We start from the raw sequence: 41,242 nt of genomic DNA, 5'->3' as shown, positions 1-41,242 counted from the left end.
ACTTTAAGCACAGCGACACGGTTCTTCGACACCCGCCAGCCTGTCGCATATGTCGCGACTCACGTGTCACGTATCACCTGTCACCTATGTCGCGACCCCAGGCAGTGGGTGGCGCTAGGCGATCGCGGCGTCGACGATCGCCTTCGCCTCTGACTGCACCTGCTTGAGGTGGTCGGCGCCGAGGAACGACTCCGCGTAGATCTTGTAAACGTCCTCCGTGCCGCTCGGGCGGGCCGCGAACCAGGCGTTCTCGGTGACGACCTTCACGCCGCCGATCGGGGCGTCGTTGCCAGGGGCCTTCGAGAGCTTCGCGACGATCTTCTCGCCGCCGAGCTCCGTCGCCTCGATCGCGTCGCCGTCGAGCTTGCCGAGCTTGGCCTTCTGTTCTTTGGTGGCAGCGGCATCCACCCGCTGGTAGACCGGGTCGCCGAACTGCTCGGTGAGTTCCCGGTACAGCTGCGAAGGGCTCTTTCCGGTGACCGCCGTGATCTCGCCGGCGAGCAGAGCGAGCAGGATGCCGTCCTTGTCCGTCGTCCACGCGGTGCCGTCCAGACGCAGGAACGAGGCACCGGCGCTCTCCTCGCCGCCGAACGCGACCGAACCGTCGACGAGACCGGGCACGAACCACTTGAAGCCGACCGGCACCTCCCAGAGGCGACGGCCGAGCGACTGCGCCACCCGATCGATGATCGACGACGACACCAGGGTCTTGCCGATGGCGGCATCCGGTCGCCAGTCCGGGCGGTGGGTGTAGAGGTACTGGATGGCGACGGCCAGGTAGTGGTTCGGGTTCATCAGACCGCCGTCGGGGGTGACGATGCCGTGCCGGTCGGCATCCGCATCGTTGCCCGTCAGCACGTCGAAGTCGTCCTTGTGCTTCAGCACGGATGCCATCGCCGACGGTGACGATGGATCCATGCGGATCTTGCCGTCCCAGTCCAGTGTCATGAAGCCCCACTGCGGGTCGATCACCGGGTTCACCACGGTGAGGTCGAGGCCGTATTTCTCGCCGATCAGCGACCAGTAGTGCGCGCTCGCGCCGCCGAGCGGATCTGCGCCGATGCGCACACCGGCCCGCTTGATCGCGTCGATGTCGATGATGTTCTTCAGGTCGTCGACGTAGCGCTCGCGAAAGTCGTAGGTCTCGACGCCGCTCGGCTCCGCACGGTTCACGCCTCGCAGGCCGTCGGCGATGAGTTCGTTGGCGCGATTCGCGATCCAGGTGGTGGCATCAGAATCGGCGGGGCCGCCGTGCGGCGGGTTGTACTTGAAGCCGCCGTCGCGAGGCGGGTTGTGGCTGGGCGTGACGACGATGCCGTCGGCCTCCCCGTGCGCCGAGCCCGTGGAGGCATCGCCCTGGTGCTCGCGGTTGTACCTGATGATCGCGTGGCTCACCGCAGGCGTCGGCGTGAAGTCGTCGTACTCGTCGACGAGTACCTCGACGCCGTTGCCGACCAGCACCTCGAGGGCAGTGGTCTGCGCCGGCATGCTCAGCGCGTGCGTGTCCGCTCCGATGAAGAGCGGACCGGTGGTGCCCTGCCCCTTGCGGTAGTCGACGATCGCCTGCGTGATCGCCACGATGTGGTCCTCGTTGAAGGCGGTGTCGAAGGCACTGCCGCGGTGTCCGCTGGTGCCGAACACGACGCGCTGCGCAGGGATCGAGGCATCAGGATGCAGGTCGTAGTACGCCCGCACGAGCGCTTCGATGTCGATCAGGTCGTCAGGGTTTGCTGGTGTTCCCGCGCGTTCGGCCATGGGCTCAAGTCTCGCATCCGGCCGGGGCGGGTGTCTGCCCCCGATAAGCTGGCGGGCATGTCGGATGCCCCTGTCGAGACTCCTGAGTCGTACAGCTTCTTGGGCCCGACCGGCACCTTCACGGAGGCGGCGCTCGCGCAGGTTCCCCAGGCCAGCGGCAAGACCTGGCGTCCGGTGAACAACGTGGGCGAGGCGCTGAACGACGTGGTCACCGGGCGCAGCGTCGCCGCGATGATCGCGATCGAGAACTCGATCGAGGGCGGCGTCTCCGCCACGCAGGACGCCCTCGCGACCAACCCCGGCCTGCGCATCGTCGGCGAGTACCTGGTACCCGTCGGATTCGTGCTGGTGGCGCGGCCTGGCACGACGCTGGCCGAGGTGAAGACCGTGGCGGCGCATCCTGTCGCCTACGCGCAGTGCAACGCGTGGCTCACCGCCAACCTTCCGTCGCACGATTACGTGCCGGCGTCGAGCAACGTGACAGCCGCCACGTCGTTGCTCGAGACGGATGCCGCAGGCCGCCCTGTCAGTCCGGCCGACGCCGCGATCGCCCCGCCCACGATCGTCGACCATCACGACCTCGTGGTGCTGGCCGAGAACATCATCGACAACCCCAACGCCGTGACGCGATTCGCGCTGGTCAGCCGAACCAGGAGCATCCCGGAGCCCACCGGCGCCGACAAGACGAGCCTCATCGTCGAGCTGCCGTCCGACCGCTCAGGAACGCTCGTGGAGATGCTGGAGCAGTTCTCCACCCGGGGGGTGAACCTGAGCCTGATCGAGTCGCGACCGATCGGCGACGAGATCGGGCGATACCGATTCGTGCTCGACGCCGACGGGCATGTGCGTGATGAGCGCGTTGCGGATGCCCTGCTCGGCCTTTTTCGATTCAGCCCGCACATCATCTTCTTGGGTTCGTACCCGAGGGCCGACCGTGAGCCCATCGACTACGACCCGCGTTACGCCGACGACGTGTTCATCGAAGCGCGCGACTGGTTGCGCGGCCTGATTGGCGGAGAGCCGGAGACCTCTGCCCAATAATCTGGAGCGATGGATGCCCGCTACCGCTTTTCCACCGACACTGCCGACATCGATCGCGCGCAGGTGCATCGCTGGCTGAGCGAGCAGTCGTACTGGGCATCCGACCGCCCTCGCGCCACTCAGGATGCCGCCATCGACGGCTCCCGGAACTACGCGTCTTCGACACCGAGACCGGAGACCAGGTCGCGTACGCACGAGTCATCACTGACGGCGCGACGTTCGGATGGCTCTGCGACGTGTTCGTCGATCCCGAGGCGCGGGGCAACGGCGTCGGCGTCGGCCTGATCGAGGGCGTCGTCGCCGATCTGGAGCAGCTGGGGCTGAAGCGCACGTTGCTCTCGACGGCCGACGCGCACGGGCTCTACGCCAAGTTCGGCTTCGAACCGCTCGCCGAGCCGTCGAAGTGGATGGTGCGAACGGCGGACGTGAGGCCCTAGCCGGCGCGCGGAACCCGCACGACGAGCGCGAGGGGATCAGCCCAGAAGTGCGCCCCCGTCACGTCGCCGAAGCTGTCGCCGTCGAGCTCGACCGGCTCCGCGCCGTCGACGACCTCGACGTTCACGGATGCCCCGCGCAGGTAGCTCAGCGTCTTAGCGTTGTCCGATGTGGTGAACCGGATGATCTTGCGCCCGATCGCCGTGCGCCGCAGCACCCGGTTCTCCCACGTGACCTTGCGCCAGATCCACAGCCAGCTGAAGAGGGTGCGCGGCTGCAGCAAGGCGACGTCGAGCTCGCCGTCGTCGAGACTGGCATCCGGCATCAGCTCCATGTTGCCGGGCAGCACGCCGCAGTTCCCGGCCAGGATGCTGGTCACGTGCGCTGAGTGCCGCTGATGACCGCGCACCTGGTAGTGGATCTGGAACTTGCGGGAGTTCAGCGACCGCAGGCCGCCATCGATGTAGGCCAGCCATCCGACCCGCTTCTTCAGCTGCGGATTGGTGTTGGCGATCATCGCAGCATCGATGCCGATGCCTGCCATCACGAGGAACGCGTGCGCGCTCGCCTCGCCGCCCTCCCTCGTGAGCTCCGCGATGCCGATGTCGATGGACATGTCGTCACCCGCGAAGGCCAGGCGCACGGATGCCCGCACGTCGGAAATCGGAACCCCGAGGTTGCGCGCGAGCAGGTTGCCTGTGCCGAGCGGGACGATCCCCAGCGGAACGCCGCTGCCGCGCAGCCCTGCGGCGACCGCCCGCACCGTGCCGTCGCCGCCCGCTGCCAGCACGAGATCGACCCCGGCGTCGAGTGCATGCCGGGTCGCGCCCTGACCCGCGTCGTCGACAGTGGTCTCCAGCCAGAGAGGATCGGACCAGCCGACCCCACCGGATGCCGCTGCCGCATCGCGGGCCGCCTTGAGTGCGGCCTTCATCGCAGCTCGCAGAGACTTCGTGCTGCCCTTCGAGGGGTTGTACACGATGGCGACCCGGCGCGGCCGAGCATCGGAGGGAAGGTCCGGTGCTGTGCCGGACGCCGATGCGACCGATTCGCTCACCCGCACAACGCTACTCACCGGGCGCCTCGAACGTACGCGGCCACCCCGCGCACCAGGTCCCTGAGCGAGCGAACAAGCACGCCCGGCCCTGGGCTCGGTCGCCCATAGACTTGACGGGTGATCGATCCCGTACTTCTGCGCGAAAATCCCGACCTCATCAGGCGTTCGCAGGAGGCTCGCGGCGAATCCGGCGACACGGTCGATGCGGCGCTCGTCGCCGACGCGGAACGCCGCGCGGCGATCACCGAGTTCGAGTCCCTGCGGGCCGAGCAGAACGTGTTCGGCAAGCGCGTGGCATCCGCTCCCAAGGAGCAGAAGAAGGATCTCGTCGCGCAAGCGCAGCAGCTGGCGGCGCAGGTGAAGGATGCCTCGGCACGGGCATCCGAGGCCGAGGAACGCTTCGACACGGCCGTTCGCCGCATCGGCAACGTGATCATCGACGGCGTGCCGGCCGGCGGTGAGGATGACTTCATCACCCTGCGCGAGGTGGGCACGATCCCGGAGTTCGATTTCGAGCCGCTCGATCACCTCGAACTCGGCGAGAAGTTGGATGCCATCGACATGGCCCGCGGTGCCAAGGTGAGCGGCGCGCGTTTCTACTTTCTGAAGGGTGTCGGCGCCAGGCTCGAGATCGCGATGATGAGCTACGCGCTCGACCGCGCGCTGGTCAACGGCTTCATCCCGATGATCACGCCGACGCTGGTGAAGCCCGAGATCATGCAGGGCACCGGATTCCTCGGCGCGCACGCCGACGAGGTGTACCACCTGGGCAGCGACGACCTCTATCTCACCGGAACGAGCGAGGTCGCGCTCGCCGGCTACCATTCGGACGAGATTCTCGACCTGACGAACGGTCCGCTCCGGTACGCAGGCTGGTCGACGTGCTATCGGCGCGAGGCGGGCAGCGGTGGCAAGGACACCAGGGGCATCATCCGCGTGCACCAGTTCAACAAGCTCGAGATGTTCGTCTACACGCTCCCCGAGGAATCGGAGGCGGAGCACCAGCGCCTGGTCGGCTGGCAGGAGGAGATTCTGCAGTCGCTCGGACTCGCCTACCGGGTGATCGACACGGCCGCCGGCGATCTCGGATCCAGCGCCGCCCGCAAGTACGACATCGAGGCCTGGGTGCCGACGCAGGGCCGCTACCGAGAGCTCACCTCGACCTCGAACTGCACGACCTTCCAGGCCCGTCGGCTGCAGACCAGGTACCGCACCGAGAGCGGCAAGACCACGCCGGTCGCCACGTTGAACGGCACGTTCGCCACCACGCGCTGGCTCGTCGCGCTGCTCGAGACGCATCAGCAGGCCGACGGATCGGTCATCGTGCCCGAACCGTTGCGGCCCTACCTCGGCGGACTCGAGGTGCTGCGGCCGGTCGCAGCATGACCGGCTCGGCACAGGCATCCGACCGGCTTCTGATCGCGCTCGACGTCGACGGAACCCTGCTGCACGAAGACGAGACCGCCGGCGAAGCGGTGCAGGATGCCGTCACCCGCGCGGTCGACGCCGGCCACGAGGTGACTCTCGCCACCGGCCGCAGCTGGCAGACCGTGCACGGTGTGCTGGCCATCTTCGACCTTCACCCGAAGTATGTGGTCTGCTCGAACGGCGCCGTGATCATGGCCCGTGACGAAACGGTCGAAGGCGGCTATCGCCGCGCCTTCGTGGAGACTTTCGACGCGAGCGCAGTGCTGGCCACCGTGCATCCGTACCTGCCGGACGGCGGCTTCATGGTGGAACTCGAAGACGGAACGCGCAGGTTCACCGAAGGCATCGACTCGTCGGGATGGGTGCTCGGCGACGCCGACCCCGTGCCGTTCGACGAGCTGGCGACCGAACCGGTCAGCCGTGTCGTCGTCGTCTCGCCCAGTCACAGCGCTGAGGAATTCCTCGACATCGTCGAGCGCATGGGGCTGCGCAAGGTGACGTATGCGGTGGGTTGGGCGGCATGGCTCGACATCGCGCCGGACGGCGTGAGCAAAGGGTCGGCGTTGCAGCGCGTGCTCGAGTGGACGAACAAGCCCGGCGAGTCGCTGCTCGTCGTCGGCGACGGGCGCAACGACCTCGAGATGTTCGCGCTCGCCCGCTCGGTCGGCGGTCGCGCCGTCGCGATGGGACAGGCGCCCGACGAGGTGAAGGATGCCGCGACCGACGTGACCGGAACCGTGGACGATGACGGCCTGGCCGACGTGCTCAACGCGGTGGCCGCACCCGCCGCCCGCTGAGCGCACCCACCGCCTGACTCTCTGGCCGCCGCCCGCTGAGCACCTGGCACCTGGTCGGGGGGTTTGTTAGTCTCGTAGCTTGTACTCGAACCGAAAGCGGCTGGATCCGAATTTCTGTCGCTTCACCCGGAGAGCATGACCGCTTACCCAACACGCCGTGCCGCACGCGAAGCGTTGCAGGCACCTTCGCGCACGCCGCGGGCCGCTCATCGCGCCCCGGCCAAGCGGTGGCGCTCGCCCGGACGGATGACGGCGGCCGGCGCGGCCGTGCTGTTCCTCGCGGGAAGTGCGATGGTGGCGATGCCGGCGAATGCGGCATCGCTGCAGGGTGGCACCGTGTACTCGAATCAGCTGCTGGGTGAGCGACAGACCCTGAAGGTCGCGGCGGACGTGAAGACCGAGACCGTCGAGCGGTCGAAGTTCGACTCGGCCGGTTTCACCCGTCCCGACGGAACGCCCGCGATCACCGTCGGCGGACTCACCAACGTCGATTGGGCCGCCCTCGTTCTGCAGGACGGCAAGTTCCCCGTGACGCCTAACAATCTCACCGTGATGCTGCAGTGGATGGACTCCGAGAACGACCCGAACAGCTGGTGGCTGCGCAACAACCCGCTGAACAACGGACTCGGCTCGGGCGGCGGAGCCGGCCTCGGCAGCTACGACAACCTCACGACCGCGGCAAGCTATGTGGCGCAGCAGCTGCGGCGCGACCTCTTCTCGGGCATCGCCGCGGCGCTGGATGCCAGTTCGGCGGTCACCGTTTCGGCGCAGGCGATCATCGACTCGCCCTGGGCAGGCGGCCACTACGACTACGGCGCGATCTGGCACGCGGTCGACGTGCCCATCGTCGCGGCGCCGGCAGAGGACTGGTAGCAGCCTCTCGCTACTCGACCAGCGAGGTGCAGCGAGCACGCCTAGCCTTGACGGATGGACTACGGCCATCCGCTCCAGTTCGGCACGTTCATCACGCCAGGCAACGCGAGCCCGCAGGTTCCGGTGCAGCTCGCGCAGCTGAGCGAGCAACTGGGGTTCGACCTCGTGACCTTTCAGGACCACCCGTACCAGCCGGCCTTCCTCGACACGTGGACGCTGATGTCGTACGTGGCGGCGGCGACCACGAGCATCCACGTCGCGCCGAACGTGCTCAACCTGCCGCTGCGGCCGGCTCCGGTGACGGCGCGGGCAGCGGCATCCCTCGACCTGCTCTCCGGCGGACGGCTCGACCTGGGCCTCGGCGCCGGCGGTTTCTGGGACGCGATCGAGGCGATGGGCGGTCGGCGGCTGACGCCGGGGCAGTCGGTCGATGCCCTCGGCGAGGCGATCGACGTGATCCGCGGCGTGTGGGACTCGGGTAACCGCGAGTACTTCGCCGGCGGCGAGTACTACCCGGTGAAGGGCGGCAAGCGCGGGCCGGCGCCGGCGCACGACATCCCGATCTGGATCGGTGCATACAAGCCGCGCATGCTCCGCCTCACCGGGCGCAAGGGCGACGGCTGGCTGCCCTCGCTTCCGTACCTCAAGGACGGCGACCTGCAGGACGGCAACGCGCGCATCGACGACGCGGCAGCGGATGCCGGCAGGAACCCGGCCGAGATCCGTCGGCTTCTCAATCTCGGCGGCGACAACGAGGTCGATCAGCTGGTCACGATGGCGCTCGAGGACGGCATCGGCACGTGCATCGTGATGGGCGACGACCCGTCCGCGCTGCAGCGGTTCGCGGAAGAGACGATGCCGGCCGTGCGTGAGGCGGTAGAGACGGAGCGCGCCAGGCGCGGCACGATCGTCGGCGTCGGACGCACAGCGGCGGCACTCGCGAAGCGCCGAGAGGGCATCGACTACGAGGGTGTGCCTGAGTCGCTGCGCGACACCGCGATCGAACCCGGCGACTTCGCCTATCGCACGGTGCGATCCACCTACATGCGCGCAGGATCGCCGGGTCTCGTGCTGCGGCCGACCACGGTCGACGAGGTCGTGGATGCGCTCGCGTTCGCCCGCAGCAACGACGTGCCCCTCGGCATCCGCAGCGGCGGGCACGGCGTCAGCGGTCGCAGCACGAACGACGGCGGGATCGTGATCGACCTCAAGGCGCTGAACGGCGTCGAGGTGCTCGACGCGGCGACGAAACGCGTGCGCATCGGCCCCGGCGCACGGTGGATGGATGTCGCCCAGTCGCTCGACGAACACGGCTGGGCACTCTCGAGCGGCGACTACGGCGGCGTCGGTGTCGGCGGCCTCGCCACCGCGGGCGGCATCGGCTTCCTCGCCCGTGAGCACGGACTCACGATCGACCACGTCGTCGCCGCGGAGGTGGTGCTGGCGGACGGAACGGTGGCGCGGGCATCCGTCGATGAGAACCCCGACCTGTTCTGGGCGGTGCGCGGCGCTGGCGCGAACGTGGGCATCGTCGTGTCGTTCGAGTTCGAGGTGGATGCCGTCGGCGAGGTCGGATGGGCGCAGCTCGCGTTCGACGCGAGCGACACCGAGGCGTTCCTGCAGCGATTCGGCGAGGCGATGGAGCGGGCGCCGCGCGACACGACACTGTTCGTCATCCTCGCCAAACAGCGTGGCGACGTGATCGGGCAGCTGTACGGCGTCGTGGACTCGAACGACCCCGACACGATCCTCGAGAGGCTGCAGCCGTTCGCCGCGATCGGTCCGCTGGTCGGGCAGCAGGTGCAGCTCGCGCCCTACGCGGTGGTGATGGCCAACGCCTCGGATGCCACCCACGACGGGCAGGGCGAGCCGCACTTCCGCTCCGGCCTGGTCGAGCACCTCGACGCGCAGGTCGCCGCCGCCGGCGCCGCCCTCGTGCAGTCAGGCTCCACGCCGTGGTTCCAGATCCGGTCGGTGGGCGGTGCCGTTGCGGACATCCCATCGGATGCCACCGCCTACGCCCACCGCGCAGCGAACTTCTCGATCACCTCGATCGGTCGCAGCGACCGCTTCGAGCAGCACTGGGCCGACCTCGCCGCCCACTTCGACGGCCTCTACCTGAGCTTCGAGTCACGGCAGGGCGCCGAGATCGTTGAGGAGGCGTTCCCGCCGGCGACCCTCGCGCGGCTGCGAGAGATCAAGCGTCGCTACGATCCGGATGCCGTTTTCCGCGACAACTTCAACGTGGGCGTCGAGAATGCCGTGAACGGATGACCGAACCCCACCACCTCACACGCGAAGAGGCGCGCCGCATCGCCGTGCGCGCTCAGCTGCTGGATGCCTCCCGCCCGGTCGACCTGCTCGACACCGTGCGCAGGCTCACGCTGGTGCAGTACGAGCCGACCGCCTCGGTCGCGCCGAGTGCCGACCTCGTGCTGTGGAGCCGCCTCGGACGGCTGTACCGTCCGGAGGATCTGCAGCGGGCACTGGCATCCCACGTGGTCGTCGAGCTGCGCAGCATGATGCGCGCCGCGCACGACGTCGCGCTCTATCGGGGCGACATGCAGGCGTGGCCGGGAGCGGATGCGCCGGGGTGGACGCGCTCGCAGGCTCGGTGGGTCCAGGCGAACGAGGCGTGCCGGCGCGACATCCTCGACCGGTTGAAGCACGGCGGCCCGATGATCTCGCGCGACCTGCCCGACACCTGCGTCGAGCCGTGGCAGTCGTCGGGCTGGAACAACGGCCGCAACGTCGCGATGATGCTCGAGATCATGGAGCTGCGTGGCGATGTGGCGGTCGCCGGGCGTCTTGGGCGCGAACGTCAGTGGGATCTCGCCGAGCGCATCTACCCGGACGACCCGGTGGTGCCGGTGACGGATGCCGAACGAGAGCGCCGCGCGCGCAGGCTGCGGTCCCTCGGTCTGGCGCGGGCGCGCACCACGCAGACCCAGCTCGAACCGATGGACGTCGGCGACGTCGGCGAGCCGGCCGTCGTCGAGGGTGTGCGCGGCGCGTGGCGGGTGGACCCTGCCCAGCTCGGACGCGACTTCGAGGGCCGCACCGCGATCCTCTCTCCGTTCGATCGACTCGTCTTCGACCGCAAACGCCTAGTCGAACTCTTCGAATTCGACTACCAACTCGGCATGTACAAGCCGGCGACGCAGCGACGGTTCGGCTTCTACGCCCTCCCCGTGCTGCACGGCGACCGGCTGGTGGGCAAGGTGGATGCGGAGGCGGATGTGCCGGCATCCGTGCTCCGCGTGCGCCAGGTGTACGAGGACGAGCCGTTCGGCGCCGAGCTGAAGGATGCCGTGCGGACCGAACTCGAGGGCCTCGCCGGCATGCTGAAGCTGCGGTTGGAGGTCGCCGGCTGACATTGGGCAGCGAGCTGCGCGGTGCTGCCGTCAGACCCGTTCGACAGCCGGCACGGCCACGTGCTGCGTGAGGAACAGCGCGGCACGATCGAGCGCCTGAACGGCTTCGTCGAGTTCGCCGGTGTACGTCTGGAAGACGTGCGGCACGTCGGCCGTGACGTCGAGGATGACATCCACTCCGGCGTCGCGGGCGCGCTCGGCCATCACCGTCGAGTCGTCGAGGAGGACCTCGTTCGTGCCCACCTGCAGCAGCAGAGGCGGGAAGCCTGCCGGGTCGGCGAGCGTGGCAGGAGACAGGAGGTCTTGGTTCGGATCGGCTCCGGCACGGTAGAGATCGCGGTTCGGCTGCAGGCTCTCGACCGTGAAGAGCGGGTCGATGCCGGCCTTGGTGCGATAGCTCGCGCCGGAGCCGGCATTGTCGAGCCCGGGCGAGAACGCGGCGACCGCAGCGGGCATCGGAAGGCCTTGCTGTCGCGCGCGGACCAACGTGGTGATGGTCAGGCCGCCGCCGGCCGAATCGCCGGCGAATGCGATGGTCGACGGGTCATGGCCGGCCTCCAGCAGGGCGCGGTAGGCGGCCGTCGTGTCGTCGATGGCGGCCGGAAACGGATGCTCGGGCGCGAGCCGGTAGTCCACCGAGTAGGCGGTGTAGCCGGTGCGCACAACGAGGTCGGCCGCCAGTCCCAGTTGCGGCTCCGGCGAGCCGACGACGAACGATCCGCCGTGGAAGAAGAGGATCGTGCCTGGCCGCGAGACGTCCGTCGGCTCGATGCGCAGCGTGCGGATGCCTGCGAGCTCGACCTCCTCGGTGCGGATGCCGTCTGGCACCTTCATCGTGCTCATCAGGGTCGCGAAACCGTCGCGCGCCTGCTGGATCGAGTCGCGGGCCTCCTGCGCTGAGCGAGGACCGAAGAGCGGCCGAAAGCCGCGCAGCTTCGCATCGAGTTTCTGACGTTGTTCTCGAGACATGAGCGTCTCCCTTGCGAGTGATGAGATAGTTGCCCAGGCAATAGATGCCATGGCAATAAAGTACACTAAATGCCGTGGCAACGAAATCGCACGATGCGGCATCCGTGAACGCGGCGTTCTTCGCCGACCTCGTCAGGTGCGAGACCCGCCTGTACAACCAGTTCAACGACGAGCTGCGTGCATCCCACGGCATGGTGACCTCGCAGTACGAATTTCTGCACTACGTGCGCGATCACGAGCGACCGCGCACCGCCGACATCGCCGCGGAGTTCGCCATCGGAGTCGGTGCAGTCAGCAAGGCAGTCGACAGGCTCGAGGGCCGCGGATGGCTGACCCGCGTACCGAACCCCGAGGATCGCCGGTCCACCATCCTTGCGCTCACCGACGACGGTCGTGCCGTCATCGATGAGGCCGATGCGACATTTCAGACTCGCCTCGCCGAGATTCTGGGCGATGCGTTGACGCGCGAGCAGGTCGGTGCTGCAGCATCCGTGCTGGCGCAGTTGCGGTCCTCGCTCGAACGGAACGGGCTGGGCACACCGGTCGGGTGAGGGCTGCTGTCACACCGTGCGTGTCTGAACATCGATTCGGGTCAACTCGAACCCTCCGTCGGTGGCGAACACTCCGACCCGCCCGGTGGCCAGATCGTAGATCCGTGTGCTCAGCGTGACACGATCATCGACCACCACAACACAGATGTCATGATCGAGATGCACCTGCAGGGTGTGGCGTCCAGGAGCCAGCGGCACGGGGCGCTCCAGCTCGACCGTATGGGGAACATCCCCCAGGATCTGCCACTGCTCGCCCCCGGTGGTCCCTCGCGGCCAGCGATCGAAGACGATCCGATGGCGCAACGGCTCCAGGCGCAGCACGCACGCGGTCTCACCGTCGTCCGACGTCCTCAGCAGGATGCCGCACGCGTGCGTGCCCTCTCTGATGTCGAACTCCGCCGTGACGAGCCCATCTGCGGGGAGTTCCGGGCCGAGCCAGGTCGCGTGGCGCGTTTCGGCGCCCGCCCCGACCCGTTCGTCGGCGCCGTCGAGGGGTTCGAGCGCGCCTAACACATCCGTCGACCGCCCGTAGAGCGACGTGACTGAGGTCGGCAACCCGAACGCCAGTGACCCATCCTGCAACTGGCGCGCTCGTAGCACCGACATCGTGCCGGCCCACTGCCATGGCGAGCCGTCGCGCCCCCCGTCCTTCGCGGCGATCCAGCCGACGAAGTAGCGCTCGCCGCCGAGTTCGATCGTCTTCGCCGCGTAGAACGCGCGACCGTCGACGGAGTCGTGCTCCGGCGCCAGCCACGGGCCATTCGGACTCGTCGCGATGCGGTATCTGGTCTGGAAGGCGTCGGAGAACTCTGAGTACACGAGATACCACCACTGCCCCCATCGGAAGACGTCGGGGCATTCCTGGGTGATGAAACGATGCGGTTGCCAGGTCGGCTCCGCGGCGCGCCAGGTGATCAGGTCGTCGGAGACGAGACGGGCAATGACGCCGGAGCGGCGGTAAGGGGCATCCGTGATTCGCGTCGCGAGCAGCATCTGCCACGGCTCGCCCTGCGCAGGGCGGAACACGAACGGGTCACGCCAATCCTCCGGCGCATAGCCGGGCAGGGCGCCGAACGACTGGTCAGGATGCTTGGTCCATCGCCCGGGATCGCCGTCGGAGGTTGCGTGGCAGACGACCTGGAGGTCGCCTTCGGCGGTGCGGATGCCGGGGTTGTGTCCCGTGTAGAAGAGGTGGAGGGTCCCGTCGTCGTCGGTGACGACGCTGCCGGTGTAGCAGTCGAAGTCGTCGTCGGCGCGACCGCCGGAGGGCAGCACGATTCCCTCATCGTCGAAGGTGGCGAAGTCCCGGGTGGTCACGGCGGCCCAGGGCATCCCGGTCATGCGGTCATCGGGCGCCGCGTCGTCGCGTTCGTCGAGAAGGTAATACAGCCACGCGACACCGTCGTGCTCGAACGGAATGATGTCGCCGACGAATCCCCCCGCAGGGCGGAAGTGCGTGCTCGCGTCGATGGATATGGCGATGCCTCCGGGGAGATGGGTGATCGGATGGCGGCAGGACGGCTCAGGCACTCCGCGGGCCTGTGAGTGTGCCTCGAGCGACGAAGGTGCAGGGGATCAGCCTGAGACCCGGCGCCGCTTCCTCGTCCAAGAGCAACTTGCCGGCATCCAGGCCCATCTTCAGATGGGGTAGTGCCACCGTTGTGAGCGCCGGATGCAGGTCTTCAGCAAGGTCCGGCTGGTCATCGAAGCCGACGATGCTCACATCGCCGGGGCAATCCAGACCAGAGGAATGCAGCGCCATGAGGGCACCGACGGCCATCCGGTCGTTGCCGCAGATGAGTGCGGTCACCGCCGGGTCGGGAAGAACGCGCATGGCGAGGTCGTATCCGGATCGCACCGAGTAGTCGCCGCTCTCGCGACGAATGCGTTCAGGCGGGACGCCTGCTTCGACGGCGGCATCCATGAGGCCGCGCTCTCGCTGCTTGCGTGCGTAGTCGTCGGCGGGACCCCCTAGGAACACGACGTCGCGGTGTCCCGCTGCGAATGTCGCTGCCGCGGCGTCTCGGCCTCCCTGATACTCGTCGGCGAGCACAATGGTCGCGTCGGAGACCGCGTCGTCCCAGCAGTTCACGAACACGGTCGGCACCTCGGTCTTCGGCACCGGATAGCGCACCGGACTCGCTCCGGCAGAAGCGTAGATCAGGCCGGCGACTCCCTGGTTCACGAGGTTCTCGACGGCCCCTTCAGTCGCCTCGGGCGACTCTGACGTCTCCACCACGAAGCTCACATAGCCCGCGGGCTGCACGGCCTGCTGAATACCGAGTGCGATGCGACCGGCGTACGCCCTCGACACGATCTCATCGGCGAGGATCCCGATCAAGTACGACGTGTTCGACCTCAGCGACTGAGCGGCTCTGTTGGGCTGAAAGTTCAAATCACGCGCAGCCTCGCGCACACGCTCGCGCGTCTCCTCGGCGACCGACACGTCCCGACGGTCATTGAGCACGAACGAGACGGTGGGCTGGGAGACGCCGGCGCGTTTCGCCACATCCTTCATCGTGACACGGCGGGCCGTGATGGGTCGGGATGCCGGGCCCCGACGACCCGCAGCGGGCGCGCGCTCCACGTCTGCGTCGATCGGATCATCTTGGTCAGACATCGTCGCTCCTTTCATCCCCATCTTGGCACAGAATTAATACGTATTGCTAACGACCGAACGACGAGTTATGCTGCTCGACAAATACGTATTGGTAGCAAGTTGCAGCCCAGCTTTCAGCTTGCGCCTCGACCGCTCAGAGAGGAGCGAACTATGACCGGCAGCTTCGGGCCGACCATGGATCGTCGCACGTTGTTCAAGTTCGGCGGCGCCGGGTTGGCCATCACAGGGCTCGCGTCGCTTGCAGCCTGCTCGTCCACGTCCGGGGGAGGCACGAACTCTTCGGCCACCCTCAAGATGCTCTATTTCGGGGAGCAGAAGGCGGCGACAACGATCCAGAAGGCGCTTCAACCGCAGATCAAGAAGATCGACAAGAACGCCACGCTCGAGATCACGGCGATCAACGGCACCGACTGGAACGACTTCATCGCCAAGGTACTCACGCAGATCGCAGCGGGCGCGGCACCCGACCTCGTGAGCGTCGCGACCGAGGGACTGCAGCAGATGGCATCCAAGCAGATGATCGTGCCGCTCGACGACTACGTCACGAAGGACATGTCGTCGCTGAAGAGCTATTTCGGCGACGTGCACCCGGCGCTCGTCGAATCGATGATGTACCAGGGCCATCTCTATGAACTGACCGACAGTTACAACGCGGGCAGCATGTTCTACAGCACCGACCTCTACAAGAACGCGGGCCTCTCGACGCCGCCCGCTGCCTGGACCATGGATGAGTTCCACAACAATGCGGAGAAGCTCGCGGCGCTCGGCTCGAAGACCAATTCCTTCGACTGGGTGGTTCGGCTCTGGGGAAGTTGGACGTCGTTCCTCTACGCCAACGACGGCAACCTGCTTACCGAGGGCAAATACTCGGGCGGCGATTGGCTCTGGAACAAGGCCTACGCCGACAACCCTCAGGCGAAGGGGCGTCACGGAGGCTGGAAGTGGGGGGACCCGACGGCGAACTCCAAGGCCGCGGTCGAAGCACTCGAGTACGTCATCGAGATGCAGAAGGCGAACCTGTCGCCGTCGCCGGACGTCGGAGGCGGCGGAACCCTGCAGGGCCTGTTCGCATCCGGCCGCATCGGCATGACGATCGGCGGCGGGTTCTGGGCAGGCGGCCTGTACAACGCCGGCATGAAGAACGGGAGTTTCGACGTGCAGACGTTCCCGACCTGGAAGAGCAACAAGTCGCTCTTCGGCGCGGGCGGGTACGGCATCTTCAACACGTCGAAGAACAAGGACCTCGCATGGGAGGTCGTCAAGATGCTCGTGCAGCCCGAGACCTTCGACCTGGTCTACCCGGGCAACGTCACGACGCCGGCACGCAAGTCGCTCATGACGGCCGAACGCTACAAGACGACAGGACCAGAGCACTGGTCGGTGTTCTGGGATCAGCTCGACGGATCCGTGCCGATCTCCGCTCCGCCGTACTACCAGGCGCTTGCGACGTCGCTCAACCAGCGCACGACGCAGGCCATCTCCAGTGGCGACGCGAAGGCGGCGCTCGACGGCATGCAGTCCGACCTCGAGAAGGCGCAGGCTAACTCCTGATGTCTGCTGCAACCGAAACGCGCGTGAGCGCGTCTCGGGAGAGTACCCGTTTGATCGCGCGGCGCCCTGGTGCGCGCCGCGCGATCAGGCGGGAGGCGGTCTTCGGTTACCTCATGATCGGGCTTGCGGTGGCGTTCGTCACCGTGTTCACGCTCATTCCGATCCTGGTATCGCTCGGACTGTCATTCTTCTCCTGGGATGTGATCACGCCGCCGCAGTTCGTCGGCATCAAGAACTTCACGAGGTTGTTCAGCGACGGGCAGGTGCTGTCGTCGTTCGGCGTCACGATCGTGCTCGCCATCGGGATCGTGGTGCTGCAGATCGCACTCGGCCTGCTGCTGGCGGTTCTCGTCAACACCCGCAAGCACAAGTGGACGAAGGCGCTGTTCCGCACCACGTTCTATCTGCCGCTGTTGGCATCCACCGCCGCGGTCTCGATCTTCATGGGCTACTTGTTCGACGCGAAGTTCGGCCTCATTAACTATTACCTGAACGAGATCGGGCTGCCGAGCGTTCCCTGGCTGGTGAACCCGACCACCGCGCAAATCACCATGATCCTGATCGTGGTGTGGCAGCAGGTGGGCTTCACGTTCGTGCTCTTCGTTGCCGGGCTCACCTCGGTGCCGACGGATGTTCTCGAGGCTGCCGCGATCGATGGCGCCGGTGCGTGGCGCACGCTGTTCCGCATCAAGATTCCACTGATCAGCCCGACGATCCTGTTCGCCACGGTCGTCGCCATGATCAACGCCATGCAACTGTTCGACCAACCCTTCATCATGACCAAGGGCGGCCCGGGAACGGCGACCACCACGGCCACGATTGCGATGTACCAGACCGGATTTCAGAATCTCCAGTTCGGCTACGCGTCGGCAATCGCCATCCTTCTGCTCGTGATCATCCTGATCATCACGGGCATCCAATTCCTCGCCGCACGAAAGCTGGTGTTCTACCAATGACGACTACAGAAGCGCCGAGCGCCGTCCACGTCGCGGGCCGGCGCAGGCGCCCAGCGGTCAAGGTCGGAAGCATCGTCGGCATGATCGTGCTGATTCTCGGGGCGGTCTTCGCCTTCGGACCACTGCTGTGGACCCTCAGCACCTCGCTGCGCACTCCGGCCGAGGCGTTCACGAATCCACCGCAGTGGATCCCTACCGACTGGGACTTCGGCAACTACGCCGCGGTGTTCAACCAGATTCCGATCGGCCAGTTCTTTCTGAACAGCGTCATCGTCACGGTGCTCATCGTGATCGGTCAGACGATCACGTGCACGCTCTCGGGCTACGCGTTCGCCATGGTGTCGTTCCCTGCGAAGAACACGATCTTCGGCATCTTTCTCGCCACCATGATGGTGCCGCTGCAGACGATCATCATCCCTGTGTTCATCATCGTGAGAATGCTCGGTCTCAGCGATTCGCTCGGCGCCCTGATCATCCCAGCACTGGGCAGCGCGTTCGGCACCTTTCTCATGCGGCAGTACTTCATGCAGATGCCTCGCGAACTCGGTGAGGCGGCCCGCATCGACGGTGCCACACAGTTCGGCGTGTTCTGGCATGTTTACGCCCGCATGGCGTCGCCGGCGATCGCGACCCTGGCCATCCTGAACTTCTCCGGCTTCTGGGCGGAGTTCTACCGACCGCTGATCTTCTTGAACTCGCAGAGCAACTTCACGTTGCCACTGGGACTCGTCGGGCTGCAGGGCAACCTCGGCACCGGCTCCATCTCGGTCGTGCTGGCCGGCGTCATCCTGGCGATGATCCCCAGCGTGTTGCTGTTCATCTTCGCCCAGCGCTACTTCGTCGAAGGCGTCACGGCCGGTTCGTTCCGCTGACGAACTCTCTTCATCTGACTACTCCAGCGACTGATCGCCACAGCCGAAAGGAAGCGTGCGCGCCGATGGCCGAACAGCATCCGCACCACCGTCCGAAGTTCCACATCAGTCCAGCCCGTGGCTATCTCAACGATCCGAACGGACCGATCGAGCTCGGGGACGTGTTCCACCTCTACTATCAGTCGCGTTCGTTCCCTGACCTTGCCGTTCCTGTCGAGTGGGGGCACGCGACGACGACCGACCTCGTGCACTGGACGCTGCACCGGCCCGCAATGGGCCCCGTGCCGGGTGGCCTCGACTCCGACGGATGCTGGTCAGGCAACTCCGTCGTCGAGGGCGACCGGGTGCGCGCGTATTACTCCGGCCACGTGCGCTCCCGGCGCTTCGAGCACATCCTCACCGCGTTGAGCGATGAGAACGGTACGAACTTCGGGGCGCCCGCTCGATTGCTCGACGATCCCGACGCCGCCGATGGCATCCGCATGCTCCGCGATCCGTTCGTGTGGACGGATGCCGACGGCCGGCACATGGCCATCGGCTCGGTCGCCGACGGAGGAGTCGCCGCTATTCGCCACTACCGCTCCGATGATGGCTTGAAGTGGCGCTACGAGGGGCACCTCGCGGAACTTCCTCGTACCGTCGTCGACGGCGTCGATACTGGCGAGGGTTGGGAGTGCCCGCAGATAATTCGAGTCGGCGACCGGGAAGTCGCTGTGGTCTGCTCGTGGTCGTTCGAGGACGGCCCCGGTTCTGTGGTCGCGTTCCCTCTGGACCGCACGCCCGAGCCGCGGGTCGTCGACGACGGACACGACTTCTACGCGCCGTCCGTGGTTCGTCGGAGTTCGCACGGGCCGCTGCTATTCGGTTGGATCATGGAAGGCCGCGATGCCGCTTGGTGGCAGGAAGAGGGATGGTCCGGTGCGATCTCGCTGCCTCGTCGGGTGTGGATCGACGCGGATTCTGTCGGAACCGAGCGCTTGTGCACGGAGCCGCATCCGGCCCTCGATCGTCTGCGCACTGGCGAGCCGCGACACGCGAACGGCGCGGTGCTCGAGCCGCAGTCCGAGCTCGTGATCCCTGCCGTGGCAGGGACCGTGCGACTGTGGTTCGGCATGAACGAGTGGGTCGACGTCGACCTGGACCCGGAAGCAGGAACGGTGGCGGTCGACACGAACCACGCCAGTGTGGATGTCAGGGCGCGTGGAGGTCGGGTCGTCGCCTTCGGCGCATTCGAGGCCGCATCCGCTCGTCCTGCAGTCCGGGTGTTCATCGACGGGTCGGTGATTGAGGTCTTCACGAGCTCGGGTCGATCGCTGACGACGCGCGCCTACCCGCTGAGCGGAACGGGATGGAGGGTCGAGGCGCCGCACGGTGCGCTCGTGTGGAGCCTCGCGGAGGCAGTGCGCCCTGAGGGCAGACTGGGCGACGTGGCTCTCGAGACGGCGGGCACCCCTCTGAGGTAGGCGAACGTGCGAACGTACGTCGGGTGCGCAGGGGCATGCCGTTACGGAGGCAGTTGCCTGGGAGGGGCGATGGTCGTCTCGTTCCCTCGCGCATGCACCGCCGTGTCCCGGTAGAATCGGCGGCTGGAGGGCTGTCCGAGCGGCCGATGGAGCTGGTCTTGAAAACCAGTGGGCAGAAATGTCTCGTGGGTTCGAATCCCACGCCCTCCGCCAAGGAATACCCGATCAGACGTTTCTCCCGCGCAACCGGACCCGGTTACCCTGCCCGTCGCGGCACGCTATCGGGTGAAGCGCGCACACCGTCGTGATTGCCTCCGCGGGCAATTATTGGTGCGCCCTGGGCGATGTCGGCGACGCGTGCAATGATTCGCAGATACGTTCGAAGAAGCGGGGCTGGGATGCGAGGCGAGGCGACGGTGCTGCACGCTGATCTCGACGCGTTCTATGCCTCGGTCGAACAGCGTGACGCGCCTCAGTTGCGTGGGCGGCCGGTCATCGTCGGCGGTGGCGTCGTGCTGGCGGCGAGCTACGAGGCGAAGGCTCGCGGGGTGCGTACCGCGATGGGCGGGCGTCAGGCGCGCGAGCTCTGTCCGGATGCCGTGGTCGTCCCGCCGCGAATGGATGCCTATTCGGCGGCCAGCAAGGACGTGTTCGCGATCTTCCGTGACACGACGCCCATCGTCGAGGGACTTTCGATCGATGAGGCGTTCCTCGAGGTGGGCGGTCTTCGTCGCATCGCAGGCACGCCCGAGCAGATCGCCGTTCGGTTGCGGGAGCGGGTTCGCGTGGAAGTCGGGCTCGCCATCTCGGTCGGAGTTGCACGTACGAAGTTCCTCGCCAAGGTCGCCAGCGCGGTGAGCAAGCCCGACGGACTCCTCGTGGTCGAACCAGGACGCGAGGAGGAGTTTCTGCTGCCGCTCCCGGTCGAACGGTTGTGGGGAGTCGGTGCAGTGACCGCCGAGAAGCTGCACAGTCTCGGGATTCGCACCGTCGGGCAGCTGGCCGAGCTGGAGGAGGGAACGGCTCAGAGAGCCCTGGGCACGGCGGTCGGCGCGCACCTGCATGCGCTGGCAAGGCTGAGGGATCCCCGCCCGGTCGACGTCACACGCCGACGGCGGTCGATCGGCTCGCAGCGTGCCCTCGGATCCCGGCCGCGCTCGCCTGAAGAACTCGACCTGATCCTCACCCAGATCGTGGATCGACTCGCCCGCCGGCTTCGCGACCACGCACGAGTGTGCCGCACCGTCGTGCTGCGCCTGCGTTTCGGCGACTACGCGAAAGCCAGTCGTTCGCGAACCCTTCGCTCGCCGTCCGACCGCACCGGGATGCTGCTCGATGTTGCCCGTGGCCTGCTCGCCGCCGTTCAGCCGCTGATCGTCGAACGCGGGATCACACTCATCGGCCTGTCCCTGTCGCAGCTGGCACGCACCGACGGCATCCAGCCGGAGCTCCCCATCGACTGGGGCGACGGGTCCCGCCTCGACACGGTGGTCGACGCTGTCCGCGATCGTTTCGGAGCGACTGCGGTCTCCAGAGCCGCGCACCTCGGCCGCGATCCCGGCTTGTCCGCCCCGCTGCTGCCCGAACACGAGTGACCGAGGACAACGATGATGCGCGATGAAGACGGCGTGGGAATCTTGCACTTCGCACGAAAGGGAGCGCCGTACGAACCCGAGCCGTCCGCGTGCGTCATCCTTGGCTGCGCCGACTCCGTCGACGCCGGCGTTCCCATCCCCGTCTGCACCCATCACCTTGTTTTCGGCGCCGATTGGATCGCCAGGGAATACGGAGCTGACGATGTGCTGCCGACCCCGTGTCCTGCATGCGGCGCACGGGTGGGCGTTCGATATCCGTCGGGGTGGGTGTGCTCCGTGTGCGAGTGGGTGTACGGCACGAGTCCCGACGACGATCTGCCGCGGCCGCGCGTGGACGTCGTCTACTACATCCGCTTCGACGACCGCATGAAGATCGGCACGTCGAGCAATCTGCGCCAGCGGATGTCGCAGCTCTGGCATCACGAACTCGTCGCGCTCGAGCGCGGTGCGCGTGCCAGGGAGCACGCCCGCCACGTGCAGTTCGACGAGTGGCGGCTGGGCACGAGCGAGTGGTTCCAGGTGTCGCCGGAGCTCATGGAACACGTGGATGCGCTGCGCGCCGGGGTCGAGGATCCGTGGGGCCTCTACGCGCGCTGGGTCAGCGAGGCGATCGCATTGCGCGCATGACGCCTGCGCTGCCGTCGCGTCAGCGCAGGTAGGCGTCGACGAAGAGCGGGCCACGGATCGCGCGGAGTTCATCGATGATCCGCTCGTACGTCTTCTTCGTCACACCCGACGCGACGATGTCGTGCGGTCCCAGGGCGGGGAGGCGGCCGGTGCGGATGCGCACCACCTCCCATCCGGCCGAGCGCAGCGCGCGATCCTTGCGCTCGTCGGCCCGCTGCCGTTTGCCGACGTGCTCGAGCCCGTGCCGTCCTGTGCTGTCGTATTCGAGCGCGACCTGCAGCTCGGGCAGCACGATGTCGGGCCACACCTCGAGGTGGTCGAAGAACGGACGGGCGACGCGGATGGCGTTGAGTCCGGTCGTCTGCGCGAGTCGCGTCTCCAGACCCGCACGGAGCTCTGCCTCGACCGCCGAAGCAGGCTTCGGTGCGCACACGCTCACGAAGGGGGACCCCGTTGGCAGCGCCGGCGTTTTGTCACAGAGAGGACGGGCCGACCGAGGCGGTCGTGCCGGCCTCCGTGCGGATGCCTGGCTCTGGTTCTGCGCATCTCGAATGACGCTCACCCGCGGATTCGGGCGCGAGAGCGCCAGCCGCGTGCACTCGGGGCACCACGCCGAACGCCGGCGCCGTTGCCCGGGTCGGTCGCGTTGCTCCGCCGGCGTCGCCACGAAGACATGGCCTGCCTCGCACTGCCACTGCAGCAGCACTTCCGCCGCGGGCGGGATCTGCGACAGGGTGAAACCGCTGTTCAGCTCTGGATGATATTGCCTGATCAAAGCGGGAAACGAAGCCCAGGCCTCCCGATACGTCCCGACGGGATACGGCACATCGGTGCCGCGCGAGAACTGCCGCCTCGCCCACCACTGATCCACCGGTTCCGCCACACCGGCACCCTAAGGGCCGCCAGCGACAACGGCGCACCTGCCGCGAGGCCGGCTACTGCCGGCGATTCACTCGGTCCAGACGGCCAGTTCATTCCCCGCGTGGTGCATCAGCGGAGCTCGGAGTGCTCCCCGAGCGAATGCCACGTGCGGTTGTGATACACGAGCGGCGACGCCGACCGAGCGTCGGCTGTTTCGGGAAGCTTGGCCTGCAGCGCGTGCACGGCGATGACCGTGGAGCTGCCGGCATCCATGCGGTTGATGACCTTGCCTCGAATCCACGTGTGCGCGGCGGGAAAGTAGGGTTCGCCGGTGATCAGACGATCCCAGATATCGGTGTTCGCGAAACGGTCGATGCCACTGGTCGCGCACAGCTTGGCGATGTCCAGTTGGGCTGCCCCGAGCAGATGCACGATGACGGTGTCGGCGCGACGGATGGTGGGCGCGCTGGATGACTGGTCCGAGATCGAGAAGACGAGGAGCGCTGGTTCGGCGCTGACGGAGAACACCGATGTGGCGGTGAGGCCGACGGGACCGTCGCCGGCATCGGCGGTGACCACCGCGACGCCTGCCGGATGGTTACGGAACGCGAGTTTGAACTCATCGGCGGGCAAGCCGCTGAAGTCGACGTCTCGCTCTGCCCGCTCGGCATGCAAGGCGCTCACGTTCTCATGAGCCATCGTGAATCTCCCATCGCATCGACCACTGTGAGCCGGTCGTCATCCACACTCGCGGATGTTCCTCGGGTGCGCAAACGTGTTGCACCTTGTGACAGCCCACCGCTTCAGCCCGATACCTGAGGCAAGCGCGTGAGTAGCAGACTGGTAGGTGATGTCATAGAACGTCGCGCCGCCCAGCTCGGACGCTTTCGACGGCGCCGTCCTGGCCGGTCCGCCCGTCATTGTGGCGGAGACCGATCCGCGCGCTGAGGCGTGTCTGGAGCTTTGACCTCCACCGTCGCCATGATGGCGTTGCTCGGTGTCATCCTGCGGAGATGGAATTCACGCCCCTCCCCGACGGTGATTCGAGTTCCGCACGGCCAGCGCGTCCACGGAATGGATCGCATCACTGAAGCCGAACTCGGGCTCGCCGAGCTCCACCTCGGGGAGTCGGCGCAGGACCTCGCCGAGAACCGCATGAATCTGCGTCTTGGCGAGTGCTGCGCCCAAGCAGTAGTGAACGCCCCCGCCACCGAACGCGACATGTCGATTCGGCTGCCGGGTGAGGTCGAGGGAATGCGGGTCTGGGAACAGCGTCTCGTCTCGATTGCCTGAGCAGTAGAAGAGCGCGACCTTGTCGCCGGCCGTGACGTGTTGGCCGTCGAACTCGGTGTCGCTCGTCGCGGTCCGCGCGAAACTGAGCACGGGGGACGCAAAGCGGATGAGTTCGTCGAATGCCGTATCGAAGCGGGCGTCGAAGTCTGCCGACAGCCATTCGCGTTGCTCGGGGAATTGCTGCAACGCGAGGAAGGAGAGCGTCGTCGCTTGGGTTGTCGTGTCATCGCCGGCGGTGATGAGCAGGAGCACGGTGGAGAGGATCTCCTCCTCGCCCATCGGATGCCCCTCGAGGCTTCCTTGCACAAGAGCTGTGATCAGATCGTCCGCCGGCTCGCGGCGCCGTTCCGAGCAGAGCCGGAGGCACAGCTCTCGGAGATACTCGCCGCTGTTCGCGACGAACTCCGAAGCCGAGTGCCCTTGCAGGTCCGATGGGACGCGCGTGTGTACGTACGCGTCGGCGAGCTGGACGAATCGTTCGTGCTCGGCCTCTGGTACCCCGATGAGATCGGCAATCGTCCCCATCGGCAGTTGAGTCGCGATCTCCGCCACGAAGTCGAACTCCTCGTGGAGCGCGGCGCGGCCGACGATCTGCATGGCACGGCGCTTGATGCCATGTTCGAGGCGGGCGACGGCGCGAGGTGTGAACGCACTCCCGATCAGTCGACGGTATTCGGAGTGCCGCGGAGGATCGGTCACCAGCATGTTGGCCGAAAGCCGGAACGGCGCAGGACGAACCCCGACCTGGCCGATCTCGGAGCTGAACACCTCCGGCTGCCGGCTGATGTGCGCGATCGCCTCCGCGGTCGTCACAGCCCAGAAGCCGGCTTCGCGGTAACGCTTGGGCAGGCCCGGAGTCTGAAGGGGCGGATGCCAGCTCACCGGCACACTGCGCCGTAAACGACGGAAGGCGTCATCGCGCGAGCGGAAGTCCCGCTGCCAGAAGGCGACCGACGAAATGTCCACGTCGGTGGTCGCATGGTGCGGAGTTCGAAAGTAGGACGTCAGCGTCACGTCGTTCAGCATCCTTGCTGGGTTCACTGCTGGGTTCACGAGGAGTTGGCACGTGCTAAGAAGGTTCATGCTAGCCTCCCTTCTGGCACGAGCCAAGGGGTTCGGCCGAGAAGATGGAGGGTCATCGTTGACTGTTGTACTTCCCTCGCCCCGAATGATCGAGGTCGACTCCGTCCCCACCCTGCGGTGGGGCATCATCGGCACCGGCATCGCGGGACCCTTCGTTCGCGCAATGCACTTGCACACCACGCAGCGGGCCGTCGCGGTCGCAGCACGGAACCCGGAGAAGACGAGGACGTTCGCGCGCGAGCACGCGATCGAGGTGGTCTATGACGACGCATCCGCTCTCTTCGCGGACCCCAGCATCGACGTCGTCTACATTTCGACACCGCATCCGCAGCATCACCGTCTCGCTCTGGAAGCGATCGCGGCGGGAAAGCACGCGCTGATCGAGAAGCCGATAGCGATGTCGGCTGCCGAGGCGCACGAGATCACGGATGCCGGTGAACGCGCCGGTCTGCTCGTCATGGAGGCGATGTGGACCAGGTATCTTCCGCAGTCCGACATCATTCGCCAGCTGCTCGCCGACGGAGCCCTCGGCCAGGTGAACGCCGTGGATGCGAACTTCGGGTTCTCCGCACCGTACGACCCGGAGGGCCGAATGTGGAACAAAGACCTCGGCGGAGGCGCTCTCCTGGATGCCGGCGTCTATCCGATCTCTTTCGCATCTTCGGTACTCGGAGCCCCGACGTCGATCACAGCGAAGGGCACCCTGACATCGACTGGGGTGGACGCGACGGCCGGCCTGCTATTGGAGCATTCGGACGGTTCCGTCGCCCTCGTGGCCACCTCGATGGTGACGTCGGTGCCGACAACCGCGACCATCATGGGCTCCTTGGGCAGGCTCGACGTCGTCAGCCCCTTCTTCGGTCCGACCGGTCTGGAGGTACGGACCGGCTCCCTTGGCCAAGAACAGACCGTGGCATGGCGAGACGAGCGCTTCGACGTTCTGCACGATGGGATGGCGGATGAGATCGTCGCGTTCGCTTCCTACGTTGCGGAGGGCCGCACAGAGTCGCCGATCCACCCGCACCACGAGATCGTCTCCGTGATGAACACGATCGATGAGGCGCGTCGACAGATCGGGACTGCGTCGTGACCCTGGACGACCTGGGCAAGGACATCACGATGAGCGTCCAGCACACGGTCGTATTCCGACTGAGGCATACGAGGGACTCAGCAGAAGAAGCGGACTTTCTCGACGCGGCGAGGCGCATACTGGCGCAGATCGCCGGCGTCGAGAACTTCGCGGTCAGCAGGCAAGTCAGTGCGAAGAGCGACCTGGACTGGCAGTTCTCCATGCGGTTCGCGGACCAATCCGCCTACGACGGATACGATTCGCACCCCGATCACGTGGCGTTCGTCGCCGAGCGTTGGGTACCGGAGGTCGCAGCGTTTCAGGAGTTCGACTTCGTCGCACGATGATGGCTCCGAAAGCGTCGATGAACCGAACGGTGATCCGCATGACGGACGCGGAGAGCGTGGACGCGGGCACAGGACGGCGCATGCCGACCATGAGCGACGTCGCTTCGCGGGCGGGCGTCTCCCGGCAACTGGCATCCCTCGTGCTGCGCGGCGAGCCGGGGCCAAGTGAGGACTCGCGGCAGCGGGTCCTCGATGCCGCAGCCGAGCTGCACTATCAACCGAACGCATCAGCGCGACTACTGCGTCAACCACGCACGAACCTCATCGGCGCGATGTTCCACACGCTCAACGCGTTCGAGGTGCGCGTGGTGGAGTTGCTGCTCGATCGCGCTGCCGAACACGGGTTGGGCGTCGTGCTGGCCCCGATCACGGCCACACGGACCACCGAGGTCGCAATCGCGCAACTGCTCGAGCAGCGTGTCGAGGCGATCGCCTGTTACAACCCCGACCCCGCATCGCCGACCTTCCAACGCGCTCTCGATCTGCTCCCGGTCGTCTGGATGGGCGAACGATCGTCCGACCCTCGCGCGGATGTCGTACGAACGGATGACACCGCCGGCCTCCGCACGCTCGTCGAGCACCTCACGGGGCTGGGTCACCGACGCATCGCATACGCCGGCGGGCTCGGTGGCGCCGCAGGAACGGGCAGAGCGCAGGCCTATCGGGAGGCGATGACCGCAGCAGGCCTCGTCGATCGGATCGACGTCATCCCCGTCGCATTCGATGAAGAAGACGGTGCAGATGCCGCGCGAATCCTGCTCGATCGAGTTGCGATGCCGACGGCCGTGATCTGCTGCAGCGACCACTGCGCAACAGGACTCTTCGCGACCCTCATGCGTGCCGGGGTGTCCGTGCCCGATGAGGTCTCCGTGACCGGCTACGACGACAGCAACATCGCGTCGCTGTCCTACATTCAGCTCACCACCGTGCACCAAGACGTCGAGCTCACCGTCTCAGCGACAGTCGGCGCGATTCTCCGCAGGCTGACCGAGACGGATGCGACGCCACGCGAGGTCGCCACTCCCGCGCCCCTGGTCATCCGCTCGACGACGGGGCCCGCCCGCAGCGACGACGAAAGGTAGTCGGACACATCGCGAACGTGCGATGGACGGATGGCGCACGTCTTGGCGCCAGTATCCAATAATCCTGACTAATGTGAGCGGGACAACAGAGTGTGATGGCTCCAACCGGAGCTGGCGCAATCTAAATAGTAAGATAAGCTGACTAGTAGATTGGCGATGAGGCGCATTCGGCGCTCTACTCGACCTCAGGAGACTTCATGTACAACGCGGCCTTGTTCCTTCACCTTCTCGGCGTGGTTCTTCTCGTCGGCGCAGTGACCACGAGCCTGCTGACCACGTTGCGTGTGCAAACCGCCGGTTCCGTAGCTCAGTTGCGATCATTGACCGCCGTGACGAAGTGGATCGAGGCCGTGATCGCCCCGGCGATGGTGCTGATCATCGGGTGCGGGATCTACCTGGTTTCGCAACGCGATGATCACGGAAGCGTTCCGTGGAATGCAGGTTGGGTGGTCGTTTCCCTGGTCATCACTCTGCTGTTGGTGGTCATCGGGGTCACTGTGGAAGCGAGCGATGCGAAGCGCCTCCACACTGCAATTGCGAACGCCACGGATGAGTGGCCGCAGGCCGATCTTCGCGCCGTTCAGCTGGCATCCCGCCCGGTATACGTGGTCTTCTTCGGCACGTCGCTGGTTGTGGCGTTGCTGTTCGTGATGACGAACAGGCCGGGCTTCGTCGTCGCGATCGCAGCATGCGTCATCGCCGCAGTCGCGTCGGCGATTGCAGCGACCATCCGCATCCGATCAGTCCGTCGCGCCGCACTCGTCAGCGACATCGGTTGAGCGCACGATCGGTGGATGCCTATCGCTGCACGTCCGCGGCTGCCACGACCGCGAACTCGTTGCCATCGGGATCCGTGAGCAGAACGCGGCCATTCTCGCTCTGACCCGCCTCGACGGCGCCGAGGGAGACGAGACGTTGCACCTCGGTCTGCACGTCGCCCGACACCGGTGAGACGACGAGTCGCAGCCGATCCCTGCCGTGTCGGGGCATCAGCGGCGGGCCGCTCCAGGTGACCTTCGACCCTCCGTGAGGGGATTGGACCGCGGTCTCCTCGTCCTGATCCCACACCAGCGGCCACTCGAGCGCTGCGCTCCAGAACTGACCGAGCGCGCGCGTGCCGTCGCAATTGACCGCGCCGATGGCATCCGTGCCGGCGAGGAAGTTGTTGCCCGGCTCGATCACGCAGAACTCGTCGCCCTCCGGATCGGCGAGCACGACGTGCGCCTCCTCAGGGCGCTGGCCGACATCCTCATGGCGGCCGCCGAGGCCCAGCGCGCGGTCGACGATCGCGTTCTGGTCGTCCAGCGAGGTGCTCGTCAGATCGAAGTGGATGCGGTTCTGACCGGTCTTCGGCTCGGATGCCTCGACGAAGCGGATGTCGAAGCCAGACCCTCCGTCGCGGATCGTCGTGGAATCGACGAGTTCCCGGTCCAACAGCGTCGACCAGAACTGGGCGAGACGCTCGGGATCGAGTGCATCGTGTTCGATGCCCATGAGTTCGACAGCCATGACCAGCACCCTATGTGCGTCGGTGCCGCCCGGCAACGCCGTTCGGTTTCGACACGTACGAAGTTCCCGTCGCCTGGCCGAGACGGGAACTCGCAGAGTCGTGGGACATCGCGGTCGACGACTGCGGCCAGGGTCCTCTGTCGATGCCTCGGCGCGGCTGCGCGATCGGATGGGGGCCTTCCGTCGCCTCCCTGGCGGTGCTCGGAACCCACTTCAGAGACTGGCGGCCGACACCGGCGCATGTGCGGGAAACGCTGCTCGAGGATATGAGTCGGTGCGCCCACTTACCGAGCTCGAGCGACGATGGCTCGAGGCGCTCGTGATCTGGCGGGGCATCCTGGCGATTCCGGCCGACGACGACCAGGCGGGGCGGGCGAAGGCGATCTGACGCGTCGCGTTCTGAAGAGTCACGTTCTGAACGGTCGCACAGGTTATGGCGATGTTGAGTTCGTCAAGGGCTTGCTTGAACGCGGCTGAGAACTCTGCCGCCGGCCGGCTTTCGATACTTGCTCCGCTGCGCTTCTCCCTCGCGTGACGGGCGATCCAACCTGAACTAGGACGATCTGCCCCGACAAATGCTGGAGTTTCGCGGCATCGGTGTCCCGGTGGCGCTGTGATGCACACCCTCGCCTGACCGGGGCGCGGCCTCGTAGTCCCGCCCATCGCAACCGGCGAGCACCCCGTCTTTTGGGGGATGTCAACAGTAGTCATCTGAACATTTCCTATCCATACTCCCGTCTAACATCAAGGTTGACCCGACTCCGCACCTTTGGACCACACAACATGACCGCCCCCGATACGCCGCGCATATCCCTCGTGGTGCCGAGCTACAACGTAGAGCGATACCTGCCGGACTTCATCGCCTCGGTGGAATCTCAGCTGACCGACGACGTCGAAGTCGTCCTCGTCAACGACGGCTCGACGGATGCGACTGGGCGGATCGGTCACGAGTGGCGCGAGAGATCTCGGCATCGGATCGCGGTACTCGAGCAGGAGAACGCGGGACCCTCTGCGGCGCGGAATGCAGGGATGCGGGTGGCGGCCGGCACCTGGATATCCTTTCCGGACGCCGATGACGTGATCGGCCCTGGATACTTGGCAAGGGCGTCCGCGTTCCTCCGATCGCGTCAGGCGGAGACGGCGACCATTGTCGCGACCAACCTGCAGATGCTCGACGACGCGAGCGGCACCGTGACCGATAGCCACCCGCTTCGCGGCAAGTTCGCGCACGACACGCGCGTCATTCGCCTTGATTCCGAACCCCAGACCGTGCAGCTCCACGCGAACAGCACCTTCTTTCGGCGCGGTGAACTCGAGCGCACCAGCAGGCGGTTCGATCCTCGGGTCAGACCCAACTTCGAGGACGCCGCGTTCATCGCGCACGTACTCCTCGACGCATCCGACCCGCACATCGCGGTTCTACCGCGCGCGAAGTACCACTACCGGCGCCGGGCAGTCTCCGGATCGCTGACGAACGACAGTTGGGCCGATCCGGCCAAGTACGACGACGTGCTTCGGTACGGCTACCTTCCGCTGCTCCAGCGGCCCGTCGCGGGCGTCGTTCCGCGGTGGCTGCAGTACGCCATCGTGTACGACCTCAGTTGGTACTTCCGCAAGGACATCCAGATACATTCCCAGACGTCCCTGCTCACTGATGCGCAGTCCGACCGGTTCTACGCCCTCGTAACGGAGGTTCTCGGGTACATCGACTCCGAGACGCTCACGAGCTACCGCGTCGCCCACCTCTCCGACGAGATCCGCGCCGTCCTGCTCACACTCAAGGGTGAGTTGCCGTCACCCCCCGAGATCCGCACGATTCGGAAGGACGCCGAGCAGCAGCTCACCAAGGTTTCGTACTTCGAGATAGCGGGCGGCTCCGACCCGATCAACGTCGCTGTTGACGGAGAGCCGGCTATTCCCGCGTACACCAAGCAGCGCGGTGTCACCTACCTGGGGCGCACTGTACTGGCCGAGGTGGTCTCTTGGCTCCCCGGAGTCGGCTCGGTGGCGGCAACCCGCGGCGAGGTGCCGATCCGGCTGCGGAGCGTAGCAAGGGACGGCATCGTCAGGCAGTACAGCCCGCACAGCGGTGCTTTTCGGCGCCTCCTCGACGCCGCGAAACTTGGTCTCCAGCTCGTGCTTCACGACCGACCCAAGCTCTTGCAGCTCGTCGTTCAGGCTGATATCTCGGTCCTGTCCAAGGGCAACGGTCTGCCCTTCCTCGCACGGTTCGTTCCGGGCAGGGCGAAGTTCCGCAACTGCTGGCTGCTGATCGATCGCGATGACCAAGCGCACGACAATGCCGAGCACCTGTACCGGCACCTCAGGCAGAACCGCCCGGAGATCAACGCGTGGTTCGTACTCAATCGCGACTCGGTGGACTGGGCGCGCCTCAACGCCGAGGGGTTCCGTCTCATTGCTCACAACAGCGTGGCCCATGCCGTGGCGCTCGCTCATTGTCGAGAACTGATTTCCTCGCAGATCGACCATTACATCGTCAGCCCGCCGGTGGTGTTCTGGCTGCGCCCACATCCGTGGCGGTTCACGTGGCTCCAGCACGGCATCACGAAGGACGACCTCAGCCGCTGGGTGAACACCAAGCCCGTCAGCACGGTGATCGCCGCGACCCCGCGCGAGTACGAATCGTTCGTCGGGGACGGTACTCCGTATGTGTGGACTGGGCGGGAAGTCGCCCTTACCGGATTCCCGCGCCACGACGCGTTACTCCGAGCCGCGAGCGACGTCTCTGACGACGACCGTCGGTCGCTGGTCTTCATGCCAACCTGGCGCCGCGAACTGCTCGGCGACGCGGTCGGGAACGGGAATCGCCGCGTGACCAAGGCCGACTTCTGGGACAGCGAGTACGTGCGCAACTGGATGGGTCTGATCGGGTCCGCTGGGGTCGTGGACGCAGCGCATCGGGCCGGGCTCGACATCATCTTCATGCCGCACCCGAACATGACCCCACATCTCGCATCCGAGCTTCTGCCCCCCGGAGTGCGGATTCTCAACTACTCCGACAATGACGTTCAAGAGGTGCTCGCACACGCGTCACACGTCGTCACGGACTATTCGTCGAACGCATTCGAGGCCGCGCTCGTCGACCGCCCCGTCTTGTACTTCCAGTTCGATCGAGACTCGTTCTTCAACGGTGAGCACGCCTATCGCAAGGGCTACTTCGACTACGAGACCGAGGGCTTCGGCCCTGTCTGCACCACCCTTAGCGACGCGGAGGTCGATCTGATCCGCCTGATCGAGTCCGGCAAGCATCCGGCCGAGCCGTATGCGTCGAGAATCAGCACTACGTTCCCTCGCCGGGACGGTCGCGCCTGCGAGCGTGTTGTCGACGCTATCGTCGCCCACCGCCTTCCACACCACCTCCCCAAACCCATCGCAGAGCCACAGGAGTCACGCTGAGTACCACGCACGCCCAGGTTCGGTTCTCGATCATCACGGCGGTCTACAACGTCGAGCGATTCCTGCCCGACTTCATAGCGTCCATCGAGGCGCAGACCTTCGACCTCAACCGCGTCGAGGTCATTGCCGTGGACGACGGGTCCACAGATGACTCGCTTCGGATGCTCGAGCAGTGGGCCCAGCGACGGACGGGGCTCGTCCGTGTGCTGTCCAAGGAGAACGGTGGACAGGGTTCTGCGCGCAACCTGGGTCTCACCGTTGCGCGAGGCGAATGGGTGACCTTCCCCGATCCGGACGACACTGTTGCCCCTGATTATCTCGAGCGCGTCGATACTGCGATCGCGGCGTGGCCAACCGTCTCGATGATCGCAACCAACCGCCTCATCTGGTCGGAGGCGACAGGAGCGAGGACCCACACGCACCCTCTTGCCAAGCACTTCCTTGACGATCGGTTGATCGACCTCGAGGGATCCTCGCGGTATTTTCACGGAAGCGCCCCGGCCGCGTTCATGCGGCTTTCGACCATCACCCGGTCAGAACTCGTTTTCGATCGGCGCGTTCAGCCCAACTTCGAGGACGGGCATTTCTGTGCTCGTTATCTTCTGCGCAGTGTTGCCCCGTCGATCGGCTTTCTGGCAAGCGCCCACTACCACTATCGCAAGCGCAACGACGGTACGAGCACGCTCGACACGAAGCGCAGTCATCCAGGCCACTACCTCGACGTGCCGAGATATGGCTACCTCGGCGTTCTCCAGGAGGCGATCACACTCACCGACCGTGTGCCCGAATGGTTGCAGGCCCTCATCGTCTATGAGCTGTCGTGGTACTTCACTGAAGACGAGAAAATGACGGGAGGCCCAGGGGCCGCGCATGGCGAGCTGGCCGAGCAGTTCGTGTCACTGTTACGTAGGATCGCGGCCTACCTAGACCCGCAGGTGGTGATGGCCTTCGACGTCAGGCCGATCAAGATGGAGATCCGCGAGATCCTTGCGTACTCCCTGCGGGATGAGCACTACACCACGCCATTCGCTGTCGCATACTCCCCGCATCAGCGCTCATCTTCGACGAGAGTTCTCTACCGCTTTACTCACGACGAGCCGCGGTTCCAACTTGTGGTTGATGGCGGGAACCGCGCTCCCGTCGCTCAGAAGGTGCAGGCGCTGCGTTACTTCGACCACGACCTCCTCTTCACGCAAATGATTTGGACGACAGGACGCGGCGAGATCCGCCTCAACGTTGAAGGGCGGCCTATTCCGATACGCACGTCGACGCCCGGCGCTCAGCCGACATCGATCGAGGCTTCCCCCCGCGTGTCGGGAGCTCTCCGACCCGTTGGAGCGTCCCGACTATTGACTGACTTTGGGAGGACTGTCTCTTCACCGATTGCCACCGTGTGGCGCACGCGTGGCCAAAACGCCTACAGCGTGATCGACGACGCCGCTAGAACGGGACTTGCCGCAAGGAGATTCCATGACGCATGGGTGCTCATGGACCGGCCGACCGACGCCAACGACAACGCCGAACATCTCTTTCGCTACCTGCGGCAGCACCGCCCGGACGTCAATGCATGGTTCGTCCTTGCGAAGGGATGCCCCGACTGGCAACGACTCGTGCTTGACGGATACGGGAGCCGGCTAATTGCGTACGAGTCGCCGCAGTGGAAAGTGCTCATGCGCCACTGCGTCAACCTCATCGTGTCTCATCCGGACCAGGACGTGATTCGGCCCAGGAGCCTCCGGCGCTACTGGGAGAGCTGGACCGTCACATTCCTCCAACACGGAGTAATGCGAGACGATATCTCACGGTGGATGAACACGAAGAGATTCGAGCTCTTCGTCACAAGCACTCCTGCAGAGACCGTCTCTGTTACTGGGGACCGGACGGCCTACAAATTCACGTCGTTCGAAACCAAGATGGTCGGTCTCACGCGGTTCGATCGCCTCCACCAGATCGGGGCTCAGTATCTCCCAGAGAAGCGGGACCTTGTCCTGGTAGCTCCGACCTGGCGCGAACTTCTCAACAAACCGCTCGGGCCAGGGAAGGCTCGTCGCGAGATCGTCGATGATTTCGCGACCTCCGAGTTCGCCAGGCAGTGGTCGGCATTCTTTGCCGACCCGACCTTCATCTCTGAAGTCGAAAAGCGCGGCAAGCGCGTCGCGCTCCTAATGCATCCCAACCTTCAGGCGGCGGTACACCAACTCGGCCTTCCCGCGTCTGTGCTCACGCTGCGGTTCGAGGGCCACGACGTTCAGGAATACTTCGCACGTGCCGCCCTCATGGTCACGGACTACTCATCCATGACGTTCAACGAGGCCTTTCTGCTCCGCCCGACCGTATATTTCCAGTTCGACCGCGATACCTATTACAACGGTGCCAATCACGCGCGGGCCGGATACTTCGACCACGTCCGGGACGGCTTCGGTCCTGTCGCCCACACGGTGCAGGAAACGCACCACGCCGTTCTCGATCTGCTTACGGAGGTTCCTCAGGAGTATGTCGACCGAATGAAGTCGACATTCCCGTACCGCGATGGCCGTAACCGCGAGCGCACCGTCACGGCGATCGAAGACCTCCACCGCCCGTACGAAGACCGCAAGCTCCCGGAGCTTCTGCCGGAGTAGCGTGTCGCTTGAGCGTCCCGCTCTACGTGCGCCGCACCCGCCGCATCACGGAACCGCAACGAACGTCTTCGAGCGCCCTCAGCCGATTCCGATCCTGTGCTCGGCGATCGGAACGCACACTGAGTTCGGGGAACAACGGTGCTCGCCAGTATCAGTTCGGTTCGAGGCATCCGGGGGCGGCATGAGTGTCATCACCTTCACGAGGAATCTGTTCGATGGCAGCGTCGACGGTGGGGGCGATGACGCCGGCACGCCGCGGGGAAGAACGGCGACTCTGCTGCGGATGCTGCTGATACTGCTCGGAGGGCTGGTCGTCACCGGCGTCGCCGCGGCACTGGTCTTCGGTGTCGCCGCCTTGATCTGGGGCGGACCGGTCGGCAGCATCGTGCAGCAGCTCGCCGGGGACTAGCGCGGCGCCGAGCCTGCAGTACGAACCCGTTCTTCAGATCGCCGGCGACACCGGTCTTTCCGAGACCGGTCGTCACCTTGTAACCGAGCCTGCCCAGGCGATCGGCGACGATCGATGAGGTTCGGCTCTCTTGGAACCCGACTCAGGATGCCTGTGCAGGTCCTTGTACAGCTCGGCGAGCGCCGGACCGATGGTGATGTTCTCGTGCGGGTTCGACGACGTGTCGAAGGTGGGGCCCGCATGTGCGAGTCCAGCAGATCCCACCAACTATGCGACGGCTCGCGCTGTTCTCCATCGTCATGAAGGCTTGCGCGCTCTCCTTCGTATTGGTCGATCACAGACGCTCTCGCACCTGAAAGCGCTATCGGAGGGAGCACCAGCCGTCTGACGGCGGCTTCAACATGGGCCAGCGGTTGGTGCGACTCCGCGATGGGCGATAGCCGATGCTGACCGCGGATGTCGACGGTCAATGAGGTGTGTAGGCACGAAAATCTGCGGAAATCCGGGTCATCTTCCGCGGTCCAACCGTCCCGTCGAGGGAACGGGAGCGTGTTGACACGATCTTCGGTTGTGAGCATTGGAGTTCTGATAGCGGTTACAAGAATGATCATGTATAGTCTGAAACCGCTATCAAAACTCCTTCCGCTGCGACCTTCAAGGATGAAGATGACCGAGACCTCCCTCCGGCTCGACGAGTCGATGAGTACGCGGCGCGTCGGCCAAGTGGAAGGAACTGAAGCGGCCATCACCTGGGGCGATGAGACGCTCACGCTCGAGGTGAGTTGGAGGGCCGGTGAGGCGCCGTGGCTTTCTGCGGTCCGAAGCCGTGATGTCGACCTGAAGCTTGCGGCGGGACTACCACTGATTCAGGTGCTCACCGCTTCGTATGGTCGTCGTCCCGCGAGCGACCGGCTCGCCCACACCTCTATTGGGGCAGATGCGCGGTACTTGAGACACGAAGCGACCGAGTCAGCATCGGAGCTGCGGCTGGAACTGACCGTCCGGCATCCCGAATCAGGGGTTGAGGCCACGATGACGTTCATCCGGCCGAGAACGTCGCCCGTAGTCCGGTCGTTTCTCACCGTACTGAACACCGGTGACTCGACGATCGTGTTGACCGCTGTGCCGTCGTTCACCAGCTATCTCGGTTTCGACTCGCGGATGCACCCGTGGTCCCTTGTGCACGGTCGCAGCGATTGGCTCGCGGAGAGCCGATGGGAGTCGGTCGAAGTCACAGACACAGTCTTCCCGGCATTGGGGGAGGAGTTGACCGGGCACAATCCCCGAGGAGAGCTTTCGTTTGTGTCGACGGGTACATGGTCCACGGGGAAGCATCTGCCCGTTGCATCAGCACAGTGCCGCGAATCGGTCTGGATGTGGCAGATCGAGCACAACGGCGCGTGGCGATGGGAGATCGGGCACGACACGGTCGGCGATTATCTGTCATTGTCCGGGCCCACGCATGCGGACAATGGTTGGTTGCGACGCCTTAAGCCGAACGAGTCGTTCGCCTCGGTTCCGGTCGCCTTTGCCGTAGCAGGCAGCTTTGCAGGCGTGGTCGCGAACATGACCTCCTACCGACGCGCGAGCCGACTCCTTCATTCTGATCAGGAGCGGGCGCCGGTGATCTTCAACGACTACATGAATACGTTGAACGGCGACCCAACCACCGAGAAGCTTTTACCGCTGGTCGACGCGGCAGCAACAGTCGGGGCGGAGATCTTCTGCATCGATGCCGGCTGGTATGACAACGACGGTGACTGGTGGGACAGCGTCGGCGAATGGCATCCATCGACAATCAGATTTCCGCGCGGTCTCGTCGAGGTCATCGATCGCATCCGCGCACTCGGAATGACACCAGGTCTGTGGCTCGAGCCGGAGGTCGTCGGTGTCAGGAGCCCACTCGTAGCTGAGCTTCCGAGTGATGCGTTCTTTTCTCTCGCAGGAGAACGACTGGTCGAGCACCATCGCCACCATCTGGATCTGCGCCACCCTGCGGCGCGGGCCCATCTGGACGGCGTCATCGATCGGCTGATTACGGAGTTCGGCATCGGCTACTTCAAATTCGACTACAACATCAATCCCGGAATGGGAACCGACGAGCACGCTGACAGCGCTGGCGACGGGCTTCTCGGGCACAACCGAGCGCACCTGGACTGGCTCGAAAGTGTGCTGGGGCGCCATCCCGACCTGATCTTGGAGAACTGTGCGTCTGGCGCGATGCGCTCCGATTGGGCCATGATGTCGCGACTCCAGTTGCAGTCCACCTCGGACCAGCAGGAGCCCCTCCTGTATCCGCCGATTGCGGCTAGCGCGCCGCTGACGGTCTTACCGGAACAGGCGGCCAACTGGGCCTACCCGCAGCCGTCGATGACAGACGAAGAGATCGCCTTCACCTTGGTGACCGGTCTGGCGGGTCGGTTCTTCCTTTCCGGTCATCTCGACCAGATGACACCGGAACAGATCGAACTCGTGACAGACGCCGTTCAGGTGGCGAAAGCGATGCGAGGACGATTGCCCGAATCGACACCGTTTTGGCCGCTCGGGCTGCCTCGGTGGAACGACCCGTGGGTGTGCCTTGGGTTGGCCACACCGGATGACAGCGTGCTTCTTCTCTGGAACCGAGACTCCTCGTCGCCCTCAGTCTCGATTCCTGCCGAGATGTTCGACTCCCTCCCGACCGTTCGGGCGGAAACCATCTTTCCTCGTTCGCTGACCTCCTGGGAGATCGTGCGGAATGTGGAAAGCGGAGCAATCGACATTCACAATCCCACGGGGAGCGCGAGTGCACGTTTGGTCCGTCTCACCGCCGATGGCGGTCCCACCCAGAACCAACACAGCAACCTGTAGCGACAACGATCGCTACCCTCATCAAGGAGCAATTTCAATGAAGAAGGCACTTCTAGGGCTTGCTGCCGCTGCGGCGGTCACAGCCCTCGCCCTCAGCGGATGCAGCGATCCCGGCAGCAGCGGGTCCTCGGGCGCCAGCCAGCAATGGCCCGCGCAGAACACGAACCTCAAAGGGACCACGCTGACCATCTGGGCCGCAGAGAACTCGAACAAGACTGCCGACTCGGTGATCAGCGGATTCGAGAAGCTCACCGGCGCCAAGGTCAAGGTCGTCACAATCCCCGACCCGTACGAGCAAGGTGTGGAGACCAAGGTCGCCACTGGTGACAAGCCGGATCTGGCGTTCTGGCAGCCGACCGCATCGATGCTGACGACAATCAACGCGAAGACGAACCTTCAGTCGCTCGCCGGCGCGCCGTGGGCGGCGAACTACACCGGCAATCTGGGGAAGATGACCGGAATCCTGGACGGAACCCGGTACGCCGCGCTGGTCACCACCCCTGCCGTGATCGGGGTCTACTACAACAAGGACGTGTTCGCGAAGGCCGGAATCACCAGCACCCCCACGAACTGGAATGACCTCGTCGCTGATGCCAAGAAGCTGAAGGGCGACGGTGTCGACCCGTTCTACGACTTCGGCGGCGGCGGAAGCCCCTGGGGCACCCAGTGGTGGGTCCAGGCGCAGCTTGCCGACGCTGCGAAGGACGGTCTGTGGGGTCGGGTGAACGAGAACAAGGAGAAGTTCACCGACCCGACCATCCTCAATGCGATCAAGGGGTACGACAACCTCATCAACGACGGGTACTTCAACGACAACATCAAGACCGCCACGTTCCCGGACCAGGGCACGGCACTGCTTGGTGGGAAGGCCGCGATGGCGCTTCAGGTGAACTCGTTCTTCGGCGAGCTCCAGGCCACTGCGTCAACCAAGGAACTCAACGACAAGATCGGGTTCTTCCCGATCTCTCCGACCGGGAACATCGGCACGTACATCCCCGACCAGAGCAACGCCCTGGTCGCCTTCAAGACCGGTGACACCAAGCGAGAGGCGGCTGCTCGGCAGTTCCTCTCGTACTGGCTCGGACAGGGTTACGGGAAGTTCGTCAAGGACCAGAGCACCGTGTCGCTGCTCAAGGGAACAAGTACCCCGTCCAATGTCCCAACGGCCCTCAAGGATGTTGCAGCTTCGCTGGACGACTCAGTCGGTTCGATGCAGGCGCTCGCCGTCGCCAACCCGGATCTGTACCTGAACCTCGGAGACATGATCCAGGGCACCAAGACCCCGGAACAGGTTGCTCAGACCACGCAAGCGCAATTCGCACAGCTCGCGAAGGCGCAAGGAGTCAAGGGGTTCTAGCCCCGATCGTTCGGGTGCTGGCGGCACTCCACCGCCAGCACCCCCTGAAAGGCCACAGCATGTCTATCCTCGAGATCACCAAACCGGTGCCCGAGAGCGCTAAGCGGGCGGACCACAGGACCGCCGGCAAACGTGGGGGGCGCAACCGCGACCATCCGTATTGGTTCCTCATCCCGGCGCTCGTGGTGCTGTTCGTCTTCTTCTTCCTCCCCACTCTCTACAACTTCATCTACGCATTCACGGACTGGTCCAGCTTCAAGTCCGCGATCAACTTCGTCGGCTTGTCGAACTTCAGCGAGTTGCTCACCAACGGCAGCCTCCTGGAGGACCTGAGGATCACGCTCGAATACGCCATCATGGTGGCGTTCTTCCAGAATCTTTTCGGGCTACTCCTCGCGCTCCTCCTGGAACGAGACACACGAATCAACCGCTTCGCGCGCGCGGCATTCTTCGTCCCGGTCGTCATGTCCGCACTCGCCGTCGGCTACATCTTCCAAGCGATGCTCAAGCCCGAAGGCGTGATCAACGGGATCCTCGGGTTCCTGACCGGTCAGCACGTCACCATCGCCTGGCTCGGCAGCACCACCTGGACCATCGTGGTTGTCGCAGTCATCCATGCCTGGAAATGGATGGGCCTCTCGATGCTCATTTATCTGGCTGGACTGAAAACGATCAACGAAGACCTCGTCGAAGCCTCCCGAATCGATGGAGCGAACAGATGGAGGACCTTCTGGTCGATCAGATGGCCCCTCTTGGCTCCCGCGATCACCTTCAATGTCGCAACCGCACTGCTGGGCTCGATGAACGGGTTCGACATCGTGCAGGCCACCACAGCCGGCGGCCCCGGCGGCACCACCGAGCTCCTCAACATCTTCATCTTCCGGACCTTCGGGCAAGGCCTCTTCGCCCAAGCCACCACCATGAGCCTGATGCTGTTCCTGATGGTCGCGATTCTCGCCTTCCCTGTGATCCGCTTTCTTCGCAAGAGGGAGGAAGTACTGTGACCAGCGCTACAGCCTCACGTCGCCGCCGCCGGGTGTCACTCCAACCGTTTGCTGCCGTCGCGGTGACGATCCTGTTGCTGGGAATCCCGTTCGCGGTCGTTCTTCTGACGGCGAGCAAGAACCAGGCAGAGGCGCTCAACCCGAACCTGTCGCTTCCGACGCACTGGCAACTCCTGCAGAACTTCAGCACCGTGCTCAACGAGGGCCGAATGGTGCCGGCATTCTTCGGCAGCCTGCTCATCATGGTGCCGTCAGTGATTCTGGTCCTGGTGCTCGGCGCCATGGCGTCCTGGATTCTGGCCAGACGCAAATCTCGGGTCGTCGCATTCCTCTACGCGCTTGGAATCAGTGGCATCGTTCTGCCACCTGCCGTCGT

At 65.3% G+C, this 41,242-nt stretch carries 34 protein-coding genes and 1 tRNA gene (1 of these 35 running past the window's edge); 26 read left to right on the top strand and 9 right to left on the bottom strand.

Annotated features, from left to right (window positions below):
* Positions 1-114: 114 nt before the first annotated feature.
* Positions 115-1,755 (bottom strand): phosphoglucomutase (alpha-D-glucose-1,6-bisphosphate-dependent), encoded by a 1,641-nt coding sequence (gene pgm / locus MJ603_RS18280; protein WP_243065194.1) that lies wholly within the window; start codon positions 1,753-1,755, stop codon positions 115-117.
* A gap of 57 nt (positions 1,756-1,812) precedes the next feature.
* Between pgm and pheA the strand changes: the two genes are divergently transcribed.
* Together pheA and MJ603_RS18270 are read left to right on the top strand one after the other, a co-directional pair.
* Positions 1,813-2,796 carry a prephenate dehydratase gene (gene pheA, locus MJ603_RS18275; protein ID WP_243065193.1) on the top strand — a complete coding sequence of 328 codons (984 nt, stop codon included), beginning with the start codon at positions 1,813-1,815 and terminating at the stop codon, positions 2,794-2,796.
* Complete coding sequence (locus MJ603_RS18270; protein WP_308220619.1) at positions 2,748-3,233, top strand: GNAT family N-acetyltransferase; 486 nt, start codon at positions 2,748-2,750, stop codon at positions 3,231-3,233. The genes pheA and MJ603_RS18270 overlap by 49 nt, the downstream gene beginning before the upstream one ends.
* Here the strand turns inward: MJ603_RS18270 and MJ603_RS18265 are convergent.
* The gene (locus tag MJ603_RS18265; RefSeq protein WP_243065192.1) at positions 3,230-4,288 is read right to left on the bottom strand and encodes a diacylglycerol kinase family protein; all 1,059 of its coding nucleotides are present in this window, start codon (positions 4,286-4,288) and stop codon (positions 3,230-3,232) included. The two genes, MJ603_RS18270 and MJ603_RS18265, sit on opposite strands and share 4 nt — an antisense overlap.
* 117 nt (positions 4,289-4,405) lie before the next feature.
* On the opposite strand from MJ603_RS18265, the gene serS reads away from it, so the two are divergent.
* The 5 genes from serS (at position 4,406) to MJ603_RS18240 (ending at position 10,760) form a co-directional block, all read left to right on the top strand.
* Positions 4,406-5,674 (top strand): serine--tRNA ligase, encoded by a 1,269-nt coding sequence (gene serS, locus MJ603_RS18260; RefSeq protein ID WP_243065191.1) that lies wholly within the window; start codon positions 4,406-4,408, stop codon positions 5,672-5,674.
* Complete coding sequence (locus MJ603_RS18255) at positions 5,671-6,513, top strand: HAD family hydrolase (RefSeq protein WP_243065190.1); 843 nt, start codon at positions 5,671-5,673, stop codon at positions 6,511-6,513. The genes serS and MJ603_RS18255 overlap by 4 nt, the downstream gene beginning before the upstream one ends.
* 135 nt (positions 6,514-6,648) lie before the next feature.
* Positions 6,649-7,386, top strand: a complete 738-nt coding sequence (locus tag MJ603_RS18250; protein WP_243065189.1) for a hypothetical protein — start codon at positions 6,649-6,651, stop codon at positions 7,384-7,386.
* A gap of 54 nt (positions 7,387-7,440) precedes the next feature.
* Positions 7,441-9,660 carry an LLM class flavin-dependent oxidoreductase gene (locus tag MJ603_RS18245; RefSeq protein ID WP_243065188.1) on the top strand — a complete coding sequence of 740 codons (2,220 nt, stop codon included), beginning with the start codon at positions 7,441-7,443 and terminating at the stop codon, positions 9,658-9,660.
* Positions 9,657-10,760, top strand: coding sequence for a DNA glycosylase AlkZ-like family protein (locus tag MJ603_RS18240; protein ID WP_243065187.1), 1,104 nt, complete (start codon positions 9,657-9,659; stop codon positions 10,758-10,760). Before MJ603_RS18245 ends, MJ603_RS18240 begins: the two co-directional genes overlap by 4 nt.
* A gap of 30 nt (positions 10,761-10,790) precedes the next feature.
* Here the strand turns inward: MJ603_RS18240 and MJ603_RS18235 are convergent, their stop codons facing one another.
* A complete protein-coding gene (locus tag MJ603_RS18235; RefSeq protein WP_243065186.1) occupies positions 10,791-11,729 on the bottom strand; it encodes an alpha/beta hydrolase in 939 nt (312 codons plus the stop codon).
* A 74-nt stretch (positions 11,730-11,803) separates the two neighbouring features.
* Here MJ603_RS18235 and MJ603_RS18230 point away from each other — a divergent pair, with 74 nt between their 5' ends.
* Entirely contained in the window at positions 11,804-12,280 is a 477-nt protein-coding gene (locus MJ603_RS18230; protein WP_243065185.1) for a MarR family winged helix-turn-helix transcriptional regulator, read from the top strand.
* 9 nt (positions 12,281-12,289) lie between these two features.
* On the opposite strand, the gene MJ603_RS18225 is transcribed toward MJ603_RS18230, so the two are convergent.
* Both MJ603_RS18225 and MJ603_RS18220 read right to left on the bottom strand, forming a co-directional pair.
* Positions 12,290-13,810, bottom strand: a complete 1,521-nt coding sequence (locus MJ603_RS18225) for a glycoside hydrolase family 32 protein (protein WP_308220617.1) — start codon at positions 13,808-13,810, stop codon at positions 12,290-12,292.
* Entirely contained in the window at positions 13,803-14,900 is a 1,098-nt protein-coding gene (locus tag MJ603_RS18220) for a LacI family DNA-binding transcriptional regulator (RefSeq protein WP_243065184.1), read from the bottom strand. Before MJ603_RS18220 ends, MJ603_RS18225 begins: the two co-directional genes overlap by 8 nt.
* A gap of 150 nt (positions 14,901-15,050) precedes the next feature.
* On the opposite strand from MJ603_RS18220, the gene MJ603_RS18215 reads away from it, so the two are divergent.
* The 7 genes from MJ603_RS18215 (at position 15,051) to MJ603_RS18185 (ending at position 21,964) form a co-directional block, all read left to right on the top strand.
* Positions 15,051-16,451, top strand: a complete 1,401-nt coding sequence (locus MJ603_RS18215) for a sugar ABC transporter substrate-binding protein (RefSeq protein WP_243065183.1) — start codon at positions 15,051-15,053, stop codon at positions 16,449-16,451.
* Between the two features lie 50 nt (positions 16,452-16,501).
* A complete protein-coding gene (locus tag MJ603_RS18210; protein ID WP_243065182.1) occupies positions 16,502-17,407 on the top strand; it encodes a carbohydrate ABC transporter permease in 906 nt (301 codons plus the stop codon).
* A complete protein-coding gene (locus MJ603_RS18205) occupies positions 17,404-18,279 on the top strand; it encodes a carbohydrate ABC transporter permease (protein WP_243065181.1) in 876 nt (291 codons plus the stop codon). The genes MJ603_RS18210 and MJ603_RS18205 overlap by 4 nt, the downstream gene beginning before the upstream one ends.
* Before the next feature lie 65 nt (positions 18,280-18,344).
* Entirely contained in the window at positions 18,345-19,742 is a 1,398-nt protein-coding gene (locus tag MJ603_RS18200; protein WP_243065180.1) for a glycoside hydrolase family 32 protein, read from the top strand.
* Between the two features lie 125 nt (positions 19,743-19,867).
* A tRNA-Ser gene (locus tag MJ603_RS18195) sits at positions 19,868-19,955 on the top strand.
* A gap of 185 nt (positions 19,956-20,140) precedes the next feature.
* Complete coding sequence (gene dinB, locus MJ603_RS18190) at positions 20,141-21,337, top strand: DNA polymerase IV (RefSeq protein ID WP_243065179.1); 1,197 nt, start codon at positions 20,141-20,143, stop codon at positions 21,335-21,337.
* 33 nt (positions 21,338-21,370) lie between these two features.
* Entirely contained in the window at positions 21,371-21,964 is a 594-nt protein-coding gene (locus tag MJ603_RS18185) for a GIY-YIG nuclease family protein (RefSeq protein ID WP_243065178.1), read from the top strand.
* 19 nt (positions 21,965-21,983) lie between these two features.
* On the opposite strand, the gene MJ603_RS18180 is transcribed toward MJ603_RS18185, so the two are convergent.
* From MJ603_RS18180 to MJ603_RS18170, 3 genes are all read right to left on the bottom strand, one after another.
* On the bottom strand, positions 21,984-22,847 hold the full coding sequence (locus tag MJ603_RS18180; RefSeq protein ID WP_243065177.1) for a zinc-ribbon domain-containing protein: 864 nt from the start codon (positions 22,845-22,847) through the stop codon (positions 21,984-21,986).
* A gap of 107 nt (positions 22,848-22,954) precedes the next feature.
* A complete protein-coding gene (locus MJ603_RS18175) occupies positions 22,955-23,524 on the bottom strand; it encodes a flavin reductase family protein (protein ID WP_243065176.1) in 570 nt (189 codons plus the stop codon).
* Positions 23,525-23,845: 321 nt separating this feature from the next.
* A complete protein-coding gene (locus MJ603_RS18170) occupies positions 23,846-25,132 on the bottom strand; it encodes a cytochrome P450 (protein WP_243065175.1) in 1,287 nt (428 codons plus the stop codon).
* Between the two features lie 154 nt (positions 25,133-25,286).
* On the opposite strand from MJ603_RS18170, the gene MJ603_RS18165 reads away from it, so the two are divergent.
* The 4 genes from MJ603_RS18165 to MJ603_RS18150 all read left to right on the top strand — a co-directional run bounded on the left by MJ603_RS18165 (position 25,287) and on the right by MJ603_RS18150 (position 28,478).
* A complete protein-coding gene (locus MJ603_RS18165; RefSeq protein WP_243065174.1) occupies positions 25,287-26,291 on the top strand; it encodes a Gfo/Idh/MocA family protein in 1,005 nt (334 codons plus the stop codon).
* Complete coding sequence (locus MJ603_RS18160) at positions 26,288-26,617, top strand: Dabb family protein (protein ID WP_243065173.1); 330 nt, start codon at positions 26,288-26,290, stop codon at positions 26,615-26,617. Before MJ603_RS18165 ends, MJ603_RS18160 begins: the two co-directional genes overlap by 4 nt.
* 38 nt (positions 26,618-26,655) lie before the next feature.
* The gene (locus MJ603_RS18155) at positions 26,656-27,699 is read left to right on the top strand and encodes a LacI family DNA-binding transcriptional regulator (protein ID WP_243065172.1); all 1,044 of its coding nucleotides are present in this window, start codon (positions 26,656-26,658) and stop codon (positions 27,697-27,699) included.
* 197 nt (positions 27,700-27,896) lie between these two features.
* On the top strand, positions 27,897-28,478 hold the full coding sequence (locus MJ603_RS18150) for a DUF2269 family protein (RefSeq protein ID WP_243065171.1): 582 nt from the start codon (positions 27,897-27,899) through the stop codon (positions 28,476-28,478).
* A gap of 19 nt (positions 28,479-28,497) precedes the next feature.
* On the opposite strand, the gene MJ603_RS18145 is transcribed toward MJ603_RS18150, so the two are convergent.
* The gene (locus tag MJ603_RS18145; RefSeq protein WP_243065170.1) at positions 28,498-29,208 is read right to left on the bottom strand and encodes a VOC family protein; all 711 of its coding nucleotides are present in this window, start codon (positions 29,206-29,208) and stop codon (positions 28,498-28,500) included.
* Between the two features lie 783 nt (positions 29,209-29,991).
* On the opposite strand from MJ603_RS18145, the gene MJ603_RS18140 reads away from it, so the two are divergent.
* The 7 genes from MJ603_RS18140 to MJ603_RS18110 all read left to right on the top strand — a co-directional run.
* Entirely contained in the window at positions 29,992-32,625 is a 2,634-nt protein-coding gene (locus MJ603_RS18140; RefSeq protein ID WP_243065169.1) for a CDP-glycerol glycerophosphotransferase family protein, read from the top strand.
* Positions 32,538-35,246, top strand: coding sequence for a glycosyltransferase (locus MJ603_RS18135; RefSeq protein WP_308220618.1), 2,709 nt, complete (start codon positions 32,538-32,540; stop codon positions 35,244-35,246). The genes MJ603_RS18140 and MJ603_RS18135 overlap by 88 nt, the downstream gene beginning before the upstream one ends.
* Positions 35,247-35,427: 181 nt before the next feature.
* Positions 35,428-35,655, top strand: coding sequence for a hypothetical protein (locus MJ603_RS18130; RefSeq protein WP_243065168.1), 228 nt, complete (start codon positions 35,428-35,430; stop codon positions 35,653-35,655).
* Between the two features lie 666 nt (positions 35,656-36,321).
* Positions 36,322-38,505, top strand: a complete 2,184-nt coding sequence (locus MJ603_RS18125; RefSeq protein WP_243065167.1) for a glycoside hydrolase family 36 protein — start codon at positions 36,322-36,324, stop codon at positions 38,503-38,505.
* Positions 38,506-38,542: 37 nt separating this feature from the next.
* A complete protein-coding gene (locus tag MJ603_RS18120; protein WP_243065166.1) occupies positions 38,543-39,862 on the top strand; it encodes an ABC transporter substrate-binding protein in 1,320 nt (439 codons plus the stop codon).
* 14 nt (positions 39,863-39,876) lie between these two features.
* Positions 39,877-40,866, top strand: a complete 990-nt coding sequence (locus MJ603_RS18115; RefSeq protein ID WP_243065165.1) for a carbohydrate ABC transporter permease — start codon at positions 39,877-39,879, stop codon at positions 40,864-40,866.
* Positions 40,863-41,242 carry the beginning of a carbohydrate ABC transporter permease gene (locus MJ603_RS18110; protein WP_243065164.1) on the top strand. Its footprint extends 463 nt past the window's final position, so 380 of the gene's 843 nt are visible here — the first part of the coding sequence; it begins with the start codon at positions 40,863-40,865; its stop codon lies off the right edge, out of view. Before MJ603_RS18115 ends, MJ603_RS18110 begins: the two co-directional genes overlap by 4 nt.

The sequence above is a fragment of the Humibacter sp. RRB41 genome, from assembly GCF_022761015.1.
Lineage (GTDB): Bacteria > Actinomycetota > Actinomycetes > Actinomycetales > Microbacteriaceae > Humibacter.
This window is presented reverse-complemented; position numbering and strand designations above follow the sequence as displayed.

Bases quoted from the DNA above. Each gene is read 5' to 3' on its own strand.
- pheA (WP_243065193.1), top strand. From the start codon at position 1,813: ATGTCGGATGCCCCTGTCGAGACTCCTGAGTCGTACAGCTTCTTGGGC.
- MJ603_RS18250 (WP_243065189.1), top strand. From the start codon at position 6,649: ATGACCGCTTACCCAACACGCCGTGCCGCACGCGAAGCGTTGCAGGCA.
- MJ603_RS18255 (WP_243065190.1), top strand. From the start codon at position 5,671: ATGACCGGCTCGGCACAGGCATCCGACCGGCTTCTGATCGCGCTCGAC.
- dinB (WP_243065179.1), top strand. From the start codon at position 20,141: ATGCGAGGCGAGGCGACGGTGCTGCACGCTGATCTCGACGCGTTCTAT.
- MJ603_RS18200 (WP_243065180.1), top strand. From the start codon at position 18,345: ATGGCCGAACAGCATCCGCACCACCGTCCGAAGTTCCACATCAGTCCA.
- MJ603_RS18150 (WP_243065171.1), top strand. From the start codon at position 27,897: ATGTACAACGCGGCCTTGTTCCTTCACCTTCTCGGCGTGGTTCTTCTC.
- MJ603_RS18120 (WP_243065166.1), top strand. From the start codon at position 38,543: ATGAAGAAGGCACTTCTAGGGCTTGCTGCCGCTGCGGCGGTCACAGCC.
- MJ603_RS18245 (WP_243065188.1), top strand. From the start codon at position 7,441: ATGGACTACGGCCATCCGCTCCAGTTCGGCACGTTCATCACGCCAGGC.
- MJ603_RS18140 (WP_243065169.1), top strand. From the start codon at position 29,992: ATGACCGCCCCCGATACGCCGCGCATATCCCTCGTGGTGCCGAGCTAC.
- pgm (WP_243065194.1), bottom strand. From the start codon at position 1,755: ATGGCCGAACGCGCGGGAACACCAGCAAACCCTGACGACCTGATCGAC.
- MJ603_RS18215 (WP_243065183.1), top strand. From the start codon at position 15,051: ATGACCGGCAGCTTCGGGCCGACCATGGATCGTCGCACGTTGTTCAAG.
- MJ603_RS18220 (WP_243065184.1), bottom strand. From the start codon at position 14,900: ATGTCTGACCAAGATGATCCGATCGACGCAGACGTGGAGCGCGCGCCC.
- MJ603_RS18125 (WP_243065167.1), top strand. From the start codon at position 36,322: ATGACCGAGACCTCCCTCCGGCTCGACGAGTCGATGAGTACGCGGCGC.
- MJ603_RS18130 (WP_243065168.1), top strand. From the start codon at position 35,428: ATGAGTGTCATCACCTTCACGAGGAATCTGTTCGATGGCAGCGTCGAC.
- MJ603_RS18240 (WP_243065187.1), top strand. From the start codon at position 9,657: ATGACCGAACCCCACCACCTCACACGCGAAGAGGCGCGCCGCATCGCC.
- MJ603_RS18165 (WP_243065174.1), top strand. From the start codon at position 25,287: ATGATCGAGGTCGACTCCGTCCCCACCCTGCGGTGGGGCATCATCGGC.
- MJ603_RS18235 (WP_243065186.1), bottom strand. From the start codon at position 11,729: ATGTCTCGAGAACAACGTCAGAAACTCGATGCGAAGCTGCGCGGCTTT.
- MJ603_RS18155 (WP_243065172.1), top strand. From the start codon at position 26,656: ATGACGGACGCGGAGAGCGTGGACGCGGGCACAGGACGGCGCATGCCG.
- MJ603_RS18145 (WP_243065170.1), bottom strand. From the start codon at position 29,208: ATGGCTGTCGAACTCATGGGCATCGAACACGATGCACTCGATCCCGAG.
- MJ603_RS18205 (WP_243065181.1), top strand. From the start codon at position 17,404: ATGACGACTACAGAAGCGCCGAGCGCCGTCCACGTCGCGGGCCGGCGC.
- MJ603_RS18175 (WP_243065176.1), bottom strand. From the start codon at position 23,524: ATGGCTCATGAGAACGTGAGCGCCTTGCATGCCGAGCGGGCAGAGCGA.